Raw genomic sequence first — 51,107 nt, forward strand, 5'->3', positions numbered from 1 at the left:
TCATCAATACGCCGAACCAGCCGATGTATAGGCGGTTGTCGGTTGATGTTACCCAGTTGCAGAACCGTTCCCAAGCGTTAGCGCTTTGGCGCTGTTGAATGGTTGTGGTCATTTTTGGATGATTGCGATGAATTTTCTAGGTTCTTGCGGGTTTTTGCTGCCCACATTTATAGATTACGGTCTTTGTTTCGATTTGTAAACTATTTTAACGAAAGCTTTTCTGATAATACTTATTAAGTTTTCTTATTACCTCCTGCCATGACCAACCTAGCTTCGCGCCTTGTTACCTATAGCCCTGCGTACACAATCGTTCCGACCTACGAGTGCTTTAATCGCTGTACTTACTGCAACTTTCGTACCGACCCTGGTAGAAGTCCTTGGCTGACTATACAAGAGGCGGAAATGATTATGAAACCGCTTCAGGCTGCTGGAGTGTGTGAAATTCTCATACTCAGTGGTGAGGTGCATCCGCAGTCGTCGCAGCGTAAAGCATGGTTCCAGCGCATCTACGATTTATGCGAACTGGCGCTGTCTATGGGATTTTTGCCCCATACTAATGCGGGGCCGCTGAGTTATGAAGAAATGTCACAACTAAAGAGTGTGAACGTGTCGATAGGACTAATGCTGGAACAGGTGACGCCCAACTTGCTGGAGACAGTCCACAAGTATGCTCCGAGTAAGGTTCCAGAGTTGCGATCGCAACAGCTAGAGTGCGCGGGGGAACTTAAGATTCCGTTTACAACTGGGTTGTTGTTGGGAATTGGGGAAAGCGAGAAAGATTGGTGGGATAGTTTAGAGGCGATCGCGCACCTCCACCAACGTTGGGGTAACATTCAAGAAGTTATCCTGCAACCCCACAGTCCAGGAAGTCAGCAAACCTTCGACGCCCCAGCTTTCGATCCCCAGACTTTGCCCCAAGTGATTGAAAGAGCGCGGGAGATTTTGCCGCCGGATATTAATATACAAATTCCGCCTAATTTAGTTCAAGAACCTAGTTGGTTGCTAGCTTGTTTAGAAGCAGGCGCGAGGGATTTAGGAGGGATCGGGCCAGTCGATGAAGTGAATCCCGATTATCCCCATCCCCACTATCAGAATTTGCAAGAAATTTTGCAGCCAGCGGGTTGGGAACTGGTGCCTCGTTTGCCAGTTTATCCCCAGTATGATGACTGGTTATCAGATAAACTCCAAACTGCTGTTAAGCAATGGCGGATAGGTAAGCTATTCGTTTAATAGGGTTAATTCGCAAGCGCGATCGCTCTACACATAACCAACCAGACACTCTATATATCTTCTCAGCAAAATTTGCCCATATTTCAAAATGATTAACGATCAGGAGTTCCTTCACGGCGCTGCATTTTTAAGGCTAATCAACTTTGGAAACAGGATTACGATTACTCACGCATCATGTATACATCCTTCAATATACCTAGTTGAAGGTGATACAAATCAGTCAGCTATTCTCTTCAAGGTTTCCAAAAAACCGAAATCTGCATGGTCTTTCACTTTAAGCAGCCAAGAAGAGTCTGCTTTGGGTATTTTGCATAGCAAGTATCCTGACGCTTCAGTATTCATAGCCCTAATCTGTCACAAAGACGGCATCTGCTGCATAGCTGAAAAACGGCTTTGGAGCGTTTTAGATAGGGATGCTGACATTGGTGGCCAGCATATATCGGTGTCGAGGCGGCTTCACGGTAGCTATCATGTAAGTGGCCCGGGCAGGCAGCAAATGGAGCAGACCGTGCCTCAGAATGATTGGCCTCGCATAGTTTTGTCAAATAAAAAAAACAGCAATGATTGAAATTAATATTAAAACCGATGGATATTGCATCAAAAAGCTTATTGAAAGTGTTAGACGTAAAATAGGAGATAAAGCAGCAGGAGACTTAAAGCAAGCTGCTATTAATATTGTGCAGAACTGCGTTGATGTCTACTGTGAAAAATTTGGTTATGGTGATGTTGGTGCTACAGGTACAGGCATTGTTAGTAATCCTTACAAAGGTAAAATACCCAATGGTACTACTGGTTTAATTTACGGTAGAGTTCAGAGCGGTAAAACTAATACTACTATTGCTACTCTGGCAGTTGCTCAAGAAAATGGATTTCGTTGTTTCATTGTATTAACTTCTGACAATACTTGGCTTGGTAAACAAACTGCCGATCGTTTCAACGAACAACTGGAAGAAGATGGGCCTGTTGTATTTGATTGGGAACAATGGAAAACCGACCCAGACAAATTTGCTAAAAGTAAATTACTTCCATATATAAAAGATACTGGTGTTGTCCTGGTATCAACTAAAAACCAGCGTCACTTAGATAACTTGCTTAAAATTCTTAAATATGCTAGAGCCAGTAGCGTTCCAACTTTGATCTTTGATGATGAAGCTGATAATGCCAGCTTGAATACAAACGAACAAAAGCAAGCTAAAAAAGGTAAAGACGTAGTTCCCGATAGTGCAATTTTTGATAAAATTGGCAAAATTCGCAAAGAAGTAGGTAATCATATTTACTTACAAATTACAGCAACTCCACAGAGTTTGCTACTGCAAAATCTTGAGCATCCATGTAAACCTGCTTTTTGCGCTGCGCTACCTAAACCAGGTGATAGTTACATGGGAGGAGATTTATTCTTTGAAGAAAATAGCCCTTATTACTTTATAGTTAAAGCTGAAGAAATAGAACTATTGAAACAGCAGGAAGGAGAGATAAACCCTGGTGATAACTGGAAGATACCTGAAGGATTGAGACTGGCTTTATGCTGTTTCTTCCTGGGTGCAATTTATAAGATGCGAGCGGCAACATATGAAGATGCAAAATACTCCTTTTTAGCTCATATATGCTACAAAAAGGATAATCACAATAACTTAGAGAAGATTATAAGTGAGTTTGTTATAAAACTTGATAAAGCTATTCGAGGTCAATCTTCTATAACAGAGCGAGAACAGGCACTCAAATGGCTTGATGAAGCTTATCACGAGTTAAGCAAAACCGTGACTAATCTACCACCACTTAATAACCTGATTGAAGACCTAAAGCATAAATTACGGCGTGCTATCCCAAAAGTTATCAATGCTAACAATCCAGATAAAGAACCGAACTATAAACGAGGGATGAATATTCTTATTGGTGGTAATAGGCTTGGGCGGGGTGTAACTATTGAAGGATTGATGGTAACTTATTACGGACGGGATGCCAAACAAAAAGTGATGGATACTGTGCATCAACACGCCCGAATGTACGGTTATCGCCAGGAACTAAAAGATGTTACTCGTCTGTTTTTACCCAAACATATCTTTGAAGCTTTCCACGCTATCCATGAATCTGATGAGGGTATGCGTCAGGCTATTGGTGACGATCCCAGCCAAATTAAGCTCAAGCCTGTCTGGGTTGGTCGAAAACTTAAGCCAACTCGTTCTAATGTCTTGAATCCAGCAGAAATTGATGCCTTCACACCCGGCTCTGCTATTTATCCTCGCGATCCGCGTTGGAAGGTTTCAGAAGTAAGGCACCACACAGAAGCTCTCAACAAGCTTCTAGGCGAATACAAGGGTGATGATCAATACTATGAGGTAGATATCGACTTCTTAATCGAGATTCTTGAACGTATGCCGAGCGGTCGTTGCCCTGGATATTCCTGGGAGGACAAAAGAGTCAAAGAAGCCCTGAAGTCTATTAAGACAGAAGGTATTCAGAAGGCAATGCTCAATGTTCACCGAGGGAAAAAAGGTGATGGACTTGACTTGTCAAACAGACCCAGACCTTGGCAGGGTTCTGGTTTCGCACAAAGTGAATGGATAAGGAAGCCGAAACGGAAATACCTCGATGTTCCAACGCTGATTGTTATGTATGAAAAGGGCGAGAAGGATGGGGGTTGGGACAATCAACCGCTTTATCTTCCAACCTTGATTCTGCCTAAAAATAAGTTTGTCTTCATGTTCAATTACTCAGATGCTCCTAAAGAGCTGGACGATGATCTGGACTGGCAGGATGATGAGACAATAGATGAACGTGAATGGCTCCAAGCAGCAGCGACTAATCCAGCTTTTGATTTCCTGAAAGACCCTGAAGAAGACATATACACGTTAGCTGATGGTAAGCCATTCAATGACTAAGGGTAAAGTTGTCCTAGTGCCTTTCCCGTTTGATGATTTATCAGCTACCAAGGTGCGTCCAGCTGTCTGCATCACTAACCCTGTAGGAGCCTATCGTCACGTTATTCTGGCTTTCATTACCAGTCGAATTCCACCGGATTTACTAGAAACAGACATCGTGTTAGAAACCAGTCATCCAGACTTTGCTGCCAGCGGGTTGCATCAAGAATCTACAATCAGGCTGGATCACTTAATGACAGTTCGTACATCGGTTATCCGGCGTGAATTGGGTGAGTTGTCATTAGATACACAAGCGCAGATTGCACAGCTTTTGTGCAATCTGCTAAAGGAATAATGTAGCGATTCCTATGGAAAGCGTGGGGCGATCGCATCCACCCCACTACAGACACCACGACCCCCGTATTTGTAAAATAGAGATGAAGCATTAGGGATTCACAACATCGAGACTATCTACGGCAACCTTCAAGGTCTAAAGTCCAGCCAGCTAAAGCAGCTACAGAGACTTTATCATCAACGCAATCCTGGCGATCGCATAACCACGCCCGAATTTGCCCAACGTCTAGCCGCCATCAGCAGCGAAATCAACCAACCTGTCTGTACCTACATCAATCGTCGGGGACAGGTGATTCGCGTAGGAGTCGGTTCTCCCCGTCAAACCCAAATTCCCCCCCTAGAACTGCCCCGCTACGGCGCAGAAAGACTAAGCGGCATTCGCTGCATTGCCACCCATCTCAAACCAGAAGCACCCAACGAAGCCTCACTCACCGCAATGGCGATGCAACGACTGGATGTTCTACTCGTCCTGAACATCACGGGGTCTGGATTTGAAAGGCGCGGTGGCGGTGCAACAGGTTATGTCAAAGAAACCTATCTAGCTCACCTAGTTCCCCACGAATCAGCCAGCTGGAACGTATCCGCACCTATCAGCCTGGATGTCATCACCAACCAAGATTTCCTAGAACTCGTAGAAGGACTGGAAGCTGAGTTCCAACGGGAATTTGTTGCCCAGCAAGTGGACGCCGACCACGATCGCGTACTACTGGTAGGCTTGATGACTGAGGGTATGACAGCCCTGCAATTCCAAGATGGACTCGAAGAACTAGCACGTCTAGTTGATACAGCAGGAGGGCAGGTATTAGATACCCTGCGGCAGAAGCGCCCGCGTCCTCATCCCCAGACTGTTGTGGGTGAAGGTAAGGTGCAGGAAATTGCTCTTGCCGCACAGACGCTCGGAGCTAACCTGATAGTATTTGACCGCGACCTCTCACCAGCGCAAAGCCGCAATTTGGAAACTCAGACAGGCATTCGGGTAGTAGACCGGACGCAGGTAATTTTAGATATCTTTGCCCAACGCGCCCAATCCGGCGCTGGTAAGTTGCAAGTAGAACTTGCCCAACTAGAATATATGCTGCCACGCTTGACTGGTCGGGGTGGTGCGATGTCCCGACTCGGCGGCGGTATCGGCACCAGGGGGCCGGGAGAAACCAAACTGGAAACAGAACGTCGTGCTATTGGGCGACGAATTTCTCGACTGCAACAGGAAGTCAACCAGTTGCAAGCCCATCGTTCCCGGCTGCGGCAGCAAAGGCAACATCAAGAGGTTCCCTCAGTTGCTTTGGTTGGCTACACCAACGCTGGGAAGTCCACGCTATTAAATGCGCTGACTAATTCGGAGGTTTATACAGCTGACCAATTGTTTGCTACTCTTGACCCAACAACGCGACGTCTGACAATTCCCGATCCTGTAACGGAAGAACCCCGCCAGATTGTTATTACAGACACGGTGGGATTTATTCACGAACTGCCGCCCTCATTGGTGGATGCGTTCCGCGCTACTTTGGAAGAGGTGACAGAAGCTGACGCGCTGCTTCATGTAGTAGATTTATCTCATCCGGCTTGGCAAAGTCAAATTCGTTCTGTGATGACTATTTTGTCGGAAATGCCTATAACACCTGGCCCAGCCTTAGTGGTGTTTAACAAAATGGATTGCGTGGACGGCGATACTTTGATGGTAGCTAAGGAAGAGTTTCCCCAAGGGGTGTTTATTTCAGCAAGCGATCGCCTCGGCTTAGAAACTCTACGTTACCGCCTCGCCCAACTTATTAATTATGCTGTTTCTTCTCAGTAATTTTTCGTAATTACTTTTCCGTAAAAGCACTTAATAGTCTTGTTTTTTTACCTTGTATTACTTGAAGTTTTGATTGTCTAAAGTTATGTTGAACTCACTTTGTTTCGTTTATGAAGATACGAACAAGATGTGAGTTTTTATATAGACAGCAATAAGCCCCATCGTTATGCTCTTAGTAGAGCCTGGAAAGATCGGGGTGTATTACGGCTCGGAAAACTTTATGGGTGGGTGATTGAGGCTAATTAACAAGGAAATTAAGTGAAATGTTAAAGGCTCTGTCAAAAGTAGCTTTAGGTATCTGGGTACTGTCTGCGGTTGGAATCTGTTCTTCTGTCCTAGCTTCCTCAGCTTCGGCTTTTACTTTCAATGCTGATGGTAGCGTTGGAGTTGGGATTGCTGATATCGATCGATCTTTCCAGGTTACATTTGACGGAAACGTTGCTACAAAAGATGTTACTGGACTTGCGTCACTAGCAACATTTACCTTTTTAGGATTTACAAATGTTGCCGACACTACACAAGCAAAATTCGATATAGCACTAAAAAATACATCTAGCGGCGGTACTCTTACTTCTAGAACATCTGCTTTAGGGTTTAATGTTGACCCTAATCTCAGTGGTGCAAGTGTTAGCTCCGGTGGGCTTTTTGCCTATGCAAGTTTAAATGATTCTTTCCCTAATCAATTCGGTACTATTGATGTCTGCTTTATTAATAACAAGCAGAATTGTAAAGGAGGCGGCGGAGAAGGTAATGAGGGCGGTGTTAGCACGGGTGAGAATTCCAAGACTTTCTCTCCTACTCTTACTTTCAAGGGTAACAATGTTACATCATTTGCTTTAAGTAACTTTGGTGTACGCTACCAAAGTATTAACGGTACAAGTAGTGATGGACAGAGTTTTGCGGGTGACAGCGGAACGGGCACAGGAACGTTTAAGAAGCCCGCAGGTACAGACAAAATACCCGAACCTAGCACTGTAAGCGCCCTATTGCTAATTGGGTTCGGCATTTTGGGCTGTGGCAAAAAGCGAAAGGCTGTAGTCTAGTTAACTTTGATAATTAAAAAATTACTTTATTTCCCCTCCGTTGAGAGGGGAATTTTTTAGAAATTATCAATTTTAGAGCTAAAAAAACTAAAAGCACCGTAGGTTGGCTGCGAAACCCAACGGATGCTTAGAAGAATTGGGTTTCGTTACTCAACCCAAACTATGCTTATCCTTAAGCGAACGGTATTGAATTATAACTGAGCAAGCGATCGCCTCACATCAATCGCTCATTTATCCAAATCAAATCCCCAATCTTGCAAGCTATGTACCCCAGCAGCAGAGGTGAGATTGTATTGCAAAGGCGTAACGGTGATGTAATTTTTACGAATTGCATGAACATCTGTTTCTATATGGCTGGGTAAATGAGGATTATCTGGTTGTTCGACTTCCTCCACAGCCTCACCAGCTAGCCAATAGTATGTTTTGCCTCGCGGATCTACACGCTTCTGGAACGTATCGAAATAGCGGCGAATTCCTTGACGGGTAATGGCGACACCAGCGATTTCTTCCCACTTTACGGGTGGTACGTTGATATTAAGTAACATCAACTCTGCTAGCGGCTGTTTGGCTAACTTTGCCATCAAGATTGTTGCAAATTTAGCAGCAGGTTGAAAATCTTTTGAGGCAAAACTGGTAAGACTAAAAGCAATGCCGGGAATTCCTTCTATAACTCCTTCCATCGCCGCTGAAACCGTGCCGGAGTATAAGACATCAGTACCAAGATTGGAGCCGTGATTAATACCCGAGAGGACAAAATCGGGGGGTTTGTCTAGTAAAGCACCCAACGCTAGCTTTACACAGTCAGAGGGCGTACCTGAACAAGACCAGGCTTTTACAGTGGGATGAAATATTGAGGTTACGACTTCGGCGCGTATGGGATCGTGGAGAGTCAGACCGTGACCTGTGGCGGAACGTTCGCGGTCGGGACAGACTACAGTGACATCGTGACCTGATAAAGCTAGGGTGTCAGCTAGAGTACGAATCCCCAGCGCGAAGACGCCATCATCGTTGCTGATTAGCAATTTCATTAATAACTTAGTAGAGGAAGGGTTTTTTCTATTTTGACGGTTATTAGGGGATTGATGGCAGGCTGCACCAATGCGATCGCCTCTGGGTAAACTGGTAAGAGCTAACCCCCATAAGCTAGAAAATACTTAAATGAGCGATTCCGTTAACGAGATTGAGACTCAATTAGCCGCGCTGAAACAGGAAGCAACCAAAGCGATCGCTGCCACAAATACCCTGGAAAACCTAGAAGAAATCAGAGTAGGTTACTTGGGCAAAAAAGGGCAGCTATCTAAAGTATTAGGGGGTTTGGGTAAATTGCAAGCGGGCGATCGCCCCCGCATTGGCGCTTTAGCAAACGAAGTCAAAGAAGCCATACAACAAGACCTAGACCAACGGCGAAATGACCTGCAAGCAGCGAAAATCCAGGCACAGCTAGAATCGGAAACCCTGGACGTGAGTATGCCAGCAGTTTACCGACCCATCGGGCGATCGCACCCCCTTAACAGCACAATTGACAGAGTTGTAGATATCTTCGTCGGTCTTGGCTACACCGTCGCCAACGGGCCAGAAATGGAGACAGACTACTACAACTTTGAAGCGTTGAACACCCCAGCAGACCATCCCGCCCGCGATATGCAGGATACCTTCTACCTGCCGGATGGCAATTTGCTGCGGACGCATACCTCTTCCGTCCAGATTCGCTACATGGAAGAGAACGAACCGCCGATTCGCATTGTCGCACCAGGACGTTGTTATCGGCGGGATACAGTAGATGCCACCCATTCCGCAGTCTTCCATCAAGTGGAAATTTTGGCAATTGATGAAGGGCTAACGTTTACCGATCTCAAGGGCACGATTAAGGTGTTTTTAGAGGAGATCTTTGGCGAAGAATTACCGATTCGCTTCCGCGCTAGTTATTTCCCTTTCACCGAACCTTCTGCGGAAGTAGACGTGCAGTGGCAAGGGCGCTGGCTAGAAGTAATGGGGTGCGGTATGGTAGACCCCAACGTGCTTAAAAAAGTTGGTTACGACCCAGAAGTTTACACGGGGTTTGCCGCTGGTTTTGGTGCAGAACGCTTTGCGATGGTGCTGCATCAAATTGATGATATTCGCCGCTTGTACAGCAGCGATCTGCGATTCTTGCGACAGTTTTAAATAGTTAGTAGGGAGGGCAATTCCCTCCCTAATGCTATAACTGGGCGAAATGTTCCAACAACAGGCGGTGGATAAAAATGTAGCCACCGCCAACTTTTTGCAAAAAAATGCGTTCAGTTGCCCAGTCAAGAAAACGGGCATAGTTCCAAGGGATATAACCATTGCAATAGAGAATAAGGCGCAAAGCGAAGTGTTTAACGCAAGCTTCACCCGCCCCAAAAAGCCCAAACACCAGCCCAATAACTAGACCCCAAAAAATTGGAATAGCCATCACTATAGCAACTAGGGATAAACCAACCATTCCAGTCAGAGCAAATAACATAGCATTTTTTGCAGACTGCCAAATACCTTGATTGGGAATTGTGCTGGTTGAAATTCCAGGGCCACTTAATCCGCGCAGTAAAACAAAAATTAGCGACGCACCCAGCCCATCAGTTATCCCCGTGAAAATGGCATCAACCAGCCCGCTACCCACATTAAAAATCAGCCCAGAAACTAACCCACTGCTTAACCCCAAAATCAGCCCAGCGATCGCGCCAACAACAACACCTTGTTTAATGTTATCTCTAGCTTTTTTCCACGACCATTGCAGGGTTTCAACTGGGTTTATTCGATCGCTTATTAGGCCAAAAACTAGCCCTGCCCCCAAACCTGAACCAAGGGCGATAATCAGTCCAACAGTTAAGCCGATATACAGCCCCGCCGCGTGTCCAGCAATTAGCCCACCGCCAAGTCCAGCACTAAGTCCAGCCATTAAGCCAATATTTAGGGCATATAGTCCTTTTTGATGTTTTTTTGGCAACCAAATAGGCTGCATTCTCTCAATTAAAAAGACGGTTTGAGATTGCTTAACCATCTCTTCTGCCAACCAAATTAGCCAGGACATTGCTTGCTGTTTGGAGTACTGTTCTTCTGCTCCCCGTCGTTTAAACATTCGTTCAATATAAGCATTAAATAAATGTTGGCGGCGTTCTTCAATAGAAGTCATTCTGGGCAGGCTTGCAAGAGACATTCCGCGATAAGCCAGGGTCATAATACTAAGCATTAGAGGCGATTTTGCTAACTCTTGCAGCGTGGAATCTTCTTGGAGGGCGGCGTTTACTGCGGCTAATTCGCCACTTGCGCTAGCAAGATATTGATGAATTTGCTTTAATGTCAACGGTTGAAGACAGATTGCACCTTGAAGCTTGAGGCGGTGCGAGAGATTTTGGTAGTCTTTGATGCGGCTGGCGACTACCATTTCTGTTTGCCCGTATTCTTGGCTAAATTTATTAATTGCTTGAACGCATAAATCGCGGCGATCGCTGCTAACTTCATCTAAGCCATCGAGCATTAATATTATCACCTGATCTTTAATCCACGTCTGGCCAATTTCTTGGGAAACTTGATACTTTGTATTAAGTTCTTGCACCAGCCAAGCGGCAATTGTCTGTTTATCTCCCGCCCAAGAAGATAAGTTAAAGACGACGGGAATAGGCTGGCTTATATGTTGTTCGGCGCGAGTAATCAAATCGCGGGCTAATTCTAATAAAGTCGTGGTTTTGCCTGAACCTGGATCGCCTAAAATAAGTAATGTCCGTCCTGCTCCCAGTTCATCGAACTTATCGATAATTTTGGTTCCGGGAGGTAACGGTTGCTGAGATAGATCGGGCGTTTCCCATACTAAACCCCAAGGGCGTTCAATAGCGTCGAGTTGTTCTGATAAACCAAGTTCAATTAAGGCTTTACCATGTAGCGAAGTTTCTAAAACACCTTTTATCCAGTAATTTTTTACCTTATTTAGTAATATCTGGCGATCGCGATATTCTTGGCGGGAGAGGGAAATTTCTGGTTCTGGTATTCTGGGGTTGGGGGGAACAACGGGTGGTGATTCTGGCTTTTTTGCGTCAATTGTTTCTGGCTTTAATATAGGTAAAGTTTCCTCTGGAGGAACGGTTTCTGGTAACTGGGGAAATGTGCGAGGGGAAAGTTGCAAAGCTGCTAACATTTCTTTGGCTGTGGAATAGCGATCGCTAGGATGCAATAGTGTCGCCTTAGACAAAACCGCTGCGAAACTAGAACTAATGTTTAGATTGTCCCTGCGCCAAGTCATCTCTCCCGTCTGAAGATTAGTATCCAAATCTTGGGGACGTTTTCCTGTCAGCAAATATATAGCAGTCAATGCCAAACTATAAATATCGCTTGCATAAACTGGTTTACCTGCTGCTTGTTCTGGTGGCATATAACCCAGCGTACCGACTGCAATTGAGCTAGTAATTTCACCCCCGCCATCGACAATTGTGTTAACTATTTCTTTAGCAATACCAAAATCAATTAAGACGGGTTTGCTATCTTGTTGTCTAAGAATAATATTACTAGGCTTGATATCGCGATGAATGATACCTCTGGCGTGCAGATAATCTAAAACAGCCAACAGGCTAGCCAATATTTGTTTAACTGAACTTTCCTCTAAAACTCCCTCCTGTTGAACTAATTCATTCAGGGTAACGCCTTGAACCCACTCTTGAACTAAATAAAATTGTCCCTGTTCGGCAAAGTAAGCGTACAACCGAGGAATTTGCGCGTTACCCTCACCCAGTTGCTCTAAAATAGCAGCTTCTCGCCCAAAACGTTCTTGAACCAGGCGGGTTACTTCCGGGTTCTTGCTAATGGGTTTGAGTTGCTTAATTACACAGGTGCGGCGTGAAGGCGTATGAGTATCTTCTGCCAGAAACGTTTCGCCAAAACCACCCGTTCCTAGCGCCCGAATGATACGATAGCGGTTGTTCAAGAGCGCGGCTGTCATTTGGTTTTACTGGTTCAATTTTTTATATATAAAAATGATAGATGGTAGTGAAGCAAATGTGAGCGATCGCGCTCTATCTGCAAAACAATAACCCACAACGCTTAATACTGAACTTAGGCTAAATACCAACAGCGATCGCTATTTTAACCTCAACCAACTAAACAACTCATCTGCCGAAACCTGCCAATTGTCAAGCAATCCCGTAGCTTGCAAAATATCCTGACCCTGCTTACTTTCTGGTTGCTGCGAAGGCTTAAACACAAACACTAATTTTTCCTCGGGGTCAATAAGCCAACCAAGATTAGTACCATGATTTAGACAAAAAATGATATTTTCTATCACCCTAGTTGGACTTTGTTCGGGTGAAAAAATTTCTATCGTCCAATCGGGTGCAATTTCAAAATTATTTTTAATTTCTCCATCAGCATTCAAAGGAATGCGTTCCCACTGAAACACAGCTATATCTGGTACTATTGAGCGCCCCTCGAAAGTACACCGTAATTCCGGAAACGCACAAGCTATTTTTTGAGGTTCACCAACCTGATTAATACCAGCCGTTAATCTGGCTTGCAGTCTGCTGTGTTTTCCTTTTGGCATCGGTTTATGGTAGATTTGACCGTCAATATACTCCCTTGCAGGCTTAGTTTCTGGCAGCTTAAGAAAATCCGCCAGAGATAGAGTTGATGGCGACTGAACCGATGTCATGTTTCACCTATCTTTGAATTACAATGCATATCCACAACTAATTAAATTAATCTTTCAACTACCTGGGCTTACCAATATTATGCCCACTTCCATCCTCAACCTATCGTCATTGCTCTTACCTCATTCCCCTCTTTAACATTCGACCTGATAATACTAGCTGTGTTAACCTGTTGAAAATCCAGTGATACACTTGTACTTCCATGCCTAGCTAACCAGCGCCTTATGGTACACATCAAGCGCGTGGAACTAACTAACTTCAAATCTTTCGGCGGCACGACGGCAATACCGTTGCTGCCGGGGTTTACTGTGGTTTCTGGGCCAAATGGATCGGGAAAGTCGAATATTCTGGATGCTTTGCTATTTTGTCTCGGTCTTGCTAGCTCTAAAGGGATGAGAGCCGAGCGTTTGCCCGATTTGGTCAACCACAACCAACCCCATCGCGGTACAGTCGAAGCTAGCGCTACCGTTACTTTTGATCTGGGGGATCAAGAGGCTCCCCAGAATGCGGAAGATCCCCCCCAAGAAGCTGAAGAGAACGAACAACAGGAAAATGTAAAATCTAAAATCCAAAATCCAAAATCGGCAGAGTGGAGTGTCACGCGGCGGCTGCGAGTTACCCAGCAAGGCACTTACACCTCGAATTATTACATCAACGGCTCACCCTGCACTGTAACTGAACTCCACGAACAACTTAACGAACTGCGGATATATCCAGAAGGCTATAACGTAGTGCTGCAAGGGGATGTCACCAGCATTATTTCGATGAATCCCCGCGAACGCCGCGAAATTATTGATGAATTGGCTGGTGTGGCGACGTTCGATCGCAAAATTGTTCAGGCTAAAGCTACTTTAGATGAAGTTAAGGAACGCGAAGATAGCTGTCGCATTGTCGAGAACGAGTTAGTTTCACAACGCGATCGCCTTTCCCAAGATCGCATCAAAGCTGAGAAATACCAAAAGCTTCGCGCCGAACTCCAACAAAAAGAACAGTGGGAAGCTGTCCTAAAATGGCGATCGCTCCTGCAACAACAACAAGATCTAACTGGGCAAATCGAAGCGGGCGATCGCCAGCACGCCGATCTCACAACCCAACTTAGTGCGATCGCTGCTGAAATCCAACAAGCTACCGCTGAACTCGATAAGCTTAACGCCCGCGTTAAAGCGCTTGGAGAAGAAGAACTTCTCGCGCTGCAATCTACTCTCGCCACCCAAGAAGCGGAACGGCGTACTCTACAACGCCAGCAACGCGAGTTAGAAACAACCTCTCAAAATACCGCCACAACTATAAAACAAGAACAAAATTCAATTGAACAACACCAGCAAAATCTCGAACAGCGTTTTGTAGAGACGCAAGCGATCGCATCTCAAATTGAGTCTTATCGCCAACAAAGGGATGAAGCCCAACACGCTTTAGACGCGCATCGAGAACAAGCCACCGCGATCGCCGCCGCTTCTAGCGCGTGGGTGCAGCAACAAACCGCCCTCACCCACCAAATCGAAACACTGCTGCAAACTCTCGACCCCCAACGCACCGAGCAAGCACAGCTCAGAGAGCGTTATACCCAGTTGCAGCGACAGATTGAAGAGCAAAATCAGCAATTGCAAGTTTTAGAGCGGGAAATTGCTGAAAAAAGCCACAATATTGCTGATGTAGAAACCCAATTCAACGCATCTTCCCAACCAATCGAATCTTTAGCGCAATCTCTAGCAGCGACAGAACAAGAACTGCAAATCCAACAAGAAACCCAAAAGCGCCTGCTGCAAGAACAACGAGAGAAACAACGCCAACTCGATAAATTAGAAGCCCAAGCCCAAGTACAGCAAGAAGCACAAGGTACTTACGCCACTAAAGTAATTCAGCAATCTGGACTTAGCGGCATTTGCGGCTTAGTTGCCCAACTTGGTAGAGTCGAACCTAGATTCCAACTCGCTCTAGAAACCTCAGCAGGCGCACGTTTGGGCAATCTGGTAGTTGAAGATGACGGCGTGGCGGCGGCGGCGATTGAACTGCTGAAACAAAAACGCGCAGGACGATTGACTTTCTTGCCCTTAAATAAAATTCAGCCGCCGCGATTCTCCCCAGTAGCGGCGCTGCGCTATGCTAACGGTTTTGTTGACTATGCGATTAACCTGATTGACTGCGACTCGCGCTATCGGGATATTTTCGCTTATGTTTTTGGCAGCACTGTTGTATTTGAAACGCTGAATGATGCTCGTCGCTACATAGGGCAATATCGGATTGTCACCTTAGAAGGTGAAATTCTAGAAAGCAGCGGTGCTATGACTGGCGGGAGTACCAGCCAGCGTTCGGAATTGCACTTTGGTACAAGCGACGCGGGGGAATCGGCGGAGGTAACGGCGTTAAGAAATAGGCTAGAGGAAATTGAGCGGATTTTAGATCGCTGTGGCGAGTTGATTAGTTCGCTGGTTGCAAAGACAAAACGGCAGAGTCAAGAATTGACGGAGCAAAAACAACAGCGCCGGGAAACTCAGCTGAAATTTGAACAGTTGCAAAAGGAGATTAAGAGTTTAAAAGCGCAACAAGAACAACAGCGATCGCTCCATACTAAAAATACTCAAGAACTTAATGCGGCTCAGTCTCGCTTGCAAGTTCTAGACGCAGAGTTACCAGCGCAAGAAAGCCAACTGCAAGAGTTGCGGCAAATTTTAGCAGAACTAGAGCAATCTTCGGCTACTAGCGAGTGGCAGCAAATCCAGGCGACAATTAAATCAGCAGAGCAACAACTGCGCGATCGCGAACAAACTCTCCGCAGCGCCGAGCAACGATTAAAAGATTTAGAAAATCAGCAGCAACGCTTGCAAGAGAAAATCCAAGAATCCCAGCAGCGTTTGGAAGAATGCTACACCCAGCAAACCTCTTGTACAGATGCGATTCATCGCATTTCCACTCAGTTGTCAGCCATCATCGAACAAATCGCACAAACGCAGGCGGCGCTGACGCAAGTGGAAGAGAGATTAGGTGAAGAGAAACAACAGCGCGATCGCTCGGAACAACAACTGCGATCGCGTCATCTAACTCAACAACAGCTCGAATGGCAGCTGCAAAAACTCCAAGAAACCCAAACTTCTCGTAGAGAGCAACTTGCAACATTGCTACCCCAACTAGAAGCACAAGAAGCTGAATTACCAGATCCCCTACCAGAAGTGCCAATGTTGGTACAAACTCCTTCTTCGGAATCGGAGGGAGTAACAGGCGCGATCGCTTTTGAATCCTACACCGCGCAACTAGAACAGTTGCAAAAAGAAATGCGTAGCCTCCAAAAACGCCTGCAAGCAATGGAACCTGTCAACATGCTGGCGTTAGAAGAATACGAACGCACAACTACACGACTTGAAGAATTAACCCAGAAATTGACAACATTAGAAGCCGAACGTACAGAATTACTATTGCGGATAGAAAACTTCACAACCCTGCGGCTGCGAGCCTTCCGGGAAGCCTTCGATGCAGTAAACGAAAACTTTCAGACAATATTTGCCGAACTCTCAGACGGCGACGGTTACTTACAACTCGACGATCCTGAAGATCCCTTCAACGGCGGACTTAACTTAGTGGCTCACCCCAAAGGCAAACCAGTGCAGCGTTTAGCGTCAATGTCCGGTGGCGAAAAATCCTTGACAGCTCTAAGCTTTATCTTTGCCCTGCAACGGTATCGGCCATCGCCATTTTATGCTTTTGATGAGGTAGATATGTTTTTAGATGGGGCAAATGTCGAGCGATTAGCTAGAATGATCAAACAACAGGCACAACAAGCCCAGTTTATTGTAGTGAGTCTGCGAAGGCCGATGATTGAGTCCTCCGAACGCACCATAGGCGTTACTCAAGCGAGAGGAGCCTATACACAAGTGTTAGGAATTCAAATACAGCCGCGCCGCCCCTCTCTATAATTGCAATAGATGTGACTATTATTGATATTTAACAGAATTCGATCTCAGGATTCGGAAATTAAATGACAACTGACCAACTACGTCAACGCTCCGACATCTTAAATACCCACGTGATCACCCGCGACAATGGTAAGCGCTTGGGAATTGTTAAGGAGTTATTGGTAGATATAGATCGGCGAGAAGTTGTAGCGCTGGGTTTGCGAGACAACATACTAGCGATCGCCGGAATGCCACGCTATATGCTCCTCACCAGCATCCGTCAGATGGGCGATGTGATACTGGTTGAAGATGACGACGTTCTTGAAGATATCGACGTTGACGCCTACAGCACCCTAATAAACAGCGAAGTAATCACCGAAACAGGCGAACCTTTAGGACGGGTACGGGGCTTCAAGTTCGACCCGGATGATGGTAAAGTCTACTCGCTGATTATTGCTTCTATCGGACTACCGCAAATTCCAGAGCAAGTTTTAAGTACCTACGAGCTACCGATTGAGGAAATCGTCAGCAGCGGGCCAAATCGCCTGATCGTATATGAAGGAGCGGAAGAGAAGCTAGTTCAGCTTAGTGTAGGCGTTTTAGAGCGCCTTGGGCTGGGCAAAGCACCTTGGGAACGAGAAGAAGAGGAAAGCGGCTACTACGTCCAACCAACGGCTAAACCTGAGAACCAGCTAGGAACTGGGCTTCCTACTCCCACAAGAACAGCACCTCCTATAAGAACTTCTACCCCTGTAGCGGAAAATCGCTGGGATGAGGATGATTGGGAAGAACCGGAACCAGAGCCAATTCCTCTGCGGCGGCGGGAAGAATCGATAATGTACGAAGAGGCGGAGGAAGAGGATAACTGGAGCGAGACCTCAAGAGAGACTTCTAGACGGCCTCAGTACGCTAAACAAGCTTATCCCGAACCAGCGTCTTACGATAAGTATGACGACGACGAATACGAAGAGGAAGACGCCTGGGCAGATGCGGAGGCGCCCGAACCTTACAAAGCGCCCCGTGTTAATATCCCGGAAAAAACCAAAGCGCCTGAGTACGAAGAGGAAGAGCGTTACTAAGTCATCAAGGTTCTAAAATAAGGTGGGCAGTGCCCACCTTATTTTTTGAGTAGAGAGGGGAGTAGTTTTGTCTCTACAGCATATTTTTATAAGAGTGGGGTTTGAAGCCGACTACCTTAGCCAGCGCACTATTTGGCGGTGGTTGGTCTTGAACGTCACGGTTCCTATTTTCACCTAGATTTTTTTGGTCGCTTGTTAACTCTCCGGCGATCGCTTTGGCTTCTAATTCTTTATTGGCAGTTTGAAGTTTTTGATTTAATTGCATCAACTCTTGATTAGCGATCGCTAGTTCTGTCGCTTGTCTTTTCACCTGCTGTGTCTTTTTGAATAACTCAACAAAAACACTCACCTTTGAAAGCAAAATTTCCCGTATTACAGGCTTGAGCAAAAAATCCACACCGCCAACTGCATAACCTTGAAACATTGATGTATCGCAGTAGCTAGAAGCCGTAATGAAAATAATCGGTATATGTCGTGTTTTACCGCGTTCCCTAATCAATTTTGCTGTTTCAAATCCATCCATACCTGACATATGGACATCGAGAATAATCAGGGCAAAATCTTGTTGTAGCAGACATTTTAAAGCTTGTTCGCCAGATGCAGCCTTGACCACATTCTCACCTATAGGGCGAAGCACAGCGTCCATACTCAACAAGTTTTTCACATTGTCGTCAACTATCAAAATATTAACTTTTTCAGCGTTTTGCATCTTTTTGACTCAAATTTTTTAAAATTGCTACGCTAGCAAAACTTTACCCTCGCCATCTTCCCCGCCCAGCTTAGGTTTAAGCTAGCAGCGAGATTAGTGCAAAGAGGCATTAAAGAAACTAGGCATAAGCTGAGATATTATTTTCAAGATGGCCTAAATGCCAGCCATCCAGAATAGAAATATCTTAAATTTTTAGTCTTTAAAGTTTGCTCAACCCAAGGTAGATTATTTAGCAACGACGCAAGCGCGTCAGCACCACAACCATCTCATCCATTGCCTGACGTACTGTGGCTACAGATTTATCTGATTGATTGACAATAATGGTGAAAACTAGCGGTTGATAGCCTGGGGCGTCCATATATCCCGCTATTGATGAAACTCCGGTCATTGTCCCCGTCTTGGCATGAACAATACCTTGGGCTGGTGTATCCCGAAAGCGGTTTTTCAGCGTACCGCTGACACCTGCAACGGGTAGAGAAGCTTTATATAAAGATGCTTCTTTTGTCTGTGCCATTGCCTTAAGAGTCTGCACGAGGGTTTCTGGACTTACCAGATTATGACGCGATAACCCTGAACCATCGGCAATAACATAGCCTTCCGGGTTAACTCCCAATTCAGTTAATGTCTGTTTAACAATAGCCAACCCCTGTTGGGCAGAATTTTGCTCTTTACCTGCTAAATCCTGCTTCGCTACACCTACTGTTCTCAGCAAAGCCTCTGCATAAAGATTATTACTATTCTGATTAGTTTCCATCACCAAGTCGGCAAGAGTTGGTGATTCAACAAACGCAACTTCCTCTGTTGATGATTGAGGATTTGATGCAACTAACGTCTGTGCAACTGTTATCCCCTGAATTATTAAAGCGCGTCGAAAGTTTTGTAAAAAATACTGGGCTGGATCGAGAACTGCGATCGCTTCAGTCTGCGGTTTTCCATCTACAGGCAACACACCCCGGACTCGCAACACTGGCTTACCCAAAGTCCCCGTCACCTCAACCCCAGAAGCCTGCGCCGTAGCGCCTGTCAAAGCTTCATTTTCTACCTGCCACTGACTATATGCTATCGGATCGTCCCAGCTAACTTTTATAGGTTGCCCCGCCCCTTGTGGCAACAGCTTCAGGGCAATAGCATTCTGATTTAAAATTAAGCTATTAATTTGCGTTCCATAGTAAAAATAAGTATCTTCATGTTCCCAAGTCGGGTTAAGTGCGGCTCCTTGAAAGTAATTATCGTCTGCAATTAGTTGGCGCACTTGGGTAATTTGTTTGCTGCGTAATTGTAGTGCCAAGTTTTTGAGTTGAGCATCTGTTAAGCTGGGATCGCCTCTCCCGATTACGCGCAAAGAGCCATCACCATTGTTATAAACAGACGTGCGGATGCGAAATTGAGAACCCAGGTGTTTTAAGGCGGCGGCTGTTGTTAGCAACTTGGCATTAGATGCAGGGATGAAGAATTGATTTGCATCGCGGCTGTAGAGAGTATTGTTGGCGGCTAAGGTTTGAATTAAAATACCCCAACGAGAGCGGGAGAATTGCTGACGGTTGGCGATCGCATCAATTTTACCAGCCAACTGCGCTGGGCAAATATTCTCAATTTGTGCTGGCTGTTTTTCTTGAGCCTTTGTTGCTAACGGTTTAAATACTAATAACTGAGCGCTGATAAATAGCAGTAGCAAACCAAAAGATTTATTCAAAAATTTGCTCTTATTAAATATAGTTTTTGTTAACCTCTCACCCTGTCCCTCTCGTTCAATGATAGGTAAGCAAGGCGGCGTTAAGTCTGCATTATCGGAACTGTATGGGGAGCGATCGCACTTAAATTTACTAAGCATTAATAACTGATTTAAAACACAATTGAAGGTTAAGGACTATTAGCATATCAGCGCTTAAGTGCGGACTGGCTAAAAAGATGTAGACGAAGACGGTGGTGGCATAGTTTCAATTTGTCCTACTACCTTTTATCTAACTCTAAATCTGGTTCCTAGCGTAGTGGCACGTAAGCGCGGGCTGAGTGAAAGAATACATGTGACATACTACCGCTTTGCGGGGATAGATCCAGAAAATTATCGATTAAGTTTCAGGTTGTAACCGCTAGCTATCAACGTGCATCTCTGGAATATAAGCGTTATAGAGCCATTTATCAGTAAAATCAACGTTTTATAGCCCTAAACGCCGTTAAGCGCGATCGCCGCTAGTAGGATTTGGGCTGGCAAATTAGATTTACTGTCTGAAAAAATTGTAAATTATTCTTAACATATGTAAGTGTGCCTGTTTCTCCTCGCTGGAGGAGTATCTTGATTGAGAACTGCTTATGCCTTCATCTAAGACTGAGTTTCCCGAATCCGTTGAAATTGCGACTCAAAGCCAGTCAGCACCGTCCTGGCAAATAAAGCTGCTGTACGACGGTGAATGCCCATTATGCGTGCGAGAGGTCAACTTCTTGCAAAAACGGGATGCGGGTAGAGGTTTGGTGGCATTTGTGGATATTGCCGACGCTGATTACTCCCCAGAAGCGCATGGAGGGGTTGACTTTGAAACGGCGATGGGGCGAATCCATGCCGTATTTCCTGATGGCAAGGTGATTAAAAATGTGGAAGTCTTCCGCCGCGTCTATGAAATTTTGGGGATGGGTTGGATATATGCGGCTACCAAGTTGCCGATAATCGGTGCGATCGCCGATAAATTGTATGAAATTTGGGCTGATTGGCGGCTTGCCTTGACTGGACGACCGGACTTAGCAACAATTGTGCGCGATCGCCAGAAGCGCATCGAGTGCGAGACACAAGGGCGCTGTCGGCTAAATGACCACGAAGATCGACCTTAATCAATAGGAATGACCCATCTAAAGGGGGTCAAAATCACAAAGAGAGCGGCGCTAACCTAAAAAGATACTACTAAAGAAAGTAGGGGAAAGAAAATGCAAGACTCATCATACGCCCTCTTTATTGGCTTTGCTTGTATCTGGATAGCAATGGGGGCTGCTGCGGTAATTGCACTTTTAAAATCGGACAATCAAGAGGTTCGGCTGGGCAAATGGGGGCTAATAGTAGGCCTGCCGATCGTGTTGCCGTTCGTTCTTGCTCTGCTTTATCAGGTACTAAGACCGTTTTTTGTCAAATACTTCTTCTAACAGCTTGGGCTAGATGGGAAAAAAACTCCGTTTTGCTAACAAGCTAATAGAACTACTACGAAATCCATTTTTCCCAAAACCAATGCTCTTGCAAGCGGCGATACTGCGCTGGAATTCCCCCTACTAAAGCATCTTTTTGAAGATAGCTGGGAGGCTCTGAGCGATACACAAAGGCTGTATAGCCATCTCCAAAACCTATAGAGAAAATTATGAACTCAACTACTAAACTATCATTAGTTTTCTCTACCACTACTGACCGGGTACGGAAAGTTAAATGTTGATATTCACAAGGCAAAGGAAATGTAAATTTATTAGGATTAATCGCTCCATAAGGCTGTATTTTGTTAGCTTTGATCAACTCCAGAACCTGCTGATACTGAGATGAATATAAGGAAAAACTTTTAATACTTGGAATAAAAATATAAGCGTAAACAATTAAGAGGATAATTGCCAGAAAACTGGCATTAGAAAACCATAAAATTCTCTTATTAGATATTCGAGAGTTCAGTCTGCGATTTTCTCTAAAATGAGCAAAAGGATTATACCGATTCAAAGAGGCTGCCCAAGAGCGATCGCTATTCGGCCAGTACGCTAACTCATAAAGAATCAAGCTCACTAATCCTGCGCCCAATAATAAAATATTCCATATTTGCCGCTGATAAATTAAAGGAGAGAACAAGAAACCTGACAAATTTAAAAATAGTAAAGTCAAGCAAACTAATAACCCTCCTTTATTTTTTCCATAATTAAGACAAAGGTGTAAGTGAATTGGATAGATAAGCAAAAGGCAAGAATAGAAAAGTAACCGTATGCTCTCAAATATTTCAGGGGCAATTGCAGATTGTAAGAAATGCCAAATTAGGAATAAGGGTAAAACTACTAACAAAAAAATATAATTGGTATCTTGCTGAATATTTGGCTTAACAGTTGTGGCAGATAGATACTGCTCATCTCTTAATTTAAGCTGCTGGCTCAACAAAATTGGGTATGCATAGAGCAAAGGTAGGAGGATAAACGAGACAGGAAAACTTAGGAAAAAATTAACTAACTTTAATTCACAAATTGAATTTACTGTAAAACGCAAAACAATATTGCTCAAAAGTTGAATGCTGCATAAAAATAGCAGAGCGATCGCAACGCGAAACTTTAACAACCAATACCGTCCAAGGCTTGGCTCTGGTTCTGTATTTAGACTCATAGTATCCCCTCTAAAATAGCAATTTCTCTTATAGCAAATTTAGCTGCTTTTACCGCAGGCATCGCATAACAGCCTAATTTGATTTGCAAAATAAGCTGATAGAAGTGCTTTAGAGTGCGGAGTAAAGAGCGGAAGACAGAATTCGCTTAGGCTAGGCAGAAAATCTGCATCTAAATGGTTTGAGGATTCTATACTTAAGAGTACGTTCCTTTTTTAACTTAATAAACCTCTGTCAATAAATAGTAATTAAACCGCTCGCGCAGTTTTTCAATCGTCAGATTTTGAGTCCAATACTCTACTAAGGCATGACCAAATGCCCAGGCGTTGCGATCGCTTGCGGCAGAGTTGTCTAGCAGCAGCGGCCAAAGGGATTGTAAGTCAAAGTTGATTGTTTTGGAGTTGTTCGCGCTCAAGAGCGAAAACAGATCGTAAGCCATTTGTAGCTTGCCAATAACTATAGGCAACTGTTCTACGGGAATTTTTTCCGCCAGCAGATAAGCCAGGGTTGGCTGTCCCGTTGTGATTGTGGAAATAAACTGGAGGACGGGACTTTTGAGCAGTGTAGTTAGTCCCTGAGTTGTCGCCATCTGCAAGGTGTAGCCGTCGATGATTTTGGCGGCGGCGACGGTGCGGGTTTCTATGTTACGCAAAAAGCGGGCGAGGCGGAGTTGTTTTGCAGGGTCGATCGCTTCTATCAGTTCCAACGATAGCGCGTCTACTCCCCAGGCAACTCGTCCCGTTTTGATATCAGTTGTTACAACGGGTAAAACCAGGTTGCAGTAATTCCCCAACTGTTTAGCGCGATACTCGGTGGCTTCGCGGATAGCCTTTTCCTTCGGGCGATCGCCTTCTTCCCAGTCATAGGGAGGCTCCCACTCGCGGATGGGACGCAGGCGATCTACTTGGGTGACGATAGCGATCGCGGGTAAGTCTGCAACTTCCGCCTTCATATCTTTGAGAAAGTCTACATCCATTTGCAAAGCAGGATCTAGAGCAGGAGTAACTAACAGCAGCAAATCGGCGTTGGTAGCATAGTCAAGCACTAGCTCCCGCAGATCCCCACGTTTAACTTGTTCGTAACCCGGAGTATCCAAAAGTGTCAGGCTTTCTCCGCTTTCGGTCTGCCATTGGTAATTCTGAATTTTATCGGTACTCGGCAATACATCGACAGCAGCAAGATCGGCTTGAAATAACGTATTAATCAGACTGCTTTTTCCAGAACCCGTTCGTCCCACTAGGAGAATATTGACGGGTTTTTGCTCAACCGCTTCGGCGGGTTCTGCTTGAGCAAGAATTTCTTTGAGAGTTTGGGTCTTTGCCTTGGGGAGAATAGGTACGGACAAGGAGAATGAAGCTGGCAGCGTGCTACCACTGTACAGGGCGATCGCCTGTTTGCATAAGTTCCGCAGGGCAGCTTCCCGCAGCATCTGGCCAAAATTGCCCAGGAGTTCTTGATTTGCCTGGTTGCTGAAACGCTTAGTGGCTCGTTTGGCGATCGCTACCGCCGGGTTCAACAGCCACTGTGCCCAATTCCAGACTTTCATCAGTTTACGGGCGGATGGCTCAAGCTTGCGATAAACCTCGTATGCTTCGTATGCCTGCCCAATTGTGACTTTATCGAGTGCAGGCGATAACTTCTGCATCCACCGATCTAGATCGTCTATAGTTCCCCGAACCAGCCCGTAAGCCTGGGTAACGTAGATGTTGAGCAGGGGATACTTTACTTCAGGATGATAGACTTGCGCGATCGCGCTTACAAGTTCTTGGGATCGCTGCCAGAATGTTTGCCAGTCTTCCCAAATCGGGCGATCGTTTTGTGTCGTTGTCAAGATTTCTTGAAATGCAGCTTCTACTTTACTAGCGGCGTCATTTCCCCCTAGTAGCGCTGCTTTGTTCTCTGTACTAGATTCGAGTTCTGCATTGATCTCCGCCATTACAGATTCTATTTGAGCGATCGCGGGTCGAGTCCACCTAACCAGCAGCCAACGCCAACCCACGAATACAACGGTGAATATAGCCCAAATCCAACTAAGACCCCACTCGTGAATTTGCACCCCTGCCGATATCAGCAAGAAACCAACGATCGTCGCGATCGGCGTTGCCAACACAACCCACTGCCACACCTGTAATTGCACCATATTTCCACCCCTGCCTCAATTCGACTTCTTATACCGCTATTGTCGAGCTAACACTTCTACTATGAATGCAAGACAAGTTAGTGCTAGCATACTGAGCTATTCTGTCTCAATTATCTACTGGTCTACAGACTATATGAATACTATTGTCTGTAGACTGATAGTCTCATGTTTGAGAAATTCCATATATGAGAGATATTAATAAAGCTCTGGGCAAGGTTTTAGCTAGGTACAGGTTCACAGCCAAAATCTCACAAGAGGAACTTGCCGATAGGGCGGGGATTCATCGCACATATGTTAGCCAGATTGAGCGAGGACTAAAGTCACCAACTTTAACTGTTCTATTTGATATAACGAAAGCTTTAGGCATTACAGCTAGTAATTTTATAAATGAAGTAGAAAAGGAGATGCATGACTTATAGGGTTAACAAAAATTTTAAAATTTACTGTGGTTTTGATGTTGACGGTCAACATATTATTACAGCATTGAGCCAAACAAATAATATTTTAGAGACCCTTCCAGCAAGCGTTTACAAAAGTATTGACTACAAAACTACAAGTTCGATAGTTGGTTCGATTTTTTGTGAAACTCTCGCAACTGCAACTTGTAGTATCGTTAACCCTATTGAAAAAGGACATCCTGATATAATTCCCAGTGCAGGTATCAATTCTAATGAGGAGGTACTACGCAACTATCCCGCTGGTCTCGAAGTAAAGTCCACCGTAGGGAATGTCACTCAGGGTGCAAACCTGAGAGCAGGTCAGACTAGAATAAAGTCATTAAACAGTATAACCTGGCAAGCTCATCACAGGGAAGTTAGAGAACTGCTTGGATTGGTATGGGACTTTGTTAAAGGCGTACATGAATTTAACTATCCGAAAATTACAGCAGTATTCTACGCTAACGATCTAGTTATTGATGATTGGGGAGAAATTAGCGGAACTACCGGAAGAAATACCAAAGTGACTGGTATGAGAGTGAGTGGTAAACTGAAGATGGGCAAAGGTTGGGTAGCTGTATTAGATGATCGAGAGTATATTGTCACATATCAAAAGTTGTTGAACTTTATAGTCAAGTGAAAATTTCAAGTTGTTTGCAAATATTTGAAGAGCGGTAATATATTAATTCTTTGCTACTCTTACCAGCTATTCCCTTTAACTCCAATAACGGCGTGAATGGCAAGTAATCTCCGTACATCCCTTCACAGAATATAACTTCGCCTTTCTGACTCTTTGCCCACTTTGCTAAGTGGTCATAGTTAATAAACTCGCTGCTATAGCGGTATCCTTTGCCTGAATTTTCCTTATACGGAGGATCAATAAACCATGTTGCTTCAATATTAGGAGCTTTTGAGTAATCACCACAAATGATTTTCCAATGCTTAACTTTAAACATATTATCAGCCATATATCTCTTGCTAATCTCCCAGTTTCTGGCTAAAACAGGAGTTACTTTAATTGTTTTGTAATGAAACGCCATTTTTGTAGCGGCATGGATAATGTGTAAGAATTCCGAACTCTTTTCCCCAACTTTCAAATCAGGTAGAGACCTTATTTTTTCTGGAGTTGCTTCACTAACTAACCACTGCCATATATCAGCTACTTTTTCATCTTTTTCTACCAAAATTACATCATTTTTCCAGTTATCCTTGTACAAGGAATATGCTGCTGAACCTGCAAACGGCTCTACAATCACTTTGTAGTTAGGTGAGGGATAATACTTAGCAATTTGCTTTTTTCTACCGTAATAATAGAACATTTATGGTCTAGATAAGATATGAATACTATAGTATTAAATAAAAACTTCTAAAAGTCAAGGACAAATATATTTGCCAACGCCTTCGCGGGCTACGCGATCGCACTCCAAAATCAGCAAGACTTTAATTAACTATTGTCCGGCGGCTTATACCAGGAAGCTAAGAGCGATCGCGTTTGATAGGTCACTATAACGCATTATCTAGAATTGAGCGTGCTAGTCATACTACCTATACGCCTACACTGAAAAGATCTAATGCAAACAGTCACGGTTGATGAAATTCAGCGAGATCCCTTGAAGTACCTCAACCAAGTTGAGGCAGGTGAAATCTTCGTCATTGTCCAAGCTGACAAACCGATTGCTGAACTTAGACCGATTACACCCGTTCGCAGACAGTTAAGACCGTTTGGCTTGTGTGACGGAGAGTTTACGGTTTGTGATGATTTTGATGCCCCTTTGCCAGAAGATATTCTGAATGTCTTTGAGGGGAGAGGAAAATTCTCCTGGATACGCATATTTTCTCATGGTTCATCAGTGGCGATCGCCGATTATCAAATGACCTGCGCGACAATATCCGCGATCCAGATAACGAAATATATCTGAGTGTTGTCTCAGTGTGGGAAGCAATTATCAAGTATCAGTTAGGCAAACTACCACTGCCAGAGCCACCTGAAATTTACCTCCCAAAACAGCGCGATCACCATCTAATCGACAGTCTTAATCTAGATGAAAGTAGTATTGCTCAACTTGCCAATCTACCGCCGTTACACCGCGATCCATTTGATAGAATACTCATCTGTCAAGCTCTAGAGCATGGTTTGACAATTGCCACAGTGGATGCGGCAATTCGCGCCTATTCCATTAGCGTCATTTAGAGTATCTAAACACCACTGTGAACGGCGATGAGCGAGGCGCTCTCGCTTCGCTCATCGCCGTTCACCAGCAGGAATTTGATTAACTCACATCCGGCGGCTTGTACTAGGAAGCTAAGAGCGATCGCCACCTCCGATGCACCCTTATCTCAGTTCGTTAGTTTTCGGGCACTTAGAACCAACAATTTGCTAAACTTCAACATCTGGAGTTCAACTAAAAATAGTTCGATCGTTGGCAATTCGCAGGGGGTTGCGGAGTGGCTCATAATGAACGCACAGGAAATGGTGTCGATGAACTCAGGGGTTAGCGTTATGGACGCTGAAGAGTTGTTCAGGCGATATGCTGCTGGGGAGAGGGATTTTGTGGGAGTTGATTTGACAGGAGCCGATCTCAGTAGTGCCGTCTGGGAAGATACTAGCGATCGCCCCGTTGGCGGTGCTGATTTGAGCGGGATCAACCTGATGGGAGCCAAGCTGAGTAAAACTCGTCTGGTTGGTGTCAACTTGAGCAATGCTAACTTGAGCCGTGCCGATCTCAGGAACGCCGATCTGCGTGTTGCCGATCTGAGTGGAGCTGACTTGAGAAGTGCCGTCTTGGATTGGGCTGACTTGAGAGGCATAAACTTTACTGGTGCCGACATGAGAGAGTCCAGCTTGTCCCACGTTGAATTCATGGAAGTTAGCTTCAGAGGGGCTAACTTGGAGGATGCCGACCTGTCCTATAGTCGTATGGAAGGGTCTGACTTCACTGGAGCCAATCTGAGGAATGCTAACTTGAATACTGCTCTCTTGGAGCGAGCCAATTTCAGTAGTGCCAACCTCAGCGGGGTTGACCTGTATGCCTGCTCTTTGGAGCGAGCTACCATGATTGGTGCCGATCTGAGTAATGCTCAGCTGGATGCTACCAACTTTGCTGGTCTTGACCTGACTGATGTCAACCTGACTGATGCTTGGGATGCCGATGTCGATGGTGCTATTCTCTGCAACACGACTATGCCAGATGGAACTATTGCGAGCAATAACGATCGCTGTTGAGGCGGTGGTGCGATCGCTTATTCCAGTAGCCAACCAAACAAATCTCCCAAAGTGAGACTGAAATTATTGGCAAATTCTGGTACTGGCAAACGCGCTTCTGGTTCATCAAAAACTTCTGTTGGTCGATCCGGCAAATAGACGAACACTGATTGTTCGTCTGGATCGATTAGCCACCCCATCTGGGTCTCATACTTCAGACAGTGCAGAATATTTTTCGTTACTTTCGTCTGGCTTTGGTCAGGCGAAAGAATTTCAATTGTCCAATCTGGAGCAGTCGAGAAAACATTCGCAACCCCACCATTTTCCTTGCGCGGAATCCGTTCCCACGTAAATACAGAAATGTCAGGTACGATTGAGCGCCCGCCAAAAGTACAGCGCAGCTCTGAAAAAGCGCGTGCAATTCGCTGTGGCTTGAGTATTGCGTTGATGGCGGCTGCAAACTCAGTCTGAATCGCGCTATGTTCTCCTTGAGGCATTGGCTTTTGGATAATACGTCCGTCAATGTATTCGCTAGCAGGTTTGATTTCCGGAAGTTTTAGAAACTCTTCCAGCGTCAGAACTTTGGTGGGTGTTTGTACCATTTTTTACGTTTGAGGCAGCTATTTACACCGCTATTACCTGTTATTCTACAAAGCGATCGCTTTGTTCAAGCTATCTAACACCATGCTCACCCGACAAACGGGCGATGATCGGGGCGCGATCGCTTCGCTACGCACTCTTTTTCACCAGCAAAAATTTGATTAACTCACGTCCGGCGTCTTGTACAAGGAAGCAAAGAGCGATCGCCGTCCCTGCTGCACGCTTACCTCAGTTCGTTAGCGATCGGGCACTTAGATCCAACAATTTGCTAAACTTCAACATCTGGAGTTCAACTAAAAATAGTTTGCTCGTTGGCAATTCGCAGGGGGTCGCGCAGTGGCTCATAATGAACGCGCAGGAAATGCAGCAGAGCTTAATCAAAAGGACTTTTCATGGTTCTTCTGGTTCACTTTGCCACTCTATCCATACAGCCGAAGGCGGACACTCCGCAAAGAAGTAATTAAGGACACCATCTGGACTTTTGACCAGTTGCAGGGCATTTTCTACGTTGTTGTCCCCATTCGCATGACCGTCGTTAAGCTAGATGAAGGCGGTCTGCTCATCTATGCTCCCGTTGCGCCGACCCCAGAATGTATTAGACTTCTCAACGAATTGGTTGCAGAACACGGCGATGTTAAGTACATCATCCTACCAACTATCTCTGGACTAGAACATAAAGTCTTTGTTGGCCCTTTTGCTAGATACTTTCCCAACGCACAGGTTTTTGTAGCTCCCAACCAGTGGAGTTTCCCGCTAAATTTGCCGCCAACTTGGCTTGGTTTGCCTCGGAAACGCACGCATATACTCCCGGAAGACAGCAGCAAAACCCCCTTTGCTGACGAGTTTGATTATGCAATCTTGGGCGCTATTGAATTGGGACCGGGTAAGTTTGCAGAAGTTGCATTCTTTCACAAGCGATCGCGCACTCTTTTGGTAACAGATTCGGTGGTTTCTGTACCAGAAGATCCGCCTGCGATTGTCCAATTAGATCCATATCCTTTGCTGTTCCATGCTAAAGATAAAACGTCTGATATTGTTGCAGACAATGTGACAAACCGCCGTAAGGGATGGCAACGCATTTCGCTATTTGCTTTATACTTCCAACCCAGCGTGCTGCAAGTACCCGGCTGGGGTGAAGTATTTCGCAATGCCGCCAAAGCAAGCGATCGCTCCAAAAAATCCTATTTCGGCTTATTTCCCTTTAAATGGAAGGACGACTGGAAGCGGTCATTCAATGCATTGCGCGGCGATGGCCGTTTATTTGTAGCACCGATTTTACAAACGCTAATTCTCAACCGCGCACCGAGGGAAACTATCGAATGGGCAAATAAAGTGGCGAGTTGGGATTTTCAGTGGATTATTCCCTGCCATTTTGACTCACCAATTAAAGCAGAACCCTATCAGTTTCGCCAAGCATTTTCGTTTCTTGAAAAGCAGCCTTCTGTTAGTGCAGGTTTGTTTAACAATAGCAATTATGCCTTGCCAGAGGAAAACTTTAAGTTACTAAGAGAAATTGATAAAGGTCTAAGCAAGCTTGGCATCGTGCCGCCACAGCAGGATAAGATATAGAACAAACGTTGATTTCAGCTTCTTCCATCCTTTATATCAATGCTTGCACAACCACTATCTAGTAAATTAGTGCTGTATTTTTGGTTTCTATACTTCCAATTTATTCCCCAAGGAGGAGAGCCGATTCTTTTCCAAAATGCCTTTGCCAATCTCTCATTTATCTCGTTAATTAGTGTTTCATTTTCAATGTCCCTATCTACATAGTTGTATATGCCATCTGTACCAACTTCTAAGGCGTACCATTTTTTATCTTGACTTTTTAAAAGGTCAACTATGCCAAAGCTATAATACAAACCTGTAGATATCAGAGCTTTAGTAGCAACTTCTACTGCTTCCTTATCAGGACTTTCGCCATATTCATATATTGCGCCTTGTGCATGAGCCACCCAAGGATTTTTGATATTTTTATCTTTAAACCTCCTAGCGTTAAACCCGAATATTTCACCATCGACACAGTACAACCTATACACTTCTGGTCTTTGTAATTCAATAAATTCCTGGAGCAGGAAAGGCTTTGGCCAACCTTTGGGGATTTGGCTTACATTTTCAATAAAACGATGATTTATCGCGCCACAACCTGTTGGGTATTTTAAGATCCATTTAAGTTGATCGTTCTCTGACAAAATCGCTTCAATCTCCTTGGCGTTACTCGGAATAATAGTTCTTGGTCTTGGCACGCCGAAGGCATTAAATCTTTCTTCTATTTTTCTTTTATCTGCTGCTATTTTTATTGAATCAATTGGAATGAAACTAGCTATTTTGTTAATTTCATCATTGTCAACGCAAAGGATGTAGTTTAAATCGCCAAAATCTTCTTGTATATCTACCCACAACGATTCTGAAAGAATATAAGCTAAATTTTCAAAAGCCCATTTGCCACCACCCTGATTAATAATCGCCGGAATCATACTTATATAGCCTCCTAATGAAAAAGTGCGATCGCCTATTACCATAGCTTAGGCAGCGCGATCGCGCGATCGCCCTATGTTGGTTTAACGCAGCAAAGCCAACATTTCATCATTATTCGCTGCCGACAATTTAATTAAATCCTACTATTTGCATACCAGGGCTTTGAGTAAGCGCTATTTTCCGATTGTAGACCGCTTACTGTAAAACAACATTACGAATAAGCGTGTTAGGCCACTGCCGATGGTTCAATAAATATTAGACCTCTATCTCTACGGATACTTCTACTAAACGAGTGTTAGTTACACCCAGAAGATGGAATACTGCGATGAGGGAGTTAGGCCGCAGTGAGAATTAGAATAGCCGCACGCCTAGAGGCTGATTTCCAATTGATATGGATATAATTTTACTTTATGAAACCTACTATGCATAAAGGTAAGTTAACAGTATGGAAGGACGCTAAGGGCTTTGGCTTTATAAAACCAGACAATGGAGGCCAAGAAGTTTTTATTCATATTAGTGCGCTGAAGGATAGTAATCGCCGTCCAAAAGTAGGAGATGCAATCTTTTATCAAATAGCAGTTGAAAATAATGGAAAAATACGGGCGAATGATGCCTTTCTTGACAAGCCTACATCTCAGACTAATTTACAAACTTTGCCTTTAGCTTTAAAGGCTTTTTTTCTATATATTTTACCTTTGTGGGGAACGATCTCATTTGCCTTGAAAACGTTCAATCCGCTGCCTTTAATACTTTATCCTCTTATGAGCATAATTACTTTTGCAATTTACGCTGAGGATAAATCTCGTGCAAAAAAAGGGCAATGGAGAATACCAGAAGCTACTCTGCATACGTGCGAATTAGCAGGTGGGTGGCTGGGTGCATTCATAGCCCAACAAAAACTACGCCACAAGAATAGAAAAGCTTCTTATCAAGTAGTATTTTGGATAATCGTTGCTTTACACATAGTATTTTGGGTAGATTGGCTTTTCTTGGGTGGAAACCTCATGAAGCTAATATTGACTCAATCTTACAAATGACCTCAATCTAGTCTTGCAATGAAGAAAATAGCTAATACGGACTGTTTCAATTCTTGCTTAAATTCGACTCGCCAGAAGTGTTATTAACGTTTAATTTCCTTAAACCGTTCTTGCGCTGATTTAAACGCTTCTTGCATCACAGATTGAATTTTTTCAGGATCTGGCTTTTTACCTCCCATTAAGTCACCGAAATAGACGCAGGCTCCTTCGCCCAATGCCCAGGTATAAGCAGCTGCCCAAGAAGCAGCGATCGCGCTGCCCAAAACAGGCAAAAATTTGATTAACTCGCGTCCGACTGCGCGTGCCAAAAAGCCACTGGCGATCGCGCTTACCACACCACCCGCCTGCGATCGCGTCAACGTCTGCCCATACAATTTACCCAACACACCCACCATCGAGACTTGCAAGACAGTCAGCACAGGCATACTGGCAAAGGGCAGGGGTACAGCCTCAATCGCGGCTGCCATAACAGAAAATGCCAAAATGTAGCGGCGTCCGACATCGCGGTAGAGGTTGCCAATTTTTTCCCCAGCTTCTGTATCTAATAATTGATAAATTGCACGGGATTCAGCTTCTGGGAGTAACTCTGCTAGAGCATCTCTCAACGCCTCTAAGCCGTAAAATACCGTATTATAGCCATCCTCTTCTAGAGTGAAGTCTATCATTACAGCGCGATTGCACAATCCTCCAAAGGCTTGCTGAATTGCCGCAAATGCACGGTTCACCTCCTCATAATCTGGTGGATAGGTAGGGTGATCCACTGTACCGGGAGGGTAAACCTCATGCAAGCAAGTAACCGCCAGCAAACACGGAATATCTGGATGCTGCTGACGTAACTGCTGTGCAATTTGCCTTAGCGTGTCCGTTGCAAAATCATTAATTTTGACCGTCAGAATCAAAATTCTAGCGCGGCGACTCTTCTGTTGCAGATCTTCAACCAGTTCTTCAATAATTGCCTGAGTGTTCTGGCTTACATCCCCCAAGCCGACCGTATCTGTAAAAATCAGCAACGGCAGATCGTTAGAAGGATAAGCATAGCGTTCGGTGTGCTGCGTATGGGGACGAAATCCCTGACCTACAATCTCAGCCGAAACGCCAGTCAGTCCCCGCACAATTGAACTTTTCCCAGCTTGGGGCTTACCAATTAGCAAGGCTTCCGTAGTTGGCAGTTCAGCTCTAACAGTCTCCAAAATCTCTGCAACCCGATCTTCGCTGACGCTAAACCACTTAGCCGCTGTTTGTGTAACTTGATCCACAGGTAGAAGTTGCATCAAGCGTGTTGTTGAGTTGTTCCAGACACCAGCAATGCGGTTTTTCCAGGAATTATTGACCGCTGGAGTCGTCGCGCCCTCAATCGGTTCGCTCAATTGTTGAGAATCAGGCTTTGGTAAATCAGCATCGCGTTGCTCAGTCATGTAAATCAAAATAGCAGATAGTTTCAGCCTACATCCTGTCTATCATCTAGACTACAAGCAAGCTACTCTTCACTTCATGAAAACTGTTTTGAGCCAGATTTTTGTAAACTTTCCTAAGTTTATTCACGCCCTAACGTAAAAAGGTTTATTGCGTAAACTTTTTACTTTTACTTTAGAGCAAGTATGGCTGCTAAAAAGTCAGTCCTGCGGGGGAAGTCATTCAGTCTCTAAGCTTAATTACCATAAGTATAGGGGTGGCATATTTAATACACAAGCAATCAAATAATTATAACTATGGCAACACAAAATCGCGAGATTGAAAAACCCGCCTATGTAGAAAGGCGGGGTGGTGGTAACGGTTTGAGCAACTTCTTGTCTGCTGTAGCGGTTTTGCTCTCTACCTTAGCTTTGGCTTGCAGCGGCTTTGCTGCCTACCAAGTCTATAAACTAAGCAATTCATCGAACCGTGCTGCGGTTCCTCCTATCCAAGTAGTTCCGGTTCCAGTACCTAGTTCAGCGCCAGCTAGTAGTAGCGATACTGCCCAGGTTGCGCCACAAACGGGAACTACTACGCTACCAGAAGGGCCAACAGTTGCATCACCAGCACCAGTAACATCCCCAGCGACCACCACAATTGTACAAACACCCGTCGCGACGGTTAATGCAGAATTTACACCGGGTCAATTTGTGCAAACTGCTTTGGGAAATAAGGCGCAGGTAGAGTTACTTTCAGCTAAGAGGATTCAGAACCCAGAGACCAAAAATCGCGACGTAGTAAACGTGCAAATGAGGATTCGTCGTCTTACAGATCCAGTAACGTTTGATGATGTTATTAGGGTTTATGAGACAACAGCCCGCAATCCAGACACTACGGAAACTTACAAAGCAGTTGATGGTAATAAGCGCTCAACGGTTCTCGTAAATTTACCGGATATTCGCAGCGGTGCATCAGCAGATGCCTATGTTTGGCTGAGAGTACCAGAGGGTACTAACAGATTAGACATCTACGTGCCAGAGACTGGAGCATTTAAGAACGTGCCTATTTCCAATTAAAGAGTGAAGCGCGATCGCCCATATAGAAAAAGGATGCGATCGCGCTTGCAAGCAAACGACTTTAAAAAAATTAGTGCTGTTTTCTAACTTTCACAGTGCGCCGTTTACGGATAGCAAATAGGAACATCCCGCCTACAACTAAACCCCCAATTATTTCAGGTTCAGGTACAGAGATGTTGTCATTTTCCACCTTCCGGCTAAAACGGTCTTCCCCTGTTTCCGCTCGTTTAAGTGCCTCCCGTTGACCATCGTTGACTAGCACGATCATCGAAGAGTAGGGAGTAACAATCTGGAAATTTTTAGCGATCGCATGAATAGCATCAAGTTCAGCTATCTTGTCACCCTTTATTTGCTTGCTCAACGCAATAACCATCTGCCGCGCCGCTAGAGCCTCGAAACCCCCTTCGGATTTTAGATTTTGGATTTTGGATTTTGGATTGTCCTTGTTTGCAGGCTGAACCTGTGAAGGAATACTCGGAGGTTCTGCCTCCTTTGCCTTAGTTACAGGCTTTTCCATAAACCAAGCATATCCATCCACCACGCTCACGGCAGATGGCCCTAAAGCTGCCTTAGTTGCGATTTGTTCCAAAACTTCTGATAGTTCCGTACATACCCCACCGCCGCTGTCTTGAATGGCCTTCAACGTATCATCATCATAAGCTGGTGTCACTGCTCCTAAATGCACCATCCACAATGGCGCACTCAGAGGCGGTACATCCAATTTAGTGTCATCAGAAAATTCATAATTTCCCTCATCAGTCAACAATAAAATGCCGTCGTAAGATGTATTGCCTCGCAATTGCACAAACTGTCGCAGCATCTGTTTGTGTTGCAGCATTCCATAAAACGTCATCTTTGCCGAATCGAATTTACTGATATCGTCGATGCGCTTGGGCTTCATACCTGCGGGGGCAGTAACATACAAATCGGCATCATTGTTAGCTAATTGGCTATCAGCAAAACCGTGTATTTTCAACCAGCTGAATGTTTCGGCTAACTCGGTGCTGTAGTGATTCATGCTGCGCGAACTATCTAGAATTACTGCAAATTTCTTACCCTGCGGTAACAAGTAATCTTGTTTAGATAGCGGCTTAGCTGAAATCTGGTAGCCATTTGGTAAATTAACCTGATGTAATGTAGGCTGATACTGCCCAGTTGCAGGCAAAAATGATGGCAACCAATCTTCTTGGGCACTTTCTACAACTTGCCCGTTGTAGATGCGCTTGGTGTCTTTATTCCAAAAGATGTTGCGCTTTTCAGCTAACTCCGGCATTGCCCAGCCAGACTGTTTTTGCATAACCTTATAAGTCAGCCAAAGGTGCATTTCGCTAGGTCTTTCAGGTGAACCTTGCTGTCCTGGGGCTAATTTCGCAGGAATAGGAAATGCTCTCAAACGATACTGGCGCGGGCCAACTTGTTCGAGCAGTGCTGGATCGACTTGCCGCCTGACTTCTTGAGTGTAAATTTTTTGGGCGGCACCGCGCGGGGAAACTATAAACGGGAAGCGATTGGCCCGGTTCTCGGTGTCCCCCAGCCACACCCCTGTAATAACCGCGCTTTCTGGCAAGGAAAAGTAGTAGAGTACCTCCTCAAGCTGGGCGGTTTGGTTCTTATAAACTTCGTAGAGTTCCACATTCGCCCAATCTCCCTGCGGCTCTACGGTGACTTGTTGTTGAGCTAGCCACACATTTTTTTGATCGATATCCAGCAGCCCTGCTTGAGCTTCGCCCGGATTAAACCTAGATTGTAAGGCGTTTAGAATTGTGGGTTGTTCTGCTTTTTGGATGGGTTGATCGAAAAACTCGGCGTAGAGCTTTTCTGCTTTTTGACTATCTGAACGCGAGCCTTCGTACCAAAACTGCAAGGATATCGGCCACATCAGGCGATTGTAGTTACCCTGGACGCGCTTGAGAGGATCTGGCAAGTTAACGGCGTACTCATGGAGGAAGCGTCGCTGGTTAAGCTCTTCTGTGGTGCCGATATAGCGATAGGGAGACAAGTAGGCGTTAAGTAGTCCAGTGCGAATTATGTCGGACTTAGCTAAGAGTTCCTGCCTAGCGCTGTCAGTTTGTGGCGGGTTCTCTAGTAGATTAAATGCCTTAATTTGGGGTTGTTCGCTCAATAAAGTTGAGCTGCACAGGATCGCCCAGGCAGCCACGACTGTTACAGAGCCGACAATAGTGCGATTTTTCCCATACTGGGCGGAAAAAGCGCGTAAAATTCGGTATCCGGATTGAATATAGTAGCTTGCCAGTATCGAGGGTAGGAAAACGAATAGGATACAGCTAAACACAAACAGCAGATAGGCTACTGGTTGCCACAAACTGTTGCTCCACATTTCCCACAATCCCCCTCTCCACAAATATGGGAGGGACGAGAACCCTAAAAAGGCGGCTGTCGGTACGGCATAAAACAGCGCCACCCCCACAAATATGCCGATCCCCGGCATGAGGCTGTGAACGAGCATTTGCAACCAGGCGATCGCTCTATGACGTTCAGCGTATCCGTACAGCACTTCTAGGTAAAATGCCACGATACAAACAACGAACGTGCCCAGTATCAGCAGGAAGTTAGCGTGAGTGAATTCTGAGAGTTGGAAACCGACTAAATACGGCAGATACAAGCGTAACAGGCACAGGACAAACAGGGGTGCTTCTACGCCATAAAACAGGCGAATCAGCTGTAGGGGTTGCTTGCGTAGACGCCGCAATCCAATCACCGTACACATTGTTGATATCGCAATCAGACTTATAAGGGTGGTGAGCAATTGGCGCTCTATTTCTCGACCAGCCAAAGTAGCGCCGATCAAGTACGCCCCGTCCTTTGACCCTATCCCCACCCAAGCAACCAGCAAAAATGTAATATTGGCAATCCAAAAGATGGCGTGGAATATTTTATTTAGCAGTGTTTTCATGGCAGAACTCCATTTACCCTATTTCAGGGCTTTGCATAAAAAAGAGATGAATGGGAGACAAATCCGAGAATTGATATCTCTAGCGATCCTTGGGGTTATGCAGTTCCAGTTCAGGTAATAAAGGCGAGTTAATCCCCATTTGCTGTAGAGTTTCTCTGTGCGGACGAGCAGTTATGCTGCTCGATCCCCAGGCTCCTAGAATTGCCAACGTCTACCGATCTCTCAAGCGCAAAACTAGAATCTTTGGTTAATAGAACCGAATTTGTTACAAAAATTTATATTTTTATTTTCTTTGGGGTAGTGCAAAATAAAACGCGATCGCCCTATGGAAAGAAGATGCGATCGCGCTTGCTCACAAACGACATTAAAAATTTTCAGCTCTAGTTTCTAACGCAGGCTAAGGCGTCGTTTACGCATAGCAAACAGAAACATCGCGCCCGCAACTAAACCCCCAATAATTTCAGGTTCGGGTATCGGTTCAGGCATAGCAGCGTTCAAAGGATTGTTAGGCTGACTTAACTGCTCTTTCCCGTTTTCCACCTTCCGCTCAAAACGGTCTTTATCAGCTTCAGCTTGTTTGAGTGCTTTCCGTTGTTCATCGTTGACTAGGACGATCATCGAAGAATAAGGAGTAACAATCTTGAAAGTTTTAGCGATCGCATGAATAGCATCAAGTTGAGCTAATTGATCTTTACCTATCTCCTTACTCAACCCAATAACCATTTGCCTGGCTGCTAAAACATCAAAGCCATCTTCAGATTTTGGATTTTGGATTTTGGGTTTTGGGTTGCTATTGTTGCCTGGTTCAGCTTCATTTGTTTTGCTTGCAGGCTTTTCCATAAACCAAGCATATCCATCCACCACACTTACCGCAGATGACCCCAAAGCTGCCTTAGTTGCGATTCGCTCCAAGACCTCTGACAGTTCCATACATACCCCGCCACCACTGTCTTGAATCGCCTTCAAGGTATCATCATCATAAGCAGGCGACACCGCCCCCAAATGCACCATCCACAACGGCGCACTCAGAGGCGGCACATCCAATTTACTGTCATCTGATAACTCATAACTGCCCTCATCAGTTACTAATAAAATACCGTCGTAAGATGTATCGCCGCGCAACTGCACAAACTGACGCAGCATTTGTTTGTGTGACAACGTACCGTAAAACGTCATCTTCGCTGCATCGAATTTACTTATGTCATCAATGCGTTTGGGTTGCATACCTGAAGGAGCAGTAACGTATAAATCTGCATCGTTATTAGCAACGCTACTGTCCGCAAAGCCTTGTTTGTTCAACCAAGTTAATGTTTCGCTTACCTCTTTAGCGCGATCGCTCATGCTGCGCGAAGTATCTAAAATTAGCGCAAATCTCTTGCCTTGTGGTAGCGAATAATCTTGTTTGGATAGCGGCTTGGCTGAAATCTGATAGCCATCTGCCAAATTAACCTGATGTAACTTAGGTTGATACTGTCCAGTTGCAGGCAAAAATGATGGCAACCAATCTTCTTGAGAACTTGCTACAGCTTTCCCGTTGTAGATGCGCTTGGTGTCTTTATTCCAAAAAATGTTACGTTTTTCACCTAACTCTGGAATTGCCCAACCAGACTGTTTTTGCATAACTTTGTAAGTCAGCCAAAGATGCATTTCGCTTGGTCGCTGACCCCAAGGTTGCTGTCCTGGGGGTAATTTGGCGGGAACCGGAAATGCTCTTAAACGATACTGACGCGGCCCAACTTGTTCGAGCAGTGCTGGATCTACGGGGCGGTAGCGATTAACTTGTTGGTTATAAACTTTCTGCGCTGCACCGCGCGGCGAAACTGTAAAGGAGAAGCGATTGGCTCGGTTTTTGGTATCGCCTAGCCACACTCCTGTAAGCGCGGCGCTTTCTGGCAAGGAAAAGTAATAAAGTACCTCCTCAACATCATAAGTTTGGTTCTTATAAACTTCGTAGAGTTCGACATTTGCCCAATCTCCCTGCGGCTCGACGGTGACTTGTTGTTGAGCTAGCCACACCTTTTTTTGGCCAATATTTAGCAGTCCTGCTTTAGCTTCGTCTTCATTTACTGTAGATTGCAAGGCGTGTATAATTGCGCTTTTTTCGGCTTTTTGAATAGGCGCATCAAAAAACTCGGCGTAGAGTTTTTCTGCTTTTTCAATATCTGAACGCGAGCCGTTGTACAAAAACGGCGACATCAATTGGTTGTAGCTATTTTGTAGGAATTGGCAGAACTGGTCTGGTAGGCTAAAAACGCTCTGATACATGACCTTGATATGGTCATTTTCTTCGATGCTGCTGAGATATCTATAGGAAGACAAATAGGCGTTAATAAGTCCCGGACGGATAGAATCTGATTTTGCTATAAGAGTTTGCTTTGCACTATCTGTTTGTGCTGGGTTTTCTAGCAGTTGAAATGCTTTTACCTGTGGCTGTTGCTGGAATGATATAAACAGGATGGCGATCGCGCTCACAGAGGCAAGTGCTACCTGAAGTGCGCGTTTTTGACCGTACTGAGCGCCAAATGTGCTTAACAGGCGATACCCAGATACTATGTAAGATCTTGCCAGCATCCAAGGCATAGCAAGGAAGAGGGTAGAACTAAGCCCAAACAGGACAAAGGAAAGTAGGAAATAAAAGGTGTACCAGATAGCAATAAATGGCTGTTCAATCAAAGCCCGCAAAAATAGCCCCACATAATTTCCGGAGTTGATGACTACAACGGCGGCGGCGGGGACGGCATAAAACAGCAGCAGCACTCCTACATACACGCCAAATAAGAGCATCAAGCTGTGAGCGATCGCTTGCATATATGCTAAGGAGCGATTGCGTTCTGCGTAGCCATACAGCAGTTCTACAAGAAATGCCAGAATACACGCGATCGCTGCACCTAGAATTAGAGTGCTAGCGGGGGTAAGTTCTCGCAATACGAATAAGCGCAGCAAGCACAGCAGAAACAAAGGTGCTTCCACGCCATAAAATAGACGCATTAGCTCGAGGGGTTGCTTGCGAAAACGCCACGCTCCCAAAAGCGTACAGGCTGTTGGCACTCCAATCAGACTTACAAAAGTGATGAGGAATTCGCTGGGGATCGCGCCTGCAAAGGTAGCTTGCAGCAATGAAGACCCAATCAAGGGTAGTATTATCGCATAGACAATTATTAGAAAGGTGGCATTCCACAGCCAAAAGATTGTGTGGAATAGAATATTGAGCATTTTTTTCATAGCTGAACTGCCCCGACTAGGACGCTGCTCCAATTGCAAACATTTACTTATATCTCAAGCCGAAGGGTAGGCTTTTTGGTAATAGGCTGAAAATTTTTACAAAGCTTTATATTTTTTGGCTTACTTCTGTCCTGAAGAGTGCCAAAGAAACGCGATGCCTAACTGTTCCGCGCAATCGCGGCTTGTGCCCAAGAAGAGAAGGACTACCCCTCTATATACCAGCAACCGGAGGTAGTCGCTAGCGATTTAGTTGAAGCAGCAACCAATATTATCCAGGCTTCTGAATAGCTAGGACATTATCCCAAATAAAAAGCCCTCTAGCTTCCAGCGAGGGCATCCTTTCCAAGATGGGTGTGTGTGTGAGGAGCAAAGCTTTATTTGCTCTTGCATTAAGCTTAAAACGGCAATATGACGGGTGGGTGGCAGTCTTGTAACAATGCTGCGATCGCGTCTCATATCCAAGCGTTGCACAATATAAGTATGCAGTAAGACGGGAGTTTAGGCTAGCTGCGCTTTAGGGGCAGTTATATAGTTTGCTCTGTGCCAAGCTGGATGAATCCCGCATCGGGCGTTGAAATTAAACTCCAGAACCACTACTTCTAGCTTTAATTCAGCAGACGCCAGATATATTACTTTCCTTCTTTTTCTTTTCAATCTGTATATAGGGCAATAAAAAAGAGACGCGATCGCGTCTCTTCAAATTCATCAATTAACCGATATCAACCTACAACTTGGTGCCGCATTCTGGACAGAAATTGTTGTTAGTCACGTTCTTAGCACCGCAGCTGGTACAGTAAACCAACTCTGTAACTTCCAACTTGCTACGCTGTGGCAAACCGATCATTTGAGAGTTATTCTTACCGGGAGCTACCATCGGGTAACAGTTTTCGTTTCTAGCAACCTTAACGTCCATCAACACTGGGCCGTTGTGAGCTAGCATTTCGGCAACAGCATCCTTCAATTGATCCCGATGGTGAACCACCATCCCCTTAAGGCCAAAAGCCTGCGCCAGTAACTCAAAGTCTGGCATCCCGACTTCCATACTAGAGGACGAGTAACGTTCGCCGTGGAAAGCTTCTTGCCACTGGCGCACCATCCCCTGCCAGCCGTTATTGATAATCACCGTCTTGACGTTGATCCCGTGCTGCGCCAGGGTTCCCAGTTCTTGCAAGTTCATCTGGAAACTGGCATCGCCGCTGATACAGATAACTTCTTCATCGGGTAGTGCCATCTTAGCGCCCATCGCTGCTGGCAAACCGAAGCCCATTGTCCCCAAACCAGCACTGGAAATCCACCGCCGGGGGCCATTTTTTAGGAATTGAGCCGACCACATTTGGTGTTGGCCAACATCAGTAGTGTAGTAGGCTTGCGGCGCTTGGCGGCTCAATTCTACTATCACTTCTTGCGGTGACAGAACATCGGGATACTGGGGAACAACTAGGGGATAGTCTTCGCGCCAACGGTTAATCCGTGCCAGCCACGCTTGCGTCTGGGTGCCATTATCGGCAGCATCCAATTCTTCGCATCGACGCAGCACATCGATTAACACCTGCCGCACGTCGCCCACAATCGGTACTTCAGGAGCGCGATTTTTTCCGACTTCTGCGGGGTCAATATCAATATGAATGACCTTGGCGCGGGAGGCAAATTCATCAAGTTTGCCCGTCACTCGGTCGTCAAAACGAGCGCCGACTGCAATCAACAAATCGCACTCTGTTACGGCAAAGTTTGCATAAGCGGTACCGTGCATTCCCAGCATTCCGAGTGCTAGGGTATGGTTCTCGTCAAAGGAACCTTTGCCCATCAAGGTTGTGGTGACAGGTATGTTGAAGCGTTCTGCCAGTTGTTTAATTTCTGCATGGGAACCGGAGGCGATCGCTCCCCCTCCAACATACAGCAATGGCTGTTTTGCCCCACGAATTAATTTCACCGCCTGGTTAATTTGGCGGGGATTTCCCTTCACCGTCGGGCGGTATCCTGGCAACTTGACACTACCAGGCTCTACAGGCACGTAGTCAAACTGTGCCAGTCCCACATCTTTGGGCACATCAATTAATACTGGCCCCGGACGCCCAGTGATGGCGATGTGGAATGCTTCCGCCACAATCCGCGCCATGTCTCTGGGATCGCGCACTACATAAGAATGCTTAACAATCGGCAGCGTAATTCCGTATATATCAGTTTCCTGAAATGCATCACTGCCTATTACATAACTCGGTACTTGTCCGGTGACTATCACCATCGGAATCGAGTCCATCTGCGCTGTGGCAATGCCTGTCACCAGGTTAGTTGCCCCGGGGCCAGAGGTTGCAAAACAAACGCCCACTTGGCCAGTAGCACGAGCATAACCATCAGCCGCGTGAGCCGCTCCTTGCTCGTGTCTCACCAAGATATGCTTGATGCCACCTGCTGCTTCGGCTTTGTACAATTCGTCGTAGATGGGCAGAATCGCGCCACCTGGATAGCCGAAAATATGTTTAACGCCATGCCGCTTGAGACTATCAATGAGGGCGAAACCCCCTGTCTGGCGACTACTGACTTTAGTTAGCAATTCTTTCTCCGAAACGCTTTGCGATCGCACTCCTAACCTCTCAAAATTTCTAAGGTTTTTTCTTAATTTTGTATCTAATGCTGCACTACCGACTGGAACGTAATATTCCACTCTAATCCTAATATCAGCTCCTGTCGATACGCTGACAGGATGAATCTATTTGTTTATTTTTTTCCCCGGGGCTATTTTCCTTCGCTTGCCGCGATTCAGGCTTCTTAACGACAGCCCCGCCCACAACTTGTATCTAATAATACACTATTTTTATTTATTGGCTTAACTTAAGCTTAAATTATCCAAATATATTTTAATTATTAAAATAGAAATCTGTAAGTACCAAAAAACATATATAAAGTCAAGTAGAAAAAATAAAAACTTTTGGGTGCAGTTATCTAACGTCTATACTAAGACGAAAGCGACGTGCGGCTTAGAGAACTTTTGATTTTGGAAAAGTGGTTGTGGACAATCTGGAAGTAATTGGCATAGATTTGGGGGGAACTGCAATTAAGCTGGGGCGGTTCGGCTCTGATGGTACGTGCTTGCAGTCTTTGAGCGTGGCGACGCCGCAGCCTGCGACACCGACGGCTGTTTTAGATGCTATGGCACTAGCGATCGCCCGCGTAGATAACGAGCATAAAGCGATCGCGATCGGCGTCGGGACTCCCGGCCCAGTTGATGCCTCTGGTAGAATAGCAAAAGTTGCCATTAATTTGGCAGGCTGGCGTGAAGTTCCCTTAGCTGATTGGTTAGAGCAAAAAACTGGTTTACCCACAATTCTCGGCAACGATGCGAACTGCGCCGGATTGGGAGAATCTTGGTTAGGTGCGGGTCGCGAGTTCCGCAACCTGATTTTATTGACTTTAGGCACTGGCGTTGGTGGGGCAATTATCCTAGATGGCAACCTCTTCGTAGGTCATCGAGGCGCCGCAGGCGAACTTGGATTAATTACCCTTAACGCGGATGGCCCAGAATGTAACAGTGGCAACCAAGGTTCGCTAGAGCAGTATTTATCAATTGGGGCAATTCGGCGGCGCACGGGGTTAGAACCAGAAGAACTGGGAAAACTGGCTAAAGCTGGAGATTCGCAGGCGTTGGAATTTTGGCAAAGCTACGGAAGGGATTTGGGTATTGGGTTGACCAGTTTAATTTATGTGTTGACGCCCGAAGCGATCGCGATTGGGGGTGGAGTGAGTGCAAGTGCAGAATTTTTCTTTCCAGCAGCGATCGCCGAAATTGAGCGTCGAGTACTTCCCAGTTCCCGCACCGGACTGCAACTTTTAACAGCTAAATTAGGCAACCAAGCTGGGATGGTTGGTGCGGCAAAATTAGCTTTGCAGATGAAGCAATTTTAGATTAAATCCAAAATCCAAAATTAAAAGGCATGGCCAGTTTTGCGCTTAATGTATTCCGCCAGCTTTTGATAAGTATCCGGGTCACTTTGCTTGTTGATGACGATCGGGATAGAACTTTCAGGCAACCAAAACGTTATCCTGCCATTAGCCGCATAGGAAAAGGCACTGATGCGGTTGAGATCGACGAGATATTCACTTCGATCGTAAAGAAGCTTAATCCAAGAGCTAGTTAGCGAGTGGGCTGATACTTGTTGTACATACTCCAAAACTGTTTGATACCCCTCTGGGTTACTCTGGCGGTTGATGACGATCGGGATGGAACTATCAGGCAACCAGAACGTTATCCTACCGCTAGAAGCGCAAGCAAAAGCACTAATGCGGTCAAGATCAACTACATAGTCATTTCGCTCATAATTAACTTTTATCCAATACGCCACATAACCTCCTCCGGCGCGTAGTAAGTAGTTAGTGGTTAGTGGGTAATGGGTAGTGGATAGTGGTCAACGGTCATCGATGTTGGTCATTTGTCTAGGGTTAGTGGCACTTTAGCTAGTAGCAAGGAAGCACCAAGCTACTAGCAAATTACAACACAACCGCGTTTTAGGATACCTCAGCTGGGGATTGCAGTGCTAACTCTGGGATAGAACGGGCGATCGCGGCTTGAACAAACCCCTGAAAGAGGGGGTGGGGCGTACTCGGTCTAGAACTAAATTCGGGGTGGAATTGCGTGGCAATAAAAAAGGGATGACCTGGCAATTCAACGATCTCCACCAACCGCCCATCTGGAGAAGTCCCGCTAATCGCATAGCCTGTTTCTAAAAACAGATTGCGAAAGGCATTGTTAAATTCATAGCGATGCCGATGCCGTTCGTAAATCACCTCATCTTGATAAAGCCGGGAAGCCAGAGTATTGGGAGCAATCCGGCAAGCGTACAAGCCCAATCGCATCGTACCGCCCAAGTCCACCACATCTTGCTGTTCGGGTAACAGGTTAATTACTGGATTAGTCGTCTGGGGGGCAAACTCTGCACTATTGGCATCGTCAAGTCCTGCGATGTTCCGCGCCCATTCAATTACAGAACATTGCATACCCAAGCACAAGCCGAGGAAGGGAATGTGATTTTCGCGGGCGTATTGGATCGCGGCAATTTTGCCATCTACCCCTCGGATACCAAAACCTCCGGGTACGATAACGCCGCTAACTCCGTCTAGATAGCGCTTTGCATCGGTATTTTCCAAGTCTTCTGAGTTAATCCAACGGAGGATTAAGTCGCTGTCCATAGCGATCGCCGCATGGCGCAAAGCCTCTAGTACGGAAAGATACGCATCGCTTAACCTTACATATTTACCAACAATGGCAATCTCAATCCGGTTAGTGGGGTTATATAGGCGGTCTACCAAAGTTTGCCAATTAGCCAAATCGAGCTGGCGTTGCTCCAGGTTGAGTAAATCGATTACCTGTTGCGCCAGTCCTTCTTTTTCCATCATCAGCGGCACTTCGTAGATACTCTTGGCATCAGGTGCGGCGATTACGCACTCCATCGGCACATCGCAAAATTCCGATAGTTTTTCTTTAATTCCATGTGCCAAGGGGCGATCGCACCTGCAAACTAAAATATCCGGTTGAATACCAATCGACCGCAGTTCCTTCACTGAATGCTGTGTCGGCTTTGTTTTCATCTCCCCAGCAGACGGAATCCAAGGCACGAGGGTAACGTGTATGTACAGCACGTTGCGCCGCCCCACATCCTTGCGAAACCGCCGAATTGCTTCGAGAAATGGCAGAGATTCAATATCTCCCACCGTACCGCCAATCTCTGTTATTACCACATCCGGATTTGTGTTCTTAGCTACCCGATGTATGCGTTCCTTTATTTCATTGGTGATGTGGGGAATCACCTGCACCGTCCCACCCTTATAATCCCCTCGGCGCTCTTTATTAATCACCGCTTGGTAAATCGAGCCAGTCGTCACGCTGTTGAGGCGCGACATAGAAGTATCCGTAAAGCGCTCGTAGTGTCCCAAGTCCAGATCCGTTTCTGCACCATCTTCCGTTACGAATACCTCTCCGTGCTGGAACGGACTCATAGTGCCCGGATCGACGTTAATATATGGGTCTAGTTTCAGAATGGAGACAGAATAATCCCTAGATTTCAGCAATCGACCCAGGCTAGCTGCTACAATCCCCTTGCCGATGCTGGAGACGACTCCCCCGGTGACGAAAACAAACTTAGTCATAAAATGCAAAAGTAGAACTTTCTGGCAACCTACCCCGTTAATTGTGCCACAGTCTTAAGGAGTTGTTAGTTAATAGCGCTAAGCTGTCGCCTACCACAAGTCAATAACCTAAAGGCTAGGACAATCGGCCTTTTATCTCTCCCGAAGGGCAGAAACAGGGGATTTGATTCAAGTAGATATGCCGCTAAAATTAAAGATTGCTATCTATAGCCGCGTGCGGTTCAAAGGGAAATACATCTAGACGCGATTTTTACAACTGTTGCGTACCTGCCTACCCGCGTCTAACGGCAGCCTACCCACCACCTGCCAGGATAGCGATCGCCTTATGTTTTTTTAGTTAAGTTTACAGATAATAAACAAGTTTAATGCTAAATTCTCACCCGGCTGAATCGTTAAAGCTAGTAAAAAGATTTACTCTACTGTTTGCAGACTGCTTAAGGAATTTTTAAAATGGCCAAGTTTTACCCCGAACTAAATGAGTCTTTATGTCATTTCATTGAAGAACAAAAAATATTTTTTACTGCAACTGCACCCAAACAAGGACGCATTAACCTTTCACCCAAAGGAAGAGATACCTTCCGCTACTTTGACAATAAAACAGCAGGTTATCTAGACTTAACTGGCAGCGGTAACGAAACTGCGGCTCACTTGCATTCCGAGGCGGAACCAGGAACCGAAGGCCGAATGACCATTATGTTTTGCAGCTTTGATGAAAAACCTTTGATTTTACGTTTGTACGGTACTGCAAAAGTTATTCATCCAAGAAATAAAGAATGGGATAAATTTCATCTTCATTTCAATCCCATGTTAGGGGAACGTCAAATAATTGTACTAGATATTGACTTGGTTCAAACATCTTGCGGTTATGGCGTACCGATTTATGAACTTAAAGAAGAAAGAAAGACAATTGTAGAATGGGCTGAAAAGAAGGGAGAACAGGGAATATTTGAATATTGGAAAGAGAAAAATCAAAAAAGTATTGACGGTCTGCCTACAAATATGTTTGACAATTGAGGAAACTTTTTAGTTAGCGAAATCCTCTATTTTAGATAATCGACTCTGAGTGACAATGAAAAACATTATAGGATTGGCTGTGTTAGGGTCAGTTATGGCATCTCCGGCATGGGCAAATCAATCCCTTTCCGTTGCTTATCCCCCGGCAACCTACAAGACTGCATCTGACCGAATTTCTTTAATAGGAACGGCTCCACCGGGAGGAGAAGTTTTAGTAAATGGTAAGGCAATTCAACGCAGCCCTGCTGGACATTTTGCTCCCCGTTTTCCGTTAAAGGTGGGAGACAACTTGTTTAATCTGCGGTATAAAAACAAGGAAGTCAAAATTAAGGTAACGCGGACGGCAGCTCAATCTCAACCACCAAAAGGTTTGGAGTTCAAAAAAGATTCTTTAACTCCTGGTACGGATATAGCCAGATTGCCAGGAGAATTGATTTGTTTTGGCGCTGTTGCACCTCCCAATGCTAATGTTTCTGTTCAACTGGGCGGTGAAACAATTCCCTTAAGGAACCAGGATATACTGTTCGATTTACCAGCAAATAACGCCGCACTGACAGAAAACAATCAGCCAATTGCGATCGCAGGAGCAGGACAATATTTAGGTTGTGCTGCTGCTGCTGCTGCTGCTGATTTGGGGTTTCCCCAATTCCAACTAAGTATGACTCCCCCTCCCGGCGCATCTGTTTTACCGCCTCCAAGCGCTTCTGTCCTTCCTTCTCCCCTACCTGTTGTCCGGCACGTTAGCAAGATTGCTGGAGAGGGAGCCGAGGGAAGCGGAAGCATCATAACTCAGCAGGGGCCAGGTAAGGTGCAAATTCTTTCTCCCGCAAACCTGGAAGTTGCCGAGGTGATTAGCGAAGCTGGTGTTGCTAGAACTGGCCCCAGTACCGATTATTCTCGCCTGACGCCGCTTCCCAAGGGAACGCGGGCATCTATTACGGGGATCGAAGGGGAATGGCTGCGGCTGGATTACGGTGGCTGGATTAAAGGTGATGAAGTTCGCCGCGTCAAAGGTTCTGCGCCACCTAAGTCGATTATTCGCAGCATCACTACCCGTCAGCTTCCAGGTAAGACAGAAGTAATATTTCCCCTGCAAGTGCAAGTACCGATGGTAGTGCAGCAGGGCGATCGCACTTTAACCCTAACTCTCTACAACACTACTGCCCAAACTGATATCATTCGCCTCAACCCCGATCCTTTGATTACTCGTCTAGACTGGCAACAAACAGCGCCGGGGATGGTGCAATATACTTTTAATCTCAAACCTCAGCAGCAGTGGGGCTACAAACTTAGATATGAGGGCACGAGTTTGGTGTTGACTCTACGCCATCCGCCTTTGGAAGGCAAGACGCCTCTAATAAAAACAAACAGATCACTAGCTGGGATCAAAATTCTGCTCGATCCCGGACACGGGGGTAAGGAAACTGGCGCACCGGGGCCAAATGGTTATCCGGAAAAAGATGTCAATTTGATTGTGTCAAAGTTGATTGCAGAACGCCTTATTCAACGCGGTGCGATCGTGTATTTAACGCGGGAGACGGATAAGGAATTATCGCTTCCAGATCGAGTAGCGATGATTGACAAAATAGAACCAGCGATCGCTCTCTCGATTCACTATAATTCTCTGCCCGATGATGGCGACATGATGAATACTCAGGGCGTGGGAATGTTTTGGTATCACCCCCAAGCCCACAACCTAGCTGTCTTTATGCACAACCATATTGTGAAAGACTTGGGGCGTCCTTCATATGGCGTATTTTGGGATAACTTAGCGTTAGCTCGTCCAGCATCCGCACCATCTGTGTTGATGGAACTGGGTTTTATGAGCAATCCTAATGAGTTTGAATGGGTGGTGAATCCATACGAACAACAGAAATTAGCCAGTGCGATCGCAGAAGGTATTGAGCAATGGTTTGTATCTGTCAAGTAGCCATTTGCTAGAACGATCGAGTATGAAGGATGAAGTGTGAAATTTATTTTTACGCTTCCATCCTTTTTACTTACAGAGGAAATATGTATCTATCTACCGACAAGCTAATGCATTTTGCAGTCGGGCTAGCTGTTGGAGTCTGTTTCTGGCAACTACTAGAATATTATGCAAGAGGAGGAGTGCGCCAAATCAATCCCATCTTGTTTTTATTGATGTTGATTTGGGGAGCAAGTGGGTTATTTTTCTTCCGCAAACTTCATATCCCTATATTAGATGGCGATTTCTTTTATATGGCGGTACCCGATTGGGATATCCCACTCTACAACTGGACGCGGTTAAGGTTTCTACTTCACCGCAGTTGGATGTTTCATTCGGTATTGGTTCCTATAGGTTTAATAATTATCAGTTTTTGGGGAATGCGGAGTCCTCAGCTTATTATACTGAAACTTTTTTTGTGCCGGATAGAGTGCATTGGGCTTATATCCCACATTCCGCACCCACAACTGTCACACATCAGCAAAAGGGGATGGAAGAGTACAAATGAACTAATGAGAAACCAGAATAAACAGGCTTAATGATAATAAGTGGCATTAAGC

Annotated in this window: 37 protein-coding genes and 1 pseudogene; 21 read left to right on the forward strand and 17 right to left on the reverse strand. The window is 45.3% G+C overall.

Annotation, left to right across the window (positions count from 1 at the left end; all coding sequences use genetic code 11):
- Window positions 1-112, reverse strand: a pseudogene (locus H6F77_RS27465) (photosystem II q(b) protein); the annotation flags it as partial.
- Window positions 113-258: 146 nt separating this feature from the next.
- Here H6F77_RS27465 and cofG point away from each other — a divergent pair.
- From cofG to H6F77_RS18395, 5 genes are all read left to right on the forward strand, one after another.
- Entirely contained in the window at window positions 259-1,230 is a 972-nt protein-coding gene (gene cofG / locus H6F77_RS18375; protein WP_190490000.1) for a 7,8-didemethyl-8-hydroxy-5-deazariboflavin synthase subunit CofG, read from the forward strand.
- A 560-nt stretch (window positions 1,231-1,790) separates the two neighbouring features.
- Entirely contained in the window at window positions 1,791-4,109 is a 2,319-nt protein-coding gene (locus H6F77_RS28000; protein WP_190490001.1) for a Z1 domain-containing protein, read from the forward strand.
- Window positions 4,087-4,443, forward strand: a complete 357-nt coding sequence (locus H6F77_RS18385; protein ID WP_242022305.1) for a type II toxin-antitoxin system PemK/MazF family toxin — start codon at window positions 4,087-4,089, stop codon at window positions 4,441-4,443. Before H6F77_RS28000 ends, H6F77_RS18385 begins: the two co-directional genes overlap by 23 nt.
- Before the next feature lie 288 nt (window positions 4,444-4,731).
- Window positions 4,732-6,237 (forward strand): GTPase HflX, encoded by a 1,506-nt coding sequence (gene hflX / locus H6F77_RS18390; protein ID WP_514131594.1) that lies wholly within the window; start codon window positions 4,732-4,734, stop codon window positions 6,235-6,237.
- A gap of 263 nt (window positions 6,238-6,500) precedes the next feature.
- Window positions 6,501-7,280: a cistern family PEP-CTERM protein gene (locus H6F77_RS18395; RefSeq protein WP_190490002.1), complete on the forward strand. Its 780-nt coding sequence runs from the start codon at window positions 6,501-6,503 to the stop codon at window positions 7,278-7,280.
- Between the two features lie 227 nt (window positions 7,281-7,507).
- On the opposite strand, the gene surE is transcribed toward H6F77_RS18395, so the two are convergent.
- On the reverse strand, window positions 7,508-8,308 hold the full coding sequence (surE, locus tag H6F77_RS18400; protein WP_190490003.1) for a 5'/3'-nucleotidase SurE: 801 nt from the start codon (window positions 8,306-8,308) through the stop codon (window positions 7,508-7,510).
- A gap of 130 nt (window positions 8,309-8,438) precedes the next feature.
- On the opposite strand from surE, the gene pheS reads away from it, so the two are divergent.
- Window positions 8,439-9,443, forward strand: coding sequence for a phenylalanine--tRNA ligase subunit alpha (pheS, locus tag H6F77_RS18405; protein WP_199321411.1), 1,005 nt, complete (start codon window positions 8,439-8,441; stop codon window positions 9,441-9,443).
- Between the two features lie 34 nt (window positions 9,444-9,477).
- Here pheS and H6F77_RS18410 read toward each other — a convergent pair whose 3' ends face one another.
- Both H6F77_RS18410 and H6F77_RS18415 read right to left on the reverse strand, forming a co-directional pair.
- Complete coding sequence (locus H6F77_RS18410; RefSeq protein WP_190490004.1) at window positions 9,478-12,228, reverse strand: protein kinase domain-containing protein; 2,751 nt, start codon at window positions 12,226-12,228, stop codon at window positions 9,478-9,480.
- 138 nt (window positions 12,229-12,366) lie between these two features.
- A complete protein-coding gene (locus H6F77_RS18415) occupies window positions 12,367-12,933 on the reverse strand; it encodes a Uma2 family endonuclease (RefSeq protein ID WP_190490005.1) in 567 nt (188 codons plus the stop codon).
- Window positions 12,934-13,155: 222 nt separating this feature from the next.
- On the opposite strand from H6F77_RS18415, the gene smc reads away from it, so the two are divergent.
- Together smc and H6F77_RS18425 are read left to right on the forward strand one after the other, a co-directional pair.
- Window positions 13,156-16,839 carry a chromosome segregation protein SMC gene (smc, locus tag H6F77_RS18420; RefSeq protein ID WP_190490006.1) on the forward strand — a complete coding sequence of 1,228 codons (3,684 nt, stop codon included), beginning with the start codon at window positions 13,156-13,158 and terminating at the stop codon, window positions 16,837-16,839.
- 62 nt (window positions 16,840-16,901) lie between these two features.
- Window positions 16,902-17,897, forward strand: coding sequence for a PRC-barrel domain-containing protein (locus H6F77_RS18425; RefSeq protein ID WP_190490007.1), 996 nt, complete (start codon window positions 16,902-16,904; stop codon window positions 17,895-17,897).
- A 73-nt stretch (window positions 17,898-17,970) separates the two neighbouring features.
- On the opposite strand, the gene H6F77_RS18430 is transcribed toward H6F77_RS18425, so the two are convergent.
- A complete protein-coding gene (locus tag H6F77_RS18430; RefSeq protein ID WP_190490008.1) occupies window positions 17,971-18,606 on the reverse strand; it encodes a response regulator in 636 nt (211 codons plus the stop codon).
- A gap of 229 nt (window positions 18,607-18,835) precedes the next feature.
- Window positions 18,836-20,437 (reverse strand): D-alanyl-D-alanine carboxypeptidase/D-alanyl-D-alanine endopeptidase, encoded by a 1,602-nt coding sequence (gene dacB, locus H6F77_RS18435; protein ID WP_199321412.1) that lies wholly within the window; start codon window positions 20,435-20,437, stop codon window positions 18,836-18,838.
- 479 nt (window positions 20,438-20,916) lie between these two features.
- Here dacB and H6F77_RS18440 point away from each other — a divergent pair, with 479 nt between their 5' ends.
- Both H6F77_RS18440 and H6F77_RS18445 read left to right on the forward strand, forming a co-directional pair.
- Complete coding sequence (locus tag H6F77_RS18440) at window positions 20,917-21,429, forward strand: thiol-disulfide oxidoreductase DCC family protein (protein WP_190490009.1); 513 nt, start codon at window positions 20,917-20,919, stop codon at window positions 21,427-21,429.
- A gap of 93 nt (window positions 21,430-21,522) precedes the next feature.
- Entirely contained in the window at window positions 21,523-21,735 is a 213-nt protein-coding gene (locus H6F77_RS18445; protein ID WP_190490010.1) for a hypothetical protein, read from the forward strand.
- 55 nt (window positions 21,736-21,790) lie between these two features.
- Here H6F77_RS18445 and H6F77_RS18450 read toward each other — a convergent pair whose 3' ends face one another.
- Window positions 21,791-22,834 carry a hypothetical protein gene (locus H6F77_RS18450; RefSeq protein ID WP_190490011.1) on the reverse strand — a complete coding sequence of 348 codons (1,044 nt, stop codon included), beginning with the start codon at window positions 22,832-22,834 and terminating at the stop codon, window positions 21,791-21,793.
- A 317-nt stretch (window positions 22,835-23,151) separates the two neighbouring features.
- The gene (locus H6F77_RS18455) at window positions 23,152-25,071 is read right to left on the reverse strand and encodes a GTPase family protein (protein WP_190490012.1); all 1,920 of its coding nucleotides are present in this window, start codon (window positions 25,069-25,071) and stop codon (window positions 23,152-23,154) included.
- 185 nt (window positions 25,072-25,256) lie between these two features.
- Between H6F77_RS18455 and relB the strand changes: the two genes are divergently transcribed.
- Both relB and H6F77_RS18465 read left to right on the forward strand, forming a co-directional pair.
- A complete protein-coding gene (relB, locus tag H6F77_RS18460) occupies window positions 25,257-25,490 on the forward strand; it encodes a type II toxin-antitoxin system RelB family anti-toxin (RefSeq protein ID WP_190490013.1) in 234 nt (77 codons plus the stop codon).
- The gene (locus H6F77_RS18465; protein WP_190490014.1) at window positions 25,480-26,148 is read left to right on the forward strand and encodes a hypothetical protein; all 669 of its coding nucleotides are present in this window, start codon (window positions 25,480-25,482) and stop codon (window positions 26,146-26,148) included. The genes relB and H6F77_RS18465 overlap by 11 nt, the downstream gene beginning before the upstream one ends.
- Here the strand turns inward: H6F77_RS18465 and H6F77_RS18470 are convergent.
- On the reverse strand, window positions 26,141-26,827 hold the full coding sequence (locus H6F77_RS18470; protein WP_190490015.1) for a DNA adenine methylase: 687 nt from the start codon (window positions 26,825-26,827) through the stop codon (window positions 26,141-26,143). The genes H6F77_RS18465 and H6F77_RS18470 overlap by 8 nt on opposite strands.
- A 252-nt stretch (window positions 26,828-27,079) precedes the next feature.
- Between H6F77_RS18470 and H6F77_RS18475 the strand changes: the two genes are divergently transcribed.
- The 3 genes from H6F77_RS18475 to H6F77_RS18485 are packed head-to-tail and all read left to right on the forward strand — an operon-like array spanning window position 27,080 to window position 28,731.
- Window positions 27,080-27,427, forward strand: a complete 348-nt coding sequence (locus H6F77_RS18475; protein ID WP_242022307.1) for a type II toxin-antitoxin system Phd/YefM family antitoxin — start codon at window positions 27,080-27,082, stop codon at window positions 27,425-27,427.
- Window positions 27,355-27,699: a type II toxin-antitoxin system VapC family toxin gene (locus H6F77_RS18480; protein WP_309228877.1), complete on the forward strand. Its 345-nt coding sequence runs from the start codon at window positions 27,355-27,357 to the stop codon at window positions 27,697-27,699. Before H6F77_RS18475 ends, H6F77_RS18480 begins: the two co-directional genes overlap by 73 nt.
- 27 nt (window positions 27,700-27,726) lie before the next feature.
- The gene (locus tag H6F77_RS18485; RefSeq protein WP_190490016.1) at window positions 27,727-28,731 is read left to right on the forward strand and encodes a pentapeptide repeat-containing protein; all 1,005 of its coding nucleotides are present in this window, start codon (window positions 27,727-27,729) and stop codon (window positions 28,729-28,731) included.
- Between the two features lie 17 nt (window positions 28,732-28,748).
- On the opposite strand, the gene H6F77_RS18490 is transcribed toward H6F77_RS18485, so the two are convergent.
- A complete protein-coding gene (locus H6F77_RS18490) occupies window positions 28,749-29,312 on the reverse strand; it encodes a Uma2 family endonuclease (protein WP_190490017.1) in 564 nt (187 codons plus the stop codon).
- A gap of 334 nt (window positions 29,313-29,646) precedes the next feature.
- Between H6F77_RS18490 and H6F77_RS18495 the strand changes: the two genes are divergently transcribed.
- Window positions 29,647-30,879, forward strand: a complete 1,233-nt coding sequence (locus H6F77_RS18495; protein ID WP_190490018.1) for a DUF4336 domain-containing protein — start codon at window positions 29,647-29,649, stop codon at window positions 30,877-30,879.
- Window positions 30,880-30,893: 14 nt separating this feature from the next.
- Here the strand turns inward: H6F77_RS18495 and H6F77_RS18500 are convergent, their stop codons facing one another.
- The gene (locus H6F77_RS18500) at window positions 30,894-31,787 is read right to left on the reverse strand and encodes an ATP-grasp domain-containing protein (protein WP_190490019.1); all 894 of its coding nucleotides are present in this window, start codon (window positions 31,785-31,787) and stop codon (window positions 30,894-30,896) included.
- 411 nt (window positions 31,788-32,198) lie between these two features.
- Between H6F77_RS18500 and H6F77_RS18505 the strand changes: the two genes are divergently transcribed.
- Window positions 32,199-32,825, forward strand: coding sequence for a DUF1294 domain-containing protein (locus H6F77_RS18505; RefSeq protein WP_190490020.1), 627 nt, complete (start codon window positions 32,199-32,201; stop codon window positions 32,823-32,825).
- Window positions 32,826-32,908: 83 nt separating this feature from the next.
- Here the strand turns inward: H6F77_RS18505 and H6F77_RS18510 are convergent, their stop codons facing one another.
- Window positions 32,909-34,240, reverse strand: coding sequence for a GTPase family protein (locus H6F77_RS18510; RefSeq protein ID WP_190490021.1), 1,332 nt, complete (start codon window positions 34,238-34,240; stop codon window positions 32,909-32,911).
- A gap of 294 nt (window positions 34,241-34,534) precedes the next feature.
- Here H6F77_RS18510 and H6F77_RS18515 point away from each other — a divergent pair, with 294 nt between their 5' ends.
- Window positions 34,535-35,293 (forward strand): hypothetical protein, encoded by a 759-nt coding sequence (locus tag H6F77_RS18515; RefSeq protein WP_242022309.1) that lies wholly within the window; start codon window positions 34,535-34,537, stop codon window positions 35,291-35,293.
- A gap of 70 nt (window positions 35,294-35,363) precedes the next feature.
- Here the strand turns inward: H6F77_RS18515 and H6F77_RS18520 are convergent, their stop codons facing one another.
- The 3 genes from H6F77_RS18520 to ilvB all read right to left on the reverse strand — a co-directional run bounded on the left by H6F77_RS18520 (window position 35,364) and on the right by ilvB (window position 44,010).
- The gene (locus H6F77_RS18520; RefSeq protein WP_190490022.1) at window positions 35,364-38,207 is read right to left on the reverse strand and encodes a TIGR02921 family PEP-CTERM protein; all 2,844 of its coding nucleotides are present in this window, start codon (window positions 38,205-38,207) and stop codon (window positions 35,364-35,366) included.
- Between the two features lie 387 nt (window positions 38,208-38,594).
- Window positions 38,595-41,429 (reverse strand): TIGR02921 family PEP-CTERM protein, encoded by a 2,835-nt coding sequence (locus H6F77_RS18525; protein WP_190490023.1) that lies wholly within the window; start codon window positions 41,427-41,429, stop codon window positions 38,595-38,597.
- A 724-nt stretch (window positions 41,430-42,153) separates the two neighbouring features.
- On the reverse strand, window positions 42,154-44,010 hold the full coding sequence (gene ilvB, locus H6F77_RS18530; protein WP_190490034.1) for a biosynthetic-type acetolactate synthase large subunit: 1,857 nt from the start codon (window positions 44,008-44,010) through the stop codon (window positions 42,154-42,156).
- Window positions 44,011-44,435: 425 nt separating this feature from the next.
- Between ilvB and H6F77_RS18535 the strand changes: the two genes are divergently transcribed.
- Complete coding sequence (locus H6F77_RS18535; protein WP_190490024.1) at window positions 44,436-45,329, forward strand: ROK family protein; 894 nt, start codon at window positions 44,436-44,438, stop codon at window positions 45,327-45,329.
- Window positions 45,330-45,349: 20 nt separating this feature from the next.
- On the opposite strand, the gene H6F77_RS18540 is transcribed toward H6F77_RS18535, so the two are convergent.
- Both H6F77_RS18540 and pyrG read right to left on the reverse strand, forming a co-directional pair.
- Window positions 45,350-45,766, reverse strand: coding sequence for a hypothetical protein (locus H6F77_RS18540; protein WP_190490025.1), 417 nt, complete (start codon window positions 45,764-45,766; stop codon window positions 45,350-45,352).
- A 163-nt stretch (window positions 45,767-45,929) separates the two neighbouring features.
- The gene (pyrG, locus tag H6F77_RS18545; protein ID WP_190490026.1) at window positions 45,930-47,567 is read right to left on the reverse strand and encodes a CTP synthase; all 1,638 of its coding nucleotides are present in this window, start codon (window positions 47,565-47,567) and stop codon (window positions 45,930-45,932) included.
- Window positions 47,568-48,017: 450 nt separating this feature from the next.
- On the opposite strand from pyrG, the gene H6F77_RS18550 reads away from it, so the two are divergent.
- Together H6F77_RS18550 and H6F77_RS18555 are read left to right on the forward strand one after the other, a co-directional pair.
- The gene (locus H6F77_RS18550) at window positions 48,018-48,581 is read left to right on the forward strand and encodes a pyridoxamine 5'-phosphate oxidase family protein (protein ID WP_190490027.1); all 564 of its coding nucleotides are present in this window, start codon (window positions 48,018-48,020) and stop codon (window positions 48,579-48,581) included.
- Window positions 48,582-48,636: 55 nt separating this feature from the next.
- On the forward strand, window positions 48,637-50,511 hold the full coding sequence (locus H6F77_RS18555; protein WP_199321413.1) for an N-acetylmuramoyl-L-alanine amidase: 1,875 nt from the start codon (window positions 48,637-48,639) through the stop codon (window positions 50,509-50,511).
- Window positions 50,512-51,107: the final 596 nt, after the last annotated feature.

Source organism: Microcoleus sp. FACHB-831, assembly GCF_014695585.1.
Lineage (GTDB): Bacteria > Cyanobacteriota > Cyanobacteriia > Cyanobacteriales > FACHB-T130 > FACHB-831.

Excerpts from the sequence above, each read along its gene's own strand:
- cofG (WP_190490000.1), top strand. The coding sequence starts at position 259 with ATGACCAACCTAGCTTCGCGCCTTGTTACCTATAGCCCTGCGTACACA.
- H6F77_RS28000 (WP_190490001.1), top strand. The coding sequence starts at position 1,791 with ATGATTGAAATTAATATTAAAACCGATGGATATTGCATCAAAAAGCTT.
- H6F77_RS18385 (WP_242022305.1), top strand. The coding sequence starts at position 4,087 with ATGGTAAGCCATTCAATGACTAAGGGTAAAGTTGTCCTAGTGCCTTTC.
- H6F77_RS18395 (WP_190490002.1), top strand. The coding sequence starts at position 6,501 with ATGTTAAAGGCTCTGTCAAAAGTAGCTTTAGGTATCTGGGTACTGTCT.
- surE (WP_190490003.1), bottom strand. The coding sequence starts at position 8,308 with ATGAAATTGCTAATCAGCAACGATGATGGCGTCTTCGCGCTGGGGATT.
- pheS (WP_199321411.1), top strand. The coding sequence starts at position 8,439 with ATGAGCGATTCCGTTAACGAGATTGAGACTCAATTAGCCGCGCTGAAA.
- H6F77_RS18410 (WP_190490004.1), bottom strand. The coding sequence starts at position 12,228 with ATGACAGCCGCGCTCTTGAACAACCGCTATCGTATCATTCGGGCGCTA.
- H6F77_RS18415 (WP_190490005.1), bottom strand. The coding sequence starts at position 12,933 with ATGACATCGGTTCAGTCGCCATCAACTCTATCTCTGGCGGATTTTCTT.
- smc (WP_190490006.1), top strand. The coding sequence starts at position 13,156 with ATGGTACACATCAAGCGCGTGGAACTAACTAACTTCAAATCTTTCGGC.
- H6F77_RS18425 (WP_190490007.1), top strand. The coding sequence starts at position 16,902 with ATGACAACTGACCAACTACGTCAACGCTCCGACATCTTAAATACCCAC.
- H6F77_RS18430 (WP_190490008.1), bottom strand. The coding sequence starts at position 18,606 with ATGCAAAACGCTGAAAAAGTTAATATTTTGATAGTTGACGACAATGTG.
- dacB (WP_199321412.1), bottom strand. The coding sequence starts at position 20,437 with ATGCTTAGTAAATTTAAGTGCGATCGCTCCCCATACAGTTCCGATAAT.
- H6F77_RS18440 (WP_190490009.1), top strand. The coding sequence starts at position 20,917 with ATGCCTTCATCTAAGACTGAGTTTCCCGAATCCGTTGAAATTGCGACT.
- H6F77_RS18445 (WP_190490010.1), top strand. The coding sequence starts at position 21,523 with ATGCAAGACTCATCATACGCCCTCTTTATTGGCTTTGCTTGTATCTGG.
- H6F77_RS18455 (WP_190490012.1), bottom strand. The coding sequence starts at position 25,071 with ATGGTGCAATTACAGGTGTGGCAGTGGGTTGTGTTGGCAACGCCGATC.
- relB (WP_190490013.1), top strand. The coding sequence starts at position 25,257 with ATGAGAGATATTAATAAAGCTCTGGGCAAGGTTTTAGCTAGGTACAGG.
- H6F77_RS18465 (WP_190490014.1), top strand. The coding sequence starts at position 25,480 with ATGACTTATAGGGTTAACAAAAATTTTAAAATTTACTGTGGTTTTGAT.
- H6F77_RS18470 (WP_190490015.1), bottom strand. The coding sequence starts at position 26,827 with ATGTTCTATTATTACGGTAGAAAAAAGCAAATTGCTAAGTATTATCCC.
- H6F77_RS18475 (WP_242022307.1), top strand. The coding sequence starts at position 27,080 with ATGCAAACAGTCACGGTTGATGAAATTCAGCGAGATCCCTTGAAGTAC.
- H6F77_RS18485 (WP_190490016.1), top strand. The coding sequence starts at position 27,727 with ATGAGCGAGGCGCTCTCGCTTCGCTCATCGCCGTTCACCAGCAGGAAT.
- H6F77_RS18490 (WP_190490017.1), bottom strand. The coding sequence starts at position 29,312 with ATGGTACAAACACCCACCAAAGTTCTGACGCTGGAAGAGTTTCTAAAA.
- H6F77_RS18500 (WP_190490019.1), bottom strand. The coding sequence starts at position 31,787 with ATGATTCCGGCGATTATTAATCAGGGTGGTGGCAAATGGGCTTTTGAA.
- H6F77_RS18505 (WP_190490020.1), top strand. The coding sequence starts at position 32,199 with ATGAAACCTACTATGCATAAAGGTAAGTTAACAGTATGGAAGGACGCT.
- H6F77_RS18510 (WP_190490021.1), bottom strand. The coding sequence starts at position 34,240 with ATGACTGAGCAACGCGATGCTGATTTACCAAAGCCTGATTCTCAACAA.
- H6F77_RS18515 (WP_242022309.1), top strand. The coding sequence starts at position 34,535 with ATGGCAACACAAAATCGCGAGATTGAAAAACCCGCCTATGTAGAAAGG.
- H6F77_RS18520 (WP_190490022.1), bottom strand. The coding sequence starts at position 38,207 with ATGAAAACACTGCTAAATAAAATATTCCACGCCATCTTTTGGATTGCC.
- H6F77_RS18525 (WP_190490023.1), bottom strand. The coding sequence starts at position 41,429 with ATGAAAAAAATGCTCAATATTCTATTCCACACAATCTTTTGGCTGTGG.
- pyrG (WP_190490026.1), bottom strand. The coding sequence starts at position 47,567 with ATGACTAAGTTTGTTTTCGTCACCGGGGGAGTCGTCTCCAGCATCGGC.
- H6F77_RS18550 (WP_190490027.1), top strand. The coding sequence starts at position 48,018 with ATGGCCAAGTTTTACCCCGAACTAAATGAGTCTTTATGTCATTTCATT.
- H6F77_RS18555 (WP_199321413.1), top strand. The coding sequence starts at position 48,637 with ATGAAAAACATTATAGGATTGGCTGTGTTAGGGTCAGTTATGGCATCT.